At 62.5% G+C, this 55,352-nt stretch carries 53 protein-coding genes, 3 tRNA genes and 1 pseudogene; 36 read left to right on the plus strand and 21 right to left on the minus strand.

The window, feature by feature from the left end:
* Nucleotides 1–33 precede the first annotated feature (33 nt).
* Nucleotides 34–110, plus strand: a tRNA-Met gene (locus tag AC2FMN_RS13185).
* A gap of 436 nt (nucleotides 111–546) precedes the next feature.
* Nucleotides 547–2,016: a tannase/feruloyl esterase family alpha/beta hydrolase gene (locus tag AC2FMN_RS13190; RefSeq protein WP_496679523.1), complete on the plus strand. Its 1,470-nt coding sequence runs from the start codon at nucleotides 547–549 to the stop codon at nucleotides 2,014–2,016.
* A 283-nt stretch (nucleotides 2,017–2,299) separates the two neighbouring features.
* Here the strand turns inward: AC2FMN_RS13190 and AC2FMN_RS13195 are convergent.
* Nucleotides 2,300–2,376, minus strand: a tRNA-Arg gene (locus AC2FMN_RS13195).
* 773 nt (nucleotides 2,377–3,149) lie between these two features.
* On the opposite strand from AC2FMN_RS13195, the gene AC2FMN_RS13200 reads away from it, so the two are divergent.
* Nucleotides 3,150–4,835, plus strand: a complete 1,686-nt coding sequence (locus tag AC2FMN_RS13200) for a tryptophan halogenase family protein (RefSeq protein ID WP_496688691.1) — start codon at nucleotides 3,150–3,152, stop codon at nucleotides 4,833–4,835.
* 200 nt (nucleotides 4,836–5,035) lie between these two features.
* Here AC2FMN_RS13200 and AC2FMN_RS13205 read toward each other — a convergent pair.
* Both AC2FMN_RS13205 and AC2FMN_RS13210 read right to left on the minus strand, forming a co-directional pair.
* A tRNA-Ala gene (locus tag AC2FMN_RS13205) sits at nucleotides 5,036–5,111 on the minus strand.
* Between the two features lie 148 nt (nucleotides 5,112–5,259).
* Entirely contained in the window at nucleotides 5,260–5,583 is a 324-nt protein-coding gene (locus AC2FMN_RS13210) for a TIGR02300 family protein (RefSeq protein WP_496679461.1), read from the minus strand.
* Between the two features lie 100 nt (nucleotides 5,584–5,683).
* Between AC2FMN_RS13210 and AC2FMN_RS13215 the strand changes: the two genes are divergently transcribed.
* The 3 genes from AC2FMN_RS13215 (at nucleotide 5,684) to AC2FMN_RS13225 (ending at nucleotide 8,309) form a co-directional block, all read left to right on the plus strand.
* The gene (locus AC2FMN_RS13215; RefSeq protein WP_496688693.1) at nucleotides 5,684–6,379 is read left to right on the plus strand and encodes a M48 family metallopeptidase; all 696 of its coding nucleotides are present in this window, start codon (nucleotides 5,684–5,686) and stop codon (nucleotides 6,377–6,379) included.
* Nucleotides 6,380–6,409: 30 nt separating this feature from the next.
* On the plus strand, nucleotides 6,410–7,057 hold the full coding sequence (locus tag AC2FMN_RS13220) for an FCD domain-containing protein (RefSeq protein ID WP_490361228.1): 648 nt from the start codon (nucleotides 6,410–6,412) through the stop codon (nucleotides 7,055–7,057).
* A 112-nt stretch (nucleotides 7,058–7,169) separates the two neighbouring features.
* Nucleotides 7,170–8,309, plus strand: a complete 1,140-nt coding sequence (locus tag AC2FMN_RS13225; RefSeq protein WP_496688695.1) for a lytic murein transglycosylase — start codon at nucleotides 7,170–7,172, stop codon at nucleotides 8,307–8,309.
* Nucleotides 8,310–8,313: 4 nt separating this feature from the next.
* Here the strand turns inward: AC2FMN_RS13225 and AC2FMN_RS13230 are convergent, their stop codons facing one another.
* Nucleotides 8,314–9,276, minus strand: a complete 963-nt coding sequence (locus AC2FMN_RS13230) for an acetyl-CoA carboxylase carboxyltransferase subunit alpha (protein WP_496688697.1) — start codon at nucleotides 9,274–9,276, stop codon at nucleotides 8,314–8,316.
* A 217-nt stretch (nucleotides 9,277–9,493) separates the two neighbouring features.
* Between AC2FMN_RS13230 and AC2FMN_RS13235 the strand changes: the two genes are divergently transcribed.
* On the plus strand, nucleotides 9,494–10,075 hold the full coding sequence (locus AC2FMN_RS13235) for a PA14 domain-containing protein (RefSeq protein ID WP_496679453.1): 582 nt from the start codon (nucleotides 9,494–9,496) through the stop codon (nucleotides 10,073–10,075).
* 69 nt (nucleotides 10,076–10,144) lie between these two features.
* On the opposite strand, the gene AC2FMN_RS13240 is transcribed toward AC2FMN_RS13235, so the two are convergent.
* A complete protein-coding gene (locus tag AC2FMN_RS13240; protein ID WP_170453006.1) occupies nucleotides 10,145–11,107 on the minus strand; it encodes an L-malyl-CoA/beta-methylmalyl-CoA lyase in 963 nt (320 codons plus the stop codon).
* Nucleotides 11,108–11,400: 293 nt separating this feature from the next.
* On the opposite strand from AC2FMN_RS13240, the gene dgcN reads away from it, so the two are divergent.
* The 3 genes from dgcN to AC2FMN_RS13255 all read left to right on the plus strand — a co-directional run bounded on the left by dgcN (nucleotide 11,401) and on the right by AC2FMN_RS13255 (nucleotide 14,350).
* Nucleotides 11,401–12,402 (plus strand): N-acetyltransferase DgcN, encoded by a 1,002-nt coding sequence (dgcN, locus tag AC2FMN_RS13245; RefSeq protein WP_496679450.1) that lies wholly within the window; start codon nucleotides 11,401–11,403, stop codon nucleotides 12,400–12,402.
* A 72-nt stretch (nucleotides 12,403–12,474) separates the two neighbouring features.
* On the plus strand, nucleotides 12,475–13,440 hold the full coding sequence (dgcA, locus tag AC2FMN_RS13250; RefSeq protein ID WP_496688699.1) for an N-acetyl-D-Glu racemase DgcA: 966 nt from the start codon (nucleotides 12,475–12,477) through the stop codon (nucleotides 13,438–13,440).
* A gap of 49 nt (nucleotides 13,441–13,489) precedes the next feature.
* Nucleotides 13,490–14,350 carry a D-amino-acid transaminase gene (locus AC2FMN_RS13255; RefSeq protein WP_496679448.1) on the plus strand — a complete coding sequence of 287 codons (861 nt, stop codon included), beginning with the start codon at nucleotides 13,490–13,492 and terminating at the stop codon, nucleotides 14,348–14,350.
* A gap of 43 nt (nucleotides 14,351–14,393) precedes the next feature.
* Here the strand turns inward: AC2FMN_RS13255 and AC2FMN_RS13260 are convergent, their stop codons facing one another.
* From AC2FMN_RS13260 to AC2FMN_RS13270, 3 genes are all read right to left on the minus strand, one after another.
* The gene (locus AC2FMN_RS13260) at nucleotides 14,394–14,708 is read right to left on the minus strand and encodes a DUF1244 domain-containing protein (protein ID WP_496679446.1); all 315 of its coding nucleotides are present in this window, start codon (nucleotides 14,706–14,708) and stop codon (nucleotides 14,394–14,396) included.
* 71 nt (nucleotides 14,709–14,779) lie between these two features.
* The gene (locus AC2FMN_RS13265; RefSeq protein WP_496679444.1) at nucleotides 14,780–15,019 is read right to left on the minus strand and encodes a DUF6868 family protein; all 240 of its coding nucleotides are present in this window, start codon (nucleotides 15,017–15,019) and stop codon (nucleotides 14,780–14,782) included.
* An 87-nt stretch (nucleotides 15,020–15,106) separates the two neighbouring features.
* Nucleotides 15,107–15,844: an N-formylglutamate amidohydrolase gene (locus AC2FMN_RS13270; protein WP_490361237.1), complete on the minus strand. Its 738-nt coding sequence runs from the start codon at nucleotides 15,842–15,844 to the stop codon at nucleotides 15,107–15,109.
* 117 nt (nucleotides 15,845–15,961) lie between these two features.
* Here AC2FMN_RS13270 and pyk point away from each other — a divergent pair, with 117 nt between their 5' ends.
* Nucleotides 15,962–17,407: a pyruvate kinase gene (gene pyk, locus AC2FMN_RS13275; RefSeq protein WP_496688701.1), complete on the plus strand. Its 1,446-nt coding sequence runs from the start codon at nucleotides 15,962–15,964 to the stop codon at nucleotides 17,405–17,407.
* 7 nt (nucleotides 17,408–17,414) lie between these two features.
* Here the strand turns inward: pyk and AC2FMN_RS13280 are convergent, their stop codons facing one another.
* Complete coding sequence (locus AC2FMN_RS13280) at nucleotides 17,415–17,888, minus strand: Lrp/AsnC family transcriptional regulator (RefSeq protein WP_496688703.1); 474 nt, start codon at nucleotides 17,886–17,888, stop codon at nucleotides 17,415–17,417.
* A 189-nt stretch (nucleotides 17,889–18,077) separates the two neighbouring features.
* Between AC2FMN_RS13280 and AC2FMN_RS13285 the strand changes: the two genes are divergently transcribed.
* The 8 genes from AC2FMN_RS13285 to AC2FMN_RS13320 all read left to right on the plus strand — a co-directional run bounded on the left by AC2FMN_RS13285 (nucleotide 18,078) and on the right by AC2FMN_RS13320 (nucleotide 25,870).
* Complete coding sequence (locus AC2FMN_RS13285; protein ID WP_496688705.1) at nucleotides 18,078–18,515, plus strand: universal stress protein; 438 nt, start codon at nucleotides 18,078–18,080, stop codon at nucleotides 18,513–18,515.
* 14 nt (nucleotides 18,516–18,529) lie between these two features.
* Nucleotides 18,530–20,083, plus strand: a complete 1,554-nt coding sequence (locus AC2FMN_RS13290; protein WP_496679432.1) for an alanine/glycine:cation symporter family protein — start codon at nucleotides 18,530–18,532, stop codon at nucleotides 20,081–20,083.
* 181 nt (nucleotides 20,084–20,264) lie between these two features.
* Complete coding sequence (gene rpmI, locus AC2FMN_RS13295) at nucleotides 20,265–20,465, plus strand: 50S ribosomal protein L35 (RefSeq protein ID WP_039523697.1); 201 nt, start codon at nucleotides 20,265–20,267, stop codon at nucleotides 20,463–20,465.
* Nucleotides 20,466–20,479: 14 nt separating this feature from the next.
* Nucleotides 20,480–20,845: a 50S ribosomal protein L20 gene (gene rplT / locus AC2FMN_RS13300; RefSeq protein WP_093965154.1), complete on the plus strand. Its 366-nt coding sequence runs from the start codon at nucleotides 20,480–20,482 to the stop codon at nucleotides 20,843–20,845.
* 328 nt (nucleotides 20,846–21,173) lie between these two features.
* A complete protein-coding gene (locus AC2FMN_RS13305; protein WP_496679430.1) occupies nucleotides 21,174–22,124 on the plus strand; it encodes an ABC transporter substrate-binding protein in 951 nt (316 codons plus the stop codon).
* An 84-nt stretch (nucleotides 22,125–22,208) separates the two neighbouring features.
* Nucleotides 22,209–23,246: a quaternary amine ABC transporter ATP-binding protein gene (locus AC2FMN_RS13310; protein ID WP_496679427.1), complete on the plus strand. Its 1,038-nt coding sequence runs from the start codon at nucleotides 22,209–22,211 to the stop codon at nucleotides 23,244–23,246.
* The gene (locus AC2FMN_RS13315) at nucleotides 23,239–24,828 is read left to right on the plus strand and encodes an ABC transporter permease (RefSeq protein ID WP_496679425.1); all 1,590 of its coding nucleotides are present in this window, start codon (nucleotides 23,239–23,241) and stop codon (nucleotides 24,826–24,828) included. Before AC2FMN_RS13310 ends, AC2FMN_RS13315 begins: the two co-directional genes overlap by 8 nt.
* A gap of 61 nt (nucleotides 24,829–24,889) precedes the next feature.
* Nucleotides 24,890–25,870: an arginase family protein gene (locus AC2FMN_RS13320; RefSeq protein WP_496688707.1), complete on the plus strand. Its 981-nt coding sequence runs from the start codon at nucleotides 24,890–24,892 to the stop codon at nucleotides 25,868–25,870.
* Here AC2FMN_RS13320 and AC2FMN_RS13325 read toward each other — a convergent pair.
* Nucleotides 25,867–26,835: an agmatinase gene (locus tag AC2FMN_RS13325; protein ID WP_496688709.1), complete on the minus strand. Its 969-nt coding sequence runs from the start codon at nucleotides 26,833–26,835 to the stop codon at nucleotides 25,867–25,869. The genes AC2FMN_RS13320 and AC2FMN_RS13325 overlap by 4 nt on opposite strands.
* Before the next feature lie 83 nt (nucleotides 26,836–26,918).
* Nucleotides 26,919–28,436, minus strand: a pseudogene (locus AC2FMN_RS13330) (trimethylamine methyltransferase family protein).
* Nucleotides 28,437–28,621: 185 nt separating this feature from the next.
* Between AC2FMN_RS13330 and AC2FMN_RS13335 the strand changes: the two are divergent.
* Together AC2FMN_RS13335 and AC2FMN_RS13340 are read left to right on the plus strand one after the other, a co-directional pair.
* Entirely contained in the window at nucleotides 28,622–31,057 is a 2,436-nt protein-coding gene (locus AC2FMN_RS13335) for a GcvT family protein (RefSeq protein WP_496688711.1), read from the plus strand.
* A gap of 90 nt (nucleotides 31,058–31,147) precedes the next feature.
* Entirely contained in the window at nucleotides 31,148–32,119 is a 972-nt protein-coding gene (locus AC2FMN_RS13340) for a LysR family transcriptional regulator (protein WP_496679415.1), read from the plus strand.
* A 14-nt stretch (nucleotides 32,120–32,133) separates the two neighbouring features.
* On the opposite strand, the gene AC2FMN_RS13345 is transcribed toward AC2FMN_RS13340, so the two are convergent.
* Complete coding sequence (locus AC2FMN_RS13345; RefSeq protein ID WP_496688713.1) at nucleotides 32,134–33,159, minus strand: LacI family DNA-binding transcriptional regulator; 1,026 nt, start codon at nucleotides 33,157–33,159, stop codon at nucleotides 32,134–32,136.
* A gap of 135 nt (nucleotides 33,160–33,294) precedes the next feature.
* Between AC2FMN_RS13345 and AC2FMN_RS13350 the strand changes: the two genes are divergently transcribed.
* From AC2FMN_RS13350 to AC2FMN_RS13400, 11 genes are all read left to right on the plus strand, one after another.
* A complete protein-coding gene (locus AC2FMN_RS13350; RefSeq protein WP_170365134.1) occupies nucleotides 33,295–33,477 on the plus strand; it encodes a hypothetical protein in 183 nt (60 codons plus the stop codon).
* Between the two features lie 24 nt (nucleotides 33,478–33,501).
* Entirely contained in the window at nucleotides 33,502–34,647 is a 1,146-nt protein-coding gene (locus AC2FMN_RS13355) for a TRAP transporter substrate-binding protein (protein WP_496679410.1), read from the plus strand.
* 98 nt (nucleotides 34,648–34,745) lie between these two features.
* Complete coding sequence (locus AC2FMN_RS13360; RefSeq protein WP_496679409.1) at nucleotides 34,746–35,258, plus strand: TRAP transporter small permease; 513 nt, start codon at nucleotides 34,746–34,748, stop codon at nucleotides 35,256–35,258.
* A gap of 11 nt (nucleotides 35,259–35,269) precedes the next feature.
* Complete coding sequence (locus tag AC2FMN_RS13365) at nucleotides 35,270–36,598, plus strand: TRAP transporter large permease (RefSeq protein WP_496679407.1); 1,329 nt, start codon at nucleotides 35,270–35,272, stop codon at nucleotides 36,596–36,598.
* Nucleotides 36,599–36,610: 12 nt separating this feature from the next.
* Nucleotides 36,611–37,918, plus strand: coding sequence for a histidinol dehydrogenase (hisD, locus tag AC2FMN_RS13370; protein WP_496688714.1), 1,308 nt, complete (start codon nucleotides 36,611–36,613; stop codon nucleotides 37,916–37,918).
* Nucleotides 37,911–38,672: an SDR family NAD(P)-dependent oxidoreductase gene (locus tag AC2FMN_RS13375; RefSeq protein ID WP_496688716.1), complete on the plus strand. Its 762-nt coding sequence runs from the start codon at nucleotides 37,911–37,913 to the stop codon at nucleotides 38,670–38,672. The genes hisD and AC2FMN_RS13375 overlap by 8 nt, the downstream gene beginning before the upstream one ends.
* Complete coding sequence (locus AC2FMN_RS13380) at nucleotides 38,669–39,649, plus strand: zinc-dependent alcohol dehydrogenase (protein ID WP_496688718.1); 981 nt, start codon at nucleotides 38,669–38,671, stop codon at nucleotides 39,647–39,649. The genes AC2FMN_RS13375 and AC2FMN_RS13380 overlap by 4 nt, the downstream gene beginning before the upstream one ends.
* Nucleotides 39,650–39,671: 22 nt before the next feature.
* Nucleotides 39,672–40,082, plus strand: a complete 411-nt coding sequence (locus AC2FMN_RS13385; RefSeq protein ID WP_149776325.1) for a universal stress protein — start codon at nucleotides 39,672–39,674, stop codon at nucleotides 40,080–40,082.
* 49 nt (nucleotides 40,083–40,131) lie between these two features.
* Nucleotides 40,132–40,638, plus strand: a complete 507-nt coding sequence (gene comD / locus AC2FMN_RS13390; RefSeq protein WP_496679396.1) for a sulfopyruvate decarboxylase subunit alpha — start codon at nucleotides 40,132–40,134, stop codon at nucleotides 40,636–40,638.
* Nucleotides 40,635–41,189 carry a sulfopyruvate decarboxylase subunit beta gene (gene comE, locus AC2FMN_RS13395; RefSeq protein WP_005981189.1) on the plus strand — a complete coding sequence of 185 codons (555 nt, stop codon included), beginning with the start codon at nucleotides 40,635–40,637 and terminating at the stop codon, nucleotides 41,187–41,189. Before comD ends, comE begins: the two co-directional genes overlap by 4 nt.
* Complete coding sequence (locus AC2FMN_RS13400) at nucleotides 41,189–42,301, plus strand: alpha-hydroxy acid oxidase (protein ID WP_496688720.1); 1,113 nt, start codon at nucleotides 41,189–41,191, stop codon at nucleotides 42,299–42,301. Before comE ends, AC2FMN_RS13400 begins: the two co-directional genes overlap by 1 nt.
* 42 nt (nucleotides 42,302–42,343) lie before the next feature.
* Here the strand turns inward: AC2FMN_RS13400 and AC2FMN_RS13405 are convergent, their stop codons facing one another.
* Nucleotides 42,344–43,735, minus strand: coding sequence for an aminotransferase family protein (locus AC2FMN_RS13405; RefSeq protein WP_496688722.1), 1,392 nt, complete (start codon nucleotides 43,733–43,735; stop codon nucleotides 42,344–42,346).
* Between the two features lie 222 nt (nucleotides 43,736–43,957).
* On the opposite strand from AC2FMN_RS13405, the gene AC2FMN_RS13410 reads away from it, so the two are divergent.
* A complete protein-coding gene (locus AC2FMN_RS13410; protein WP_496688724.1) occupies nucleotides 43,958–45,586 on the plus strand; it encodes an acyl-CoA synthetase in 1,629 nt (542 codons plus the stop codon).
* Here the strand turns inward: AC2FMN_RS13410 and AC2FMN_RS13415 are convergent.
* The 7 genes from AC2FMN_RS13415 to hmgA form a co-directional block, all read right to left on the minus strand.
* Nucleotides 45,583–45,924: a DOPA 4,5-dioxygenase family protein gene (locus AC2FMN_RS13415; RefSeq protein WP_496688726.1), complete on the minus strand. Its 342-nt coding sequence runs from the start codon at nucleotides 45,922–45,924 to the stop codon at nucleotides 45,583–45,585. The two genes, AC2FMN_RS13410 and AC2FMN_RS13415, sit on opposite strands and share 4 nt — an antisense overlap.
* 90 nt (nucleotides 45,925–46,014) lie before the next feature.
* Nucleotides 46,015–46,653 (minus strand): maleylacetoacetate isomerase, encoded by a 639-nt coding sequence (gene maiA, locus AC2FMN_RS13420; protein WP_496688728.1) that lies wholly within the window; start codon nucleotides 46,651–46,653, stop codon nucleotides 46,015–46,017.
* Nucleotides 46,650–46,841, minus strand: coding sequence for a DUF2783 domain-containing protein (locus AC2FMN_RS13425; RefSeq protein WP_149776332.1), 192 nt, complete (start codon nucleotides 46,839–46,841; stop codon nucleotides 46,650–46,652). The genes maiA and AC2FMN_RS13425 overlap by 4 nt, the downstream gene beginning before the upstream one ends.
* Nucleotides 46,842–46,846: 5 nt before the next feature.
* Nucleotides 46,847–48,457 (minus strand): FAD-dependent oxidoreductase, encoded by a 1,611-nt coding sequence (locus tag AC2FMN_RS13430; RefSeq protein WP_496688730.1) that lies wholly within the window; start codon nucleotides 48,455–48,457, stop codon nucleotides 46,847–46,849.
* 134 nt (nucleotides 48,458–48,591) lie between these two features.
* A complete protein-coding gene (locus AC2FMN_RS13435; protein ID WP_496688732.1) occupies nucleotides 48,592–49,542 on the minus strand; it encodes an MBL fold metallo-hydrolase in 951 nt (316 codons plus the stop codon).
* Nucleotides 49,543–49,552: 10 nt separating this feature from the next.
* On the minus strand, nucleotides 49,553–50,809 hold the full coding sequence (fahA, locus tag AC2FMN_RS13440) for a fumarylacetoacetase (protein ID WP_496688734.1): 1,257 nt from the start codon (nucleotides 50,807–50,809) through the stop codon (nucleotides 49,553–49,555).
* Nucleotides 50,810–50,851: 42 nt separating this feature from the next.
* Nucleotides 50,852–52,207: a homogentisate 1,2-dioxygenase gene (gene hmgA, locus AC2FMN_RS13445; RefSeq protein WP_149776335.1), complete on the minus strand. Its 1,356-nt coding sequence runs from the start codon at nucleotides 52,205–52,207 to the stop codon at nucleotides 50,852–50,854.
* A 56-nt stretch (nucleotides 52,208–52,263) separates the two neighbouring features.
* Here hmgA and AC2FMN_RS13450 point away from each other — a divergent pair, with 56 nt between their 5' ends.
* Together AC2FMN_RS13450 and AC2FMN_RS13455 are read left to right on the plus strand one after the other, a co-directional pair.
* Nucleotides 52,264–52,716, plus strand: a complete 453-nt coding sequence (locus tag AC2FMN_RS13450) for a MarR family winged helix-turn-helix transcriptional regulator (RefSeq protein WP_496679380.1) — start codon at nucleotides 52,264–52,266, stop codon at nucleotides 52,714–52,716.
* 60 nt (nucleotides 52,717–52,776) lie between these two features.
* Nucleotides 52,777–54,009 (plus strand): adenylate/guanylate cyclase domain-containing protein, encoded by a 1,233-nt coding sequence (locus AC2FMN_RS13455; RefSeq protein WP_496688736.1) that lies wholly within the window; start codon nucleotides 52,777–52,779, stop codon nucleotides 54,007–54,009.
* Here the strand turns inward: AC2FMN_RS13455 and AC2FMN_RS13460 are convergent.
* Nucleotides 54,006–54,815: a division plane positioning ATPase MipZ gene (locus AC2FMN_RS13460; RefSeq protein ID WP_496679377.1), complete on the minus strand. Its 810-nt coding sequence runs from the start codon at nucleotides 54,813–54,815 to the stop codon at nucleotides 54,006–54,008. The two genes, AC2FMN_RS13455 and AC2FMN_RS13460, sit on opposite strands and share 4 nt — an antisense overlap.
* 188 nt (nucleotides 54,816–55,003) lie before the next feature.
* On the opposite strand from AC2FMN_RS13460, the gene AC2FMN_RS13465 reads away from it, so the two are divergent.
* On the plus strand, nucleotides 55,004–55,321 hold the full coding sequence (locus AC2FMN_RS13465) for a Dabb family protein (RefSeq protein ID WP_496688738.1): 318 nt from the start codon (nucleotides 55,004–55,006) through the stop codon (nucleotides 55,319–55,321).
* The last annotated feature ends 31 nt before the right edge of the window (nucleotides 55,322–55,352 follow it).

Raw genomic sequence — 55,352 nt, forward strand, 5'->3', positions numbered from 1 at the left:
AAAATCTCTGCAGGCCGAACGCCAAAAAAATGGCGCGGGGTGGAGCAGCCAGGTAGCTCGTCAGGCTCATAACCTGAAGGTCAGAGGTTCAAATCCTCTCCCCGCAACCAATATATACTCGCAAATACAAATGATTAGCCTCGCATCACGCGGGGCTTTTGGCGTTCCGCAAACTCCTGTGGAAGCAGCAGGAGCGGTAAATGGGTGTGTGGCAATTCTGTGACAGGGAGCCCGAAGGGACTTTCTTGGGGCTCTCCTGAACAAAACGTGGTTTCAGCAAGAAAAGCGCCGAATAGTTTTCGTTGATCAGGTCAAGTCGTTGGCAAGAGCCTTACGTGGACATTGACTGCCACGCTTTGATTCGACTGCCACGCTTTGATTCGGAAAATTCTTTGATACATATCATTTTGATATTTTTGCCAACGTGCAGAATTCTTTGCGTTTGCGCAAAACGGGGGAAGATTAGTGAATTTTTTTAGAAAAATGGTTTTGGCAAGTTTGGCTGTTCCGATATCGCAAACAGCATGGGCTCAATCCGAGTGTAGCGTGGATACGCTGCCACCACTTCCCGATGTGAAATATCTAACGGTGCAGCAACTGCCGGAACCGGTTGCTCATTGCAAGGTTGCAGGGGTGATCGGGACCGAGACCAATTTCGAGCTTTTGTTGCCGGACATGTGGAATGGAAAATTTGTCATGGGTGGTGGTGGTGGTTTCGTCGGTTCGGTCGTCAACGTGGCTTTGGCCTATGGTGCGTTGCAGAAAGGTTATGCCACGGTGGGTACCGACACTGGCCATCAAGGTCACCCAATCGACGCAAGCTGGGCCCTGAACAACCTTGAGCGAGTCGTAAGCTTTGGCCACCAAGCCGTGCATCGAACGGCAGTCACGGCCAAGGCGCTGACAGCGGAATATTACGGTAAGCCCAGTGCCCGCGACCTTTTCATTGGATGTTCGCGCGGCGGCGGGCAGGGAATGATGGAGTCACAGCGCTATCCGGACGATTTCGACGGTATCGTTGCAGGCGCGCCGGCCTATAACTGGACCCACGCGCTGGGTGCCGGTGCGGTGCAGATCAGCCAAGCCATGTTTCCTGACCCCAACGATCTCGGGCGCGCCGTGATTGGGCCTGAGGATCAGCAACTGATTGGGGAGGCCGTTCTGACCCAATGCGATGCGTTGGATGGCATTGAGGATGGCATCCTCATGGACCCGCGCCAATGCGACTTCGATGCATCCACATTGGCTTGTGCCGAGGGTCAGAACAGCGGTTGTCTGTCTGAAGAGCAGATCGGCGCTGCCAATGCCATTTACGATGGTCCGAAAGACCCGCAAGGTCAGCTCTTTCCGGGGTTCCCTGTGGGCGGTGAGCTTAGCCCGTCAGGCTGGGGGAACTGGATGACTGGCGGTCTGGACGTGGGCATGGACCTGAGCCATTTCCAGGAGGGCGTAGAAACGGCGGGCGGATTTGAATTGCCGCCAATGCCAAACGCTTTGTTCGGGTTCGGCAATGGGGTTTTGCAATACCTTGTCTATCACGACCCTGACTGGAGTTATGCCGAACAGGACTGGGATACTTTCCGCGAAGATGTGAAGACGGCCGCGCAGACGTTGAATGCAACTGACCCCGACCTTGCGGCATTTCGAGACCAAGGCGGCAAGTTGTTGCTTTTCAACTCGTGGAACGACATGGCAGCAACTGCCTATGGCACGATCCAGTATTATGAGGAAGTATTGGCAAATGACCCCAGTGCCTTGGATGACGTGCGGTTGTTCATCATGCCGGGTGTGGATCACTGTTCCGGCGGTATAGGCCCGGATTGGGTCGATTATCTCGACGTGATCGATGAGTGGGTGGAAACCGGAGTTGCGCCCAACAGCGTGTTGGCGGTCTGGCGCGAGACATTGGGTCACGGTACCGGCGCGCGTCCCGTATGTGCCTATCCAAAAGTGGCGCAGTATGACGGTGCGGGCGATCCTCGCGATCCGGCAAGCTTTACCTGCGCAGAGCCTTGAACCCGGTGATTTTGGTGAGGACGCGAACATGAAGAAAGGTCCTATCGTTCGTATTTGGGTCTTCGTGTTGCTGGCTGTGCTACCGATTCGGCCGGATTGCGCGGCGGCAAAAGACTTACATGTTCTGGCCTCTCTGCTGGCTGAGAACCGCTTCCAAGGTGTCGATGAGGCCCACGACGAACTAACAATCAAACCAGACCACCACGAAGTGGGTACGCCAGAAAACCCGTTTTTTGTCGGAAAAACGGACTTTGGATGTCGAACGTCAGGAGAATTAGTTGAGTGGCGCCCACGGGAGGACTCGAACCCCCAACAGCCCGATTAGAAGTCGGATATTCTATCCAGTTGAATTACGTGGGCGCAGGTGAGCTTTTATTGACAATGTCAGTAGACAAGTCAACTTGGTAATTTTCTGGTGATATTACCAGTTTTTAGCCATTTAATATCAATCAGGTACGTGAATTGGGCGCTATTGTAGCTCTATCCAGTTGAGCTAAGGAGCCGGTGAGTCTTTCAGGGCCAGGTTTCAAGGGGCAATCGCAGGAAGAATGAGCCGGACCTCGTAAGCGCAGCGGACCATCCCGCATTAGGTGTAAGCGCCTTGCTTTCAGCGACGCATTTCCAGCAAAAAATGCCGACTGTCAGAGTTCGGAGTAGCGTAGATTTCGAAAGACAGGCATACCTGCGCGCGTACATCATCACCAAGATTGGTCAACGCATCTGCAGTGAGAAACAAAAATTATGCAAGTGGAGCGTGTGGTAATCGACCGCGCGTCGGTCCGTCGACAAAAGCGGGCATGCTCCACTTCGCTGTCATATCCTGCTGGATGAAGCACACCCATTGATATGCGCGGTCCGTGTGAAGACCGGTTTTGCAGAGTGCTGGAGCTGGAAACAGCCCAAACTCCGGCGGGCCAAGATTTTCGTCGGCGAAAGATTCCGCGCCCTTTGAATATCCTTCGGGGTGCCCCTGTCATTGACCGGCACGTCGCTTCAGGCACTTGGCTTTCCTGTTCAGACGAACCGTTTTGCTCAAGGGCCCGCCCATCGGCTCGCGGCCAACCTTGATGCTTCGTGGAAGCGGGATATGCTGCTATAACGCCCAAAAATAAAACCAACAGGGACAGAACCACATGAACAACCGTTTGAGCAAAATCACCATCGTTGGTGGCGGCACGGCAGGCTGGATGACCGCGCTTATCCTTGAGATGGTGTTCTCACGCACATCGGCGCCAAAGGACCGGCCGCGTATCTGCTTGATCGAAAGCCCCAATATCGCAACCGTCGGCGTTGGCGAGGCTACCGTGCCGCGGATGCCGGTCACGCTGCGTCAGGCCGGCATTTCCGAGCGGGATTTCTTCCGCGAGACCAATGCGTCCTTCAAGCTGGGCGTCAAGTTCTGCAACTGGAACAAGGATGCCAAGGGCAATCGCATCGACTATGTGAACCCCTTTGCCCACGGCCAGATGATCGAGGGGCTGGACGCCGCCGAATATTTCCTGCGTTTCGGGAATGGTGATCGGGATTTTACCCAGTCGATCGCACCGCATGATGATCTGGGTCGCCTGTGCAAGGGCGCGCGGCCGCTGGGGCAGCCGGAGTTCGAGCAGCGGTTCGGGTATGCCTATCACCTGGATGCCGTCAAATTTGCCGGGATGCTGACCAAGGTCTGCACCAAGCGCGGCGTCGAGCACATCCAGGACGAGGTGCAGTCGGTCGAACTGGACGAGCAGGGAAATGTCAGCCACCTGATGCTCGAACGCAAGGGCCGTCATGACATCGAAATGGTCATCGACTGTACCGGGTTCCGCGGCCTGATCATCAACCAGGCGCTTGGCGAACCTTTCATGGACTATTCGGATTACCTGCCCAACGACCGCGCGATGGCGTTGCAGATCGAACACCCCGACCCGGACAAGATCGAAAGCCTGACGCGCGCCACTGCCCTTGGTGCCGGGTGGACATGGCGGGTGCAGCTGTTCAACCGCGTGGGCACCGGCTATGTGTTTTCCTCGGCGCATCGGACCGACGATCAGGCGGCGGATGAATACCTGGAATGGTTGGGGGACAGCGGCAAAGGCGCGACTCCGCGCGTGATCCCGATGCGGATCGGACGCGTGCGCAACGCCTGGGTCAAGAACTGCGTGGCGATCGGTCTGGCGGGCGGGTTCATCGAACCGCTCGAGAGCACCGCGATCCACATGATCGATCACGCGGTGCGCTGGTTTGCCGAACATCTGCCGACCAAGGCCATCGAGCCCTCTTTGAGGACACGGTACAACCGGCAGATGAACAAGCTCTATGACGAGGTTCTGGAGTTCATCTGCCTGCATTATCGTCTGGGCAATCGCACGGATGACCAGTACTGGATCGACGCGCGCACTCAGTTGAAAGTGCCGGATCGGTTGGCCGAAAATCTCGACCTGTGGCAGAATCGTCTGCCCCTAGAGCGCGACATCGAATTCGCCACCCTGTTCGACTATCGCGTGTATCAGACGGTTCTGCTGGGCAAGCAGGTTTATGACACCGGATACGGCCCCGGCATCCGCGAACGTCTGCGGCCGCTGAAAAAGCCGATCTGGTTCCAATGGTGGAAAGGGGCCAAGATGGATCTTGCAAAGATCCTCAAGACGATGCCCGACCACAAGACCTTGCTGCTGGATATCCGCGGAGAGCTGGATCGCCCGGCCTTCGGCAAGGCAGTCGCGGCGAAACCGACCGTGGCAATGCCTGGGACAGTTCCGGCGCCGGTCGTCGTTCAGAACATGCCGAACCTCGCCGAGATCCGAAGCGGAGCAAAGGATCTTCAGCTGTTCTAGGGCACAAGGGTACGTGCCTGGCTGACGGGCGGCGGCTGGCAAGTCGCCGTCGGTCACGTTCTCAGGCCGCTTGGCGTAGGCCACACCACACCGGTTCCGAACGCGCCGGTCACGTCAGAACGGGCGTCGACCTTGGTAACCGCGTCCAAAAGCCCAAATGGGCTCATCGACGGTCGGATAGCGGGTTTTGCGGAAAAATTTGGTGGAGCCTAGGGGAGTCGAACCCCTGACCTCTTGCATGCCATGCAAGCGCTCTCCCAACTGAGCTAAGGCCCCATTCCGGTACCGCCGTAGCGGTGGACGGACGTTTATGAAACGGCGTCGGTGAGTGCAAGAGCAAAAATCGAAAATCTGTCAAAAAAGTCGATGTTCGATCCGATGCGCCGATCCGGGCGGGGCGGCACCGGGTGCCGCCCACGCCAATTCAGGAATCTTCATCTTCCGACGCGACGTCGGTGATGTCGTCCAACGAGACGTTGTCATCGTCATCGTCTTCCAGGATGTCGTCGTCCAGATCGACATCGACGGCGTCGTCATCGTCCAGTACCAGGTCGTCATCCGACGCGGCCTCGCGGGCCTTGACGGATGCGGCATCTTCGGCATCCGCCGCGATCATCCGGCTCTTGCCGGTTTCCAATTCAACGATCTCGCCGGTGTAGGGGCTGATGATCGGGTCCTTGTTCAGGTCGTAAAACCGCTTTCCGGTGGTCGGGCAAACGCGCTTTACGCCCCATTCTTCCTTGGGCATGTCAATTCCCCTTGATATCAGGTGAGTCGTATCAACGATTCAGGTCACCTGCCACATGCGGCGGGCACTGTCAAAGCCTTTGCGCCAAGGAGAATGCACCATGGGGCGACATTCACTGCCCGGCCACCCGCCTGTCGCCCTGACGCTTCGGAAATCGGCGCGCGCGCGCCGCATCAGCCTGCGAATCTCGCAATTGGACGGCCGGGTTACGCTGACCTACCCGCAGAGCGTTCCCGAATCCGAGGCGATCGGCTTTGCTCGCACGAAAGAAGACTGGATCCGCCAGCATCTTCGCGCCCGTCCCGAGCCGGCGGTCATTCAATTCGGCCAGACACTGCCGGTCGAGGGGGTGCCCCGGCGAATCGTGCCTGCGGAGAGGCGGCGCGTCGTCCTGGAGGCGGACCGGATTGCCGTGCCCGAGGGGGCCGAGGCCCGGCGGCTGGCCCGGTTCCTGAAAGAGCTGGCGCGGGATCGCCTGACCGGGGCCTGCGATGACTATGCCGCGATGCTGGGCCGGGCTTATTCCAGCCTCACCCTGCGCGATACGCGGTCGCGTTGGGGGTCGTGCAGTTCGGCGGGTGGTTTGATGTTTTCCTGGCGGCTGATTCTGGCCCCGCCCGAGGTTCTGCACTATGTCGCCGCGCACGAGGTGGCCCATCTGGCCGAGATGAACCATTCGCCGGCATTCTGGACGCAGGTCGAGCGTCTGTTCGGCCCATATCAAGCACCGCGGCGCTGGCTGCGCGACAACGGGGCCGAACTGCACCGGTACCGGTTCGAGGCAGGCTCCGGTTGACCCCGTCGGGATTTGTGATCACATGGAGCCATGCAGACCGCCCGAAACCCCGACTCGCAATCCGCCACCCATGACCAGGTCTATCGCGCCTTGCGGTCGCGCATCATGCACGGCGAAATCGCGCCGGGGCAGGCCCTGACCCTGCGCGGCATCGGCAAGGAATTCGATGTTTCGATGACCCCCGCGCGCGAGGCGGTGCGCCGGCTCGTGGCCGAGGGAGCATTGTTTCTGTCCAGTTCGGGGCGGGTGTCGACGCCCGAGCTCAGCAACGACCGGATCGAGGAGCTGGCCGCCCTGCGGGCGCTGCTCGAGGTCGAACTGGCCAGCCGCGCCCTGCCGCGGGCCCACATGGCCCTGATCGACCGGCTGCAGAGCATCAACATGTCGGTCGCGGAAATGGTGACCAAGCGTGATGCGGTGGGCTATATCCGCGCCAATCTCGAATTCCACCGCACGCTGTACTTGCGCGCACAAGCGCCGGCGATGCTGGCCATGGCGGAAACCGTCTGGCTGCAGCTGGGGCCGACCATGCGGGCGCTTTATGGCCGCTTGCGCCGGACCGAACCGCCGCATTATCACAAGCTGATCATCGCCGCGCTCAAGGCCGGGGACGAGCCTGGCCTGCGGCTGGCGGTACGCTCGGACGTCACTCAGGGTCTGCGTCTGCTGGTCAGCTGAGCAAAGACCTGCGCAGAGGCGCAAATCTGGCTGGCCGCACGGCGCCAAGCTGGCGTCGGAAGGGCGGTTGCGCTAGGCTGGCGGCAACAACGAACAAGAGCAGATGCCAGCCATGATCGATCGACGGATGTTTACACTGGGGCTTGGTTCCGGCCTGCTGACGGCCTGCGCGGGCGGGACGGCGCAGACCCACGCCACGGTCACGCGGATGCAGCCGGTGCCCAACGCCGGCTGGGACGCCTGGGTTGCCGGTTTCAAGGCCCGCGCGGCCGGTCAGGGGATCTCGCAGGCGACCATCGACCGGGCATTCCGAGGCGCGGGGTATCTGCCCGACGTGATCGAGCGCGACCGCAATCAGGTCGAGTTCAAGCGCTCGCTCGAGGACTATCTGGCCATCGCCGCTTCGGACGAGCGAATCAGCAAGGGCCGCCAGATGCTGCAGCGTCACAATGGCACGCTGACCCAGATCGAATCGCGCTATGGCGTGGACAAGGAAATCGTCGTGGCCATCTGGGGGTTGGAAAGCCGATATGGCGAGCGGCGCGGTGACGTGCCGGTGATCTCGGCCCTGTCGACGCTGGCCTATGATGGCCGGCGGAGTGCGTTCTTTGAAAAGCAGCTGATCGCGGCGCTGAAGATCCTGCAGAACGGTGACACGACGCCCGACACGATGGCCGGCAGCTGGGCGGGCGCCATGGGGCATACGCAGTTCATCCCAACCTCGTACCTGGCCTATGCGGTCGATTTCACAGGTGACGGGCGGCGAGACATCTGGTCCGACGACCCGACGGATTCGCTGGCCTCGACGGCGGCCTACCTGTCGCGCGCGGGCTGGGTGCGGGGCCAGCCTTGGGGTGGCGAGGTCGGATCACCGGCCGCCAGTTCTGGTACGCCTGTCGCTATCCTGCAGCCGCAGAAACCCGGACCCCGCATTGCCGTGTTCCGCAATTTCCAGGTGATCAAGCGCTACAACAATTCCGACAGCTATGCGATCGGCGTCGGGCATCTGGCCGACCGGATAGCGGGCGGAGGGCCGTTCCAGGCGTCATTCGGACCGGATGAAAATGGTCTGACGCTCGAGGACCGCAAGACGCTGCAGCGCCGTTTGACGGCCGCGGGCTATGATACGCAGGGCGCGGACGGGGTGATCGGGAACAACACCAAGGCCGCCATCAGCGCCTATCAGCGCGCCAGCGGCCTGCCGGTGACGGGTGTACCCTCGGTCAGCCTGTTGCAGTCCTTGGGCGGCTGACGGCTCAGGCTGCCAGTCCCTTGGAGCCCAGATCCAGGAATTTCTGACGCCGGTCCTTGATCAGCACGGCGGCATCCTTGCCGTCCAGCTCTTTCAGCATGTCGGCAATTGCCTTGCCCACCGCCTTGATCGTGGCCGGACGATCGCGATGTGCGCCGCCCTTGGGTTCGGGGATGATCCGGTCGCAGACGCCCAGCTTGTGCAGATCCTGCGCGGTCAGGCGCAGCGCCTCGGCGGCTTCACGCATCTTCTCGGCGTCTTTCCACAGGATCGACGCGCAGCCCTCGGGCGAGATCACTGAATAGATCGAGTGTTCCAGCATCGCGACCCGGTTGGCCGTGGCAAAAGCCACCGCCCCGCCCGAACCCCCTTCGCCGATGATGACCGACACCAGCGGTACGCCGATCTTCAGGCACATCTCGGTTGACCGGGCAATCGCCTCGGACTGGCCGCGCTCTTCGGCGCCCTTGCCGGGATAGGCGCCGGCCGTATCCACCAGCGTGATCACCGGCAGGCCGAACCGGTTGGCCAGGTCCATCAGGCGCACCGCCTTGCGATAGCCTTCGGGGCGGGCCATGCCGAAATTGCGCTCGATCCGCGATTTGGTGTCCGAGCCCTTCTCGTGTCCGATCACCATCACCGGCCGGTCGTTGAACCGCGCCAGCCCGCCGATCACCGCCAGGTCGTCGGCAAAGTTGCGGTCGCCGGCCAAGGGCATGAACTCGGTGAACAGGGCCTCGACATAGTCCTTGCAATGGGGGCGTTCGGGGTGACGGGCCACCTGGCATTTCCGCCAGGGGGTCAGGTCCCGGTACAGCTCGTCCAGCAGCTTGGCCGCCTTGGCGTCCAGCGCAGCGGCTTCCTCGGTCACGTCCATCTCTTCGTTGGCGCGGGCCAGGGCGCGCAGCTCTTCGGCCTTGCCTTCGATCTCGGCCAGCGGTTTTTCGAAATCCAGATACTGGGTCATGACGCCTCTCAACGCGAAAGTTCCACGCTATATGACCCGAGGTCGCCCCGGATGCAACTCGGCTTGTCCCGCGCGGGCGGCAAATTCACGCAACCATCGCCAGGTGGATGGGCGCAGCGCCTTGCAGCAAAGTCCGGCCCGCCGTAGTCTGGGCGCAAAGCAGATCGCCGCAATCAAGCTGGGCCTGGTTCAAGCGGCGCAGATCAGGGAGATGACGATGAACGTTTTTTGCAAGGGGGTGGCTGCCGCGGTCGTTGCACTTGTGGCAGGCGCGTCCTACGCCGCGCCGCTGAAGCTGCAGCCCGCCAATCCGCAACCTTCGGGACTGAAGTCCGGGTTGAACGTGAAATATGCGTGGGAGGGCAATCCGCCGCGCAAGATTCAAACAGTCACCAAGGCCAAGCAGATGATGAAGAAGGCCCAGCCGGGCGCGCCGCTGCGGGGACTTGATTATCGCGATACCGAGGAGGGCGACCCGGTTCTGACCTACAATCAAGCCTACAACGTGGCGGCAGAGATCACGGGCTACATCCGCTTTGACTCGCCGGGCATCTATGAATTGGAAACCTGGTCGAATGACGGGATCGATGCCTATGTCGGCGGCCAGCAGATCGGCTACTTCAACGGGCGCCAAGGGTGCGAGGCCAACCAGCGCACCGAGGTCGAGGTACCGCGAGCCGGGTGGTATCCGCTCAAGATCAATTATTTCCAGAAATACGGGACCTCTTGCCTGATGATGAAATGGGGCAAGCAGGGCGAGCGGTTCACTTGGACGCCAAACGACGTTTTTGGCCGCTGAGGGTCTTTGAACCTTGCAAAAAAAGGCACCCGATCGGGTGCCTTTTTTCGTTTGGGCTCGATGGGTCGGTCAACCGTTCGCGGCGATCAGCTCGGCCTGCGCCACGATCACCTCGGCCTGCTTGATCGAGGCGATATCGACCAACCGCCCCTTGTAGACGGTGGCGCCTTCGCCATTGGCCTTGGCTTGCTCCATCGCGGCCAGGATTTCGCGCGCTTCGGCCACCGCCTCGTCCGACGGGGTGAAGACCTGATTGGCCAGCGCGATCTGCTTGGGGTGGATCGCCCATTTGCCGACCATGCCCAGCGTCGCCGAACGGCGCGCCTGCGCGATATAGCCTTCGTCGTCCGAGAAGTCGCCGAACGGCCCGTCGACCGGCAGCACCCCATGGGTGCGGCAGGCGGCCACAATGGCAGCCTGTGCCCAATGCCACGGGTCCGACCAGTATTTCTGGCCCTCGCGCAGCATGTAGTAGTTTTCCTGCGTGCCGCCGATTCCCGTGGTCTGCATCCCCATCGAGGCGGCGAAATCGGCCGCGCCCAGGCTCATGGCCTGCAGGCGTGGTGAGGAGGCCGCGATTTCCTCGACATGGGCGATGCCGGCGGCGGATTCGATGATGACTTCAAAGCTGATCGGCTTGGTGCGGCCCTTTGCGCGTTCGATCGCAGTGACCAGAGCGTCAACCGCATAGACATCCTCGGCGCAGCCGACTTTGGGGATCATGATCTGATCCAGCCGGTCGCTGGCCTGTTCCAGCAGGTCCACCACGTCGCGGTACCAATAGGGCGTGTCCAGCCCGTTGATGCGCACCGACATGTACTTGTTGCCCCAATCCACGGTGTTCAGCGCCTCGATCACGTTGGCGCGGGCGGTGTCCTTGTCGGACGGGGCCACCGAATCTTCTAGGTCGAGGTTGATCACGTCCGCAGCCGAGGCGGCCATCTTGGGGAACAGCTTGGTGTTGGATCCGGGGCCGAACAGCTGACAGCGGTTTGGTCGCGCCGGGGCGGCGGGTTGGATACGAAAGCTCATCGGCACCTCGCTGGGTAATGAAATTACGATTTCAGTTGGCAATTGGGTATTAAATTGCGCGACCCTGCGCAAGCCTGATTGTGCAGTTGCGGCAATGCTGTTGCAGAAAGCTGTGCGTAGCCCCCGGAACGCGGCGGTCAAAGTTTCATCATTTTGAAAATTTCGAAGCTTTTTGCGCTATTCGGGGGAATCTTGCAAAATTCTCCGTTCGATGTGCGGCAGGTCGGAGGAAAATGAGAAACGCTCGTTGACGGCCTTCAATAGGTTGGGGCGGAAGAAAAGGAGAGCGCGCGATGATCGAGACACCGTACCTGCTGTTTTTGGGCGATGCCCCCGACCAATTGGCCGCCAAGGTCGCGATCGGCATTCGGGACTGGCGCCCGGAAAACGCCGTGGGTCAGCTGCGGATGGAGGGCTGCAAGGCCGATCTGGGCCTGACCGACATGACCCTGGCCGAAGGTAAGGCCGCCGGCGCCAAGACGTTGGTGATCGGTGTCGCGAACCGCGGTGGCGTCATCAGCCAGGCCTGGAAAGAGGTCCTGATCGCCGCGCTGGAAATGGGCTATGACCTGGCTTCGGGCCTGCACAACCTGCTGCGCGACGAAGGCGATCTGGTGGCCGCGGCCCAGACTCATGGCTGCACCCTGCATGACGTTCGCGTCCCTACCGTGGGCTATCCGATTGCCAACGGGCGCAAACGCAACGGCAAGCGCTGTCTGGCGGTGGGCACTGATTGTTCGGTGGGCAAGATGTACACGGCCATGTCGATGGATGCCGAGATGCGCAAGCGCGGCATGAAATCGACCTTCCGCGCCACCGGCCAGACCGGCATTCTGATCACCGGGCAGGGCGTTCCGCTTGACGCCGTGGTGGCCGATTTCATGGCCGGTTCCGTCGAATACCTGACACCCGAGAACGATCCCGATCACTGGGATCACATCGAGGGGCAGGGGTCGCTGTTCCATGTCTCGTATTCCGGCGTGACCATGGCGCTGATCCATGGCGGTCAGCCGGATGCTCTGGTCCTGTGCCACGAGCCGACCCGCACCCACATGCGCGGTCTGCCGGAGTATTCCCTGCCGACGCTGGAGCAGCTGCGCGATACGGCCCTGCCTTTGGCGCGCGTCGCCAACCCTGCCTGCCAGGTCGCGGGTGTGTCGATCAACACACAGCACCTGAGCGAGGAGGACGCGAAAGCCTACATCGCCAAGGTCGAGGCCGAGATGGGCCTGCCGGCTACGGATCCGTACCGGTTCGGCGCGGGCAAGCTGGTGGACGCGCTGGCCGCGATGTGATCCAACCGGGGCGCCGATGGCGGGCGTACCCGCCTCCGGCGCTGGAAACTGCAATGACAAAGGAGTGGGCGCGTGCAGATCGACGTCTCTCGTGATGTGTTCCAGTTGGCGCAGGTGTTCACCATCTCGCGCGGGTCGCGGACCGAGGCAAAGGTATTGACGGTGCGCCTGACGGATGGGGCGCATCAAGGCTGGGGCGAATGTGTGCCTTATGCCCGGTATGACGAAACGCTGGAGTCGGTCCAGGCCGAGATCCGCGGTTTGCCCGACACGTTCACGCGCCAGTCGCTGATGGACCTGCTGCCCGCCGGTGCCGCGCGCAATGCGGTCGATTGCGCTCTGTGGGACCTTGATGCCAAGCGGGCGGGCAAGCGCGCTTGGGAACTGGCCGGCCTGCCCGCGCCCAAGCCCGAGATCACCGCCTATACTCTTTCGCTGGACACGCCCGACGCGATGCGGGCGCAGGCGGCGAAGAATGCGCATCGTCCGCTGTTGAAGATCAAGCTGGGCACGCCCGACGACATGCCGCGGCTTGAGGCCGTGCGAGCCGGGGCGCCTGATGCCCGGATCATCGTGGATGCCAACGAGGGCTGGTCGGCCGAGGTCTATGCCGATCTGGCGCCGCATCTGGTGCGTTTGGGCGTCGCGCTGGTCGAACAGCCGCTGCCCGCCGGCGATGACGAGGCGCTGATCGGGCTGGAGCGCCCGGTTCCGGTCTGCGCCGACGAGAGCTGCCACGATCGCGCCAGCCTGCCCGGGTTGAAGGGCAAATATGACGTGATCAACATCAAGCTGGACAAGACCGGCGGTCTGACCGAGGCGCTGGAACTGCGCCGCGCGGCGCAGGCCGAGGGTTATGGCATCATGGTGGGCTGCATGGTCGGCAGCTCTCTGGCGATGGCGCCTGCGACACTGGTGGCGCAGGGGGCGCTGGTGACGGACCTTGACGGCCCGCTTCTGTTGGCCGAAGACCGCGATACACCGCTGGTTTTCGACGAGGCCGGCGTACACCCGCCGCAGGCGGCGCTCTGGGGGTGACGCGCTGTGGCGAGGAATGGGCGCAGCCCAAGGACGAGAAGGATATGACATGACCCGCACCGTTTACGTGAACGGCGAATACCTGCCCGAGACCGAAGCCAAGGTCTCGATCTTCGACCGAGGCTTTCTGATGGCGGATGCCGTCTATGAGGTGACCAGCGTGCTGGATGGCAAGCTGATCGATTTCGAGGGTCACGCGGTGCGCCTGAAGCGGTCGCTGGACGAATTGCAGATGGCCGAACCCTGCAGCAAGGACGAACTGCTCGAAATCCATCGCAAGCTGGTCGAGCTGAACGGCATCAACGAGGGGCTGGTCTATCTGCAGGTCACCCGAGGCAGCGACGGCGACCGCGATTTCGTCTTCCCCTCGGCCGACACCAAGCCGACGCTGGTGCTGTTCACTCAGAACAAGCCCGGTCTGGCTGACAACCCCGCGGCCAGGAAAGGGGCTAAGATCATCTCGATCGAGGATATCCGCTGGGGCCGCCGCGACATTAAAACGGTGCAACTGTTGTACCCGTCTATGGGCAAGATGATGGCCAAGGCCGCTGGGTGTGACGATGCCTGGATGATCGAAGACGGGTATGTCACCGAAGGCACCAGCAACAACGCCTATATCGTCAAGAACGGCAAGATCGTCACCCGCCCGCTGTCGAACGACATCCTGCACGGGATTACCCGCAAGGCGGTGTTGCGCATGGCGGCCGAGGCGCAGATGGAAGTCGAGGAGCGCCTGTTCACCATCGACGAAGCAAAAGAGGCCGACGAGGCTTTTACCACTTCGGCCAGCGCTTTCGTAATGCCTGTGGTCGAGATCGACGGCGTAGCGCTGGGCGACGGTACACCCGGCCCGATCGCCACGCGGCTGCGCGAGATTTATCTGGACGAAAGCCGCAAAGCAGCGATCTGAACACCAAGGCCCGCCGATCTGGCGGGCCTTTTTTGTTTTGGCGTCAGTCTTTTTTGCCGACGTTTTCCTCGAACGCGACCTTGAAGGCGGCCTGTTTTTCGGGGCTGGCCTCGGTCTGGTATTTGGATTTCCACTCATCCATGGTCATGCCATAGAAAATCTTGCGGGCTTCGTCCTTGCCCATTTCGATGCCTTTTTCATTGGCGGCCTCCTGATACCACCGCGCCAGGCAGTTTCGGCAGAACCCGGCCAGGTTCATCATGTCGATGTTCTGAACGTCGGTGCGGTCTTGCATCAGGTGTTTTTGCAGGCGGCGGAAAGCGGCGGCCTGCAGTTCGATCTCGGTCTTGGGGTCCATGGTCGGGCTCCGGTTTGAGGGATTTGATCCAGACCTAGCAAGCCCGTGACCATTGCACAACGCGCGCCGGTTCAGACCAGCTTGAGGGCAATCCAGGGCATCAGGCAGAAGATCAGGGTCAGGATCTTGTAGTTTGCAAGATACTTGAAATAGGCCTTTCTGACCTCGGCCTTGTCCATCTGGAACATGCGGCTGTGAATGGCGGCAATGCGGTCCTGCAGGGCCACCACCATCAGTGTCGACAGCAGCAGGACCGCAAAGTTCAGAACGGTCATCCAGCCGAAAAAGGCTGTCAGGGTTTCAGGTGTCATGACGGCCTCCTTTCACCCCAAAAAATGGGGATTGCCCGCGCGCCGCTCAAGAGAGCGGGCGTCGTTTGGTCGCGGATTTTACGAGCGTTACAGACCGCTTGCGGCCAGCGCGTCCTGCAGGATCGGTGCCAGCCGCTCGGCCCAGGCGCGTTGCCCGGCATGATCGGCGATCAGGTCGTTGCGCAGCTCGATCAGCGCGTTGGGGCGGCCAAAGGCGGTGGCGTGCCGGTCGATCGCATCCCCCGGCAGTACGCCGGTATAGGGTTCGTTGACGCCGACGCACAGATCCCCCTCGGCCCGCAGCCGGTCGATCAGCGGGGCCGAGAACCGCTCGTCCGCGGTGTGCAGGATGCCGACATGCCACGGGCGCGGCGGGCGGCCCCGCAACTGGCGCGTGAAGGAATGCATCGAGACGATCACGGCGTGGGGCAGGGCGGCCATCTTGGCCAGCGCCTCGTGATAAGGACGATAGCACAGGTTCAGGCGCCGTTCGCGCTCGGCGGCGTCGGCATGACGGTTGGCCGGAATGATCGACCCGTCATACAGCTTCATCAACAGGGTCGGGTCGTCCTCGCCCCGGTTCGGGTCGATCACCAGCCGCGAGAAATTGGCCGCGATCACCGGCGCGTTCAGGATCTCGCCCAGATGTTTCGACACCTCGTAGGCGCCCACGTCATAGGCGATGTGGCGCTCCATGTCCTCACGCGGAAGGCCGAGGTCGCCGCCGTTGATCTGCGGTGGTACGGTGTTGGTGGCGTGGTCGCACGTGATCAGCCAGCGGGACGGGCGATCCGCCCCGTGCACGTAAAACGGAGTGTATGTCATGAGCCTGTCATCTTGTTTGTCGCAGGTGTAGGGCAGTTGCCTCGGAAAGGGAATTGCGCAATAAGCGACCCGAACACTGTTTGCGGTAACATTTGGCCATCAAGGAGAGCAAGCGCGATGCGACGCCTGAGAAATGTGAAAATCGTGGCGACGCTGGGCCCGGCGTCCAACGACTATGATACGATCCGCGCGCTGCACGAGGCCGGCGCCGACGTGTTCCGCCTGAACATGAGCCATGGCAGTCATGACGAAATTCGCGAACGCCACCGGATAATCCGGCAGGTGGAAAAGGACGTGGACCGCCCGATCGCCATTCTGGCCGACCTGCAGGGACCCAAGCTGCGCGTGGGCGTCTTTGCCAATAGCGCCGAGGAATTGGTCGAAGGTGCGCCGTTCCGCCTTGATCTGGATGATGCGCCGGGGGACGCCACCCGCGTCTGCCTACCGCATCCCGAGATCTTCCAGGCGCTCGAGCCCGGCGCGCATCTGCTGGTCAATGACGGCAAGATCCGCCTGATCGTCGAGAAGTGCGGCGCCGATTTTGCCGACTGCAAGGTCGAGATCGGCGGCACGATCTCGAACCGCAAAGGCGTGAACGTGCCCGACGTGGTGCTGCCGCTGGCGGCCCTGTCGGAAAAGGACCGGGATGATCTGGAATTCGTCTGCCAACTTGGCGTCGACTGGCTGGCGCTCAGCTTCGTGCAGCGTGCCAAGGACGTGTTCGAGGCCCGCACCCTTGCCGATGGACGCGCCGCCATCCTGTCCAAGATCGAAAAGCCCGCCGCGGTCGAGGCCTTTGAGGAAATCCTGGATGCCTCGGACGGGATTATGGTGGCGCGCGGCGATCTGGGGGTCGAACTGCCGGTCTCGGCCGTGCCGCCGATCCAGAAGCGCCTGGTGCGCCGCTGCCGTGCAGCAGCCAAGCCGGTGATCGTGGCGACGCAGATGCTGGAAAGCATGATCGAAAGCCCGATGCCCACGCGCGCCGAAGTCTCCGACGTGGCGACCGCGATCTATGAAGGCGCCGACGCCATCATGCTAAGTGCCGAATCCGCCGCGGGCGCCTATCCGATCGAGGCGGTCAAGACCATGAACCAGGTCGCCATCGAGGTCGAAGCCGACCCGACCTATGCCGAGATCATCGCTGCCTCGCGCGCCACCAAGGGCACGACCGTGGCCGACGGCATCGTCGCCGCAGCGCGTGAGATCGCCGAGAAGACCGACATCAAGGCGATCTGCTGCTTTACCCAAAGCGGCACCACCGCCCTGCTGACCGCCCGCGAACGACCGCATGTGCCGATCATCGCCATGACCTCGCTGCGGGGCACGGCGCGGCGGCTGTGCCTGTCCTGGGGGTGTCACTGCGTGATGACGCCGGAACTGGAACGCTTCAAGGGGGCGGTGGTCAATGCCGCCCGCGCGGCGCGCGCCAGCGGCTTTGCCAGCCAGTCCGACCAGATCGTCGTGACCGCCGGCGTGCCGTTCAACGTACCCGGCTCGACCAACATCCTGCGCGTCGCGCCCTGTGACGAACGCCTGATCTACGCCACCGACCCGGAATGATGCGCCTTTAGGCGGTACGTGTCTTTGACCCGACGGGTTCCTTCACGGTCTCCATGACCGTGAAGGAACTTGTCTGGTGAATTCCCGGCAACTTGTTGATCTTCTCGCCCAGCACCATGCGGAAATGGGCGATGTCGCGTGTACGCACCGTCAGAAGATAGTCGAATGAGCCCGCCACCATCAGGCAGGTCTCGATCTCGGGCACCCGGCGTACCGCGTCGTTGAACCGGTCCAGAGAGTGATCGGCCGTGGCGGCCAGTGACACCTGAACCACAGTCAGGTGCGCCAGCCCCAGCCTTTCTTTGTCGATCACCGCGCTGTAGCCAGTGATATAGCCGTTTTTCTCAAGCCGTTTCACCCGTTCAGAACAGGGCGTGTTGGTCAGGTTTACACGCGCTGCCAGTTCGACTATGGGCAGGCGGCCATTAGCCTCCAGCTCGGCCAATATGCGTTGGTCGATCTTGTCCAAATCCCTATCCATCAGTCAAATTCCCTGCAATTTTTAGGTGGAGCGGCATTTTTTCCTGAGATTAGACCAAAATCATCCCCTTTCCCTAGTGATTATTCCTGATACTTGACCACAGGGCAGTCTCGACGACGAGTTCCAGGTTCCGGCTGCCCTGCCGGGGGCACGGGCCTCGGCCAAATCAACAAAAAACGGAGGAACGAGATGACAACGAAAATTGTCATAGGACTGGACGGGACAGAGACCGGCGAACGTGCTCTCGAATTTGCCAAGACCCTGGCAAAGCGGATCGACGAGTGCGAGTTGATTGTCGCCTATGTCATCGAATGGTCGCCCTACACATTCCAGACGCCCGAGGAAAACGCCCTGCGGCACAAGCGGCGCGAGGAAGAAATCGCCCTTGCGAACAGCCGCGTGGTCGAACCCGCAGTGGCAGCGCTGAAGGCCGAAGGCTTCAACGCACAGGGCGTCGTCCGGCATGGTGACGTGGCCGAAACGCTGAACGCGATCACCGTCAAGAACGGCGCATCGCAGATCGTCGTCGGCCGGTCATCCGCCGACGGGTTCAAGAAACGCATCTTCGGCAGCTCGACCCAGAATCTGGTCATGCATGCCGACGTCCCGGTCACGGTCGTAAACTGAGGGGAGGAGCAGACATGAAATCGATCAAAACTCTGGGCCTGTCCGGTGCGGCCGCGGCCCTGCTGGCCAACCCCGCACTTGCGCAGGAGGCCCCCGGTCTGGACGAAAAGATCAACCAGACCTTCTCAAATCTGACGGGCCCCTTCGTCAGCTTCATCTTCGCGCCGCTTCCGGGCACGAGCTTCCCGTGGATCGTGCTGTGGCTGGTCGTGGCCGCAACGGTGTTCACGCTGTACTTCGCCTTTGTGCAGATGCGGTTCTTCGGCCATGCGATCAGCCTTGTCAAAGGTGACTATTCCGACCCCAACGATGCGGGCGAGGTCAGTCACTTCCAGGCGCTGGCAACGGCGCTGTCGGGTACGGTCGGCTTGGGCAACATCGCGGGCGTCGCGGTGGCGATCGGCATCGGCGGACCCGGAGCGACCTTCTGGATGATCCTCGCCGGCCTTCTGGGCATGGCGTCGAAATTCACCGAATGTACGCTGGGCGTGAAGTACCGCAACGAGTACGAGGACGGCACCGTTTCGGGCGGCCCGATGTACTACATGTCCAAGGGCTTTGCCGAGCTGGGGCTGCCCGGGGGCAAGATCCTGGCGGTCCTGTTCTCGATCTTCTGTATCCTTGGCGCGCTGGGCGGGGGCAACATGTTCCAGGCCAACCAGGCGCACCAGCAGATCGCGGGTATCGTCGGCGACTATCCCGGCTGGATCACCGGCCTGGTCTTTGCGACCGTTGTCTTCATGGTCATCGTGGGCGGCCTGAAGTCGATCGCTCGCGTGACCGAGAAGGTCGTGCCGTTCATGGGCATCCTGTATGTTGTGACCGCGCTGGTCATCATTGGCATGAATGCCGACAAGATCGGCTGGGCCTTCGGTCAGATCTTCGCCGGTGCCTTCACCGGTCTGGGCGTTGCCGGCGGCATGGTCGGCGCCCTGATCCAAGGCTTCAAACGCGCCGCCTTCTCGAACGAGGCAGGAGTGGGTTCGGCGGCCATCGCGCACTCGGCCGTCCGCACCAAGGAGCCGATCACCGAAGGCTTCGTCTCGCTGCTCGAGCCGTTCATCGACACGGTGGTGATCTGTACCATGACCGCGTTGGTGATCATCATCACCCAGCAGCTGGTGATCGATCCGGCAACCGGCCTGTACATGCTGAACGAAGAGGGCACGGCGATCGCAACCGTGGATGGAAACGCGGGCGTCAGCCTGACCTCGGCCGCCTTCGGCAGCGCCTTCAGCTGGTTCCCCTACATCCTGGCCGTCGCGGTGATCCTGTTCGCCTTCTCGACCATGATCAGCTGGTCCTACTATGGCCTCAAGGCCTGGACCTATCTGTTCGGCGAAGGCCACACCAAGGAACTGGTGTTCAAGATCATCTTCTGCATCTTCGTAGTGATCGGGGCGGCGGCCAACCTGACGCCGGTCATCGACTTCTCGGATGCGGCGATCTTTGCAATGGCCGTGGTTAACGTCTTTGCACTCTACTTCCTGATGAAAGTGGTGCGCCAGGAACTGGCCTCGTACAGTGCGCGGCTGAAAAGCGGCGAAATCCGCAAGTTCGCCGACTGATGATACCAACCGGGGCGGCCCTGCCGCCCCGGTTCCCGACACCGGTGCGAAAAGGGAAAAACCGGGTCAAAAACCCCTTGCCAGCATGACCGAACTTGCGTAAACGGCGCATCTGATCGCGCGACCGGCCGATGTGGCATGCCGAGTCGCGTTTCGGACCGAACCCTGAAAGGAGACGGAAATGCCCAAGATGAAGACCAAATCGAGCGCCAAGAAGCGCTTCAAGGTGACCGCGACCGGTAAGGTCATGTCGGCTCAGGCCGGCAAGCGGCACGGCATGATCAAGCGGACCAAGAAGTTCATCCGCGACGCCCGTGGCACCACCACCCTGTCCGCCCCCGACGCCAAGATCGTCAAGGGCTACATGCCCTACGACCGCTAAGAGGAGATACCGATATGTCCCGCGTTAAAGGTGGAACCGTAACTCACGCCCGTCACAAGAAGGTCATCAAGGCCGCCAAAGGTTACTATGGCCGCCGCAAGAACACCTTCAAGGTTGCCCGTCAGGCCGTCGACAAGGCCAACCAGTACGCAACCCGCGACCGCAAGAACCGCAAGCGCAACTTCCGCGCTCTGTGGATCCAGCGCATCAACGCCGCTGTTCGTTCGCATGACGAAGCTCTGACCTATTCCCGCTTCATCAACGGCCTGAACCTGGCCGGCATCGAAGTGGACCGCAAAGTCCTGGCCGACCTGGCCGTGCACGAACCGGAAGCGTTCGGCGCGATCGTTGCCAAGGCACAGGCCGCTCTGGCTGCCTGATCTTCTTTCGAGAGACAGTGAAAGAAAGGCCGTCCCGCATGGGACGGCCTTTTTCGTTGGCGCAACCGGCCAGACTGCCGGCGTCAAAAACGGCCGGGCATTATTTCGAAAAAGTCGGAACAGGTATTAGATAAAGTCGCACATGTGACCGCATCAGATCGTGGCGCTTGAAAGGGTTCGGGCCCGCGTGCTTCATTTTTCATGCAGCGGTCCTTTGAATGGCCGTGCGCGAAAACAACCGAGATGCTGGCATGCGCGCGGCGGTCCCAACCGGGCTGGGGGCGTGATGCAAGACCAGCACCGCAGATGACCAACACGGAGAAATGCCATGAAGAAATTGACCATGCTGCTTGGGGGCGCATCGATGGCGATTGCCATGCCTGCGGTTGCCGCGGATATCGTGATCGGCGTACCGAACTGGGCGTCGGTGAATGCCACCGCGCACATTCTTGAAGTTGTCATCGAAGACAACCTCGGCCTCGATGTCGAATTGCAGAACGGCACCAACCCCATCGTGTTCGAAGCGATGGATTCGGGTGCGATGCACGTCCACCCCGAAGTCTGGATGCCAAACCAGCAGAACCTGCACGACACCTATGTCAAAGAAAAAGGCACCGTCGTGATGAACGAGAACCCGGTCCAGGCCGAGCAGGGTATGTGCGTTCCGACCTACATTGCCGAGGAATATGACATCAAATCCATCGACGACCTGAGCGATCCGGACAAGATGGCGATCTTTGACACTGACGGAAACGGCACTCCCGAGGTTTGGATCGGCGCGCCCGGCTGGGCGTCGACCGTGGTCGAGAAGATCCGCGCCAAATCCTACGGCTATGACCAGATCTTTGAGCTGACCGAGTACGAGGAAACCATCGCCTATGCCAACCTGGCAAACGCGACCAAGGCCGGTGATCCGTGGATCGGGTTCTGCTACAGCCCGCACTACATCTTTGTGACGCAGGAACTGACCGTGCTAGAAGAGCCACCGCATGATCCGGCCACCTGGACGATCGTTCAGCCCACCGATGACCCGGATTGGCTGGACAAGTCCGAGGCCTCGACCGCGTGGAACGGGGCAACTCTGCACCTGCACTACGCCAAAGAGCTTGAGGAAAGCCACCCCGAGGTCGCGGCCCTGTTCCGCAACTACCAGATGCAGGGTGACGATCTGAGCGCGATGGGAAAGGCGCTGGCCGTGGACAACGTGGAAGCAGCCGATTTCGCCCGCCAGTGGGTGGCTGAAAACGAAGACACCGTTATCGGCTGGCTGACGAACTAAATCAGAAACGCAGGGGGCCGTCGCGACTGATCGCGGCGGCCCTTTGCCTGTTTGCCGGGATGCAACCCCGTAGATGAGGGGCAAATGGACGAACCTGTCGTAAAACTAGAAAATGTCTGGAAAATTTTCGGCGCACGGGCCGAAGAAGCCATGGCCGCAGTCCGAAATGAAGGTATTGGAAAACCTGAAGTTCTTGAAAGATTCAATTGCGTGGTCGGCGTTCAAGGCGCCACGTTCGAAGTGCCACGTGGCGAGATTTTTTGCATCATGGGCCTGTCGGGTTCGGGCAAATCGACCCTTGTGCGCCATGTCAATCGCCTGATCGAGCCCACGGCCGGAAAGATCGAGATCATGGGGCAGGACGTATCCAAGATCTCCGAGTCCGAACTGCGCCGCATCCGCGCCCAGCAGATCGGGATGGTGTTCCAGCACATGGCGCTGATGCCGCACCGCTCGGTGCGCGACAACGTGGCCTATCCGCTGGAGATCCGCAAAGTCTCGAAATCCAAGCGTTGGGCAGTGTCCGATCACGCGCTGGGCCTGGTGGATCTGACCGGCTATGAGGACCGGCTGCCGAAGGAACTGTCGGGCGGGATGCAGCAGCGCGTAGGCATTGCGCGCGCGCTGGCCTCGGACCCGGAAATCCTGCTGATGGACGAACCGTTCTCGGCACTGGACCCGCTGATCAGGTTGCAGTTGCAGGACCAGTTCAAGGCTCTGGTTGCACAGCTGAAAAAGACCACGCTGTTCATCACCCATGACCTGGACGAGGCGATCCGTATCGGTCATCGCATCGCCATCATGAAGGACGGTGTGATCGTCCAGATCGGCACGCCCGAGGACATCGTGATGAACCCGGCCGATGACTATGTGCGCGAGTTCGTGCAGGGCATATCCAAGCTCAAACTGGTCAAGGCGCATTCGATCATGGAGTCGTTGGACAGTTACTCCGGCCCGCTGGATGGCGCGCCGCGCGCGGATGAGGGCGCAGACCTCGACCAACTGATCGATCTGGCCGTGAACACCGAGCTTCCGGTGGTGATCACCGACGGCGGTCAGGATGTGGGCGTCGTGACCAAACCACGCCTGCTGCGCGGAATTCAGGGGGGCAAAAATGACTGATGCAACCACGGAATTGAAAGTCACGGCCGCCTCCGACATCGAGGTGGACCGCGAGGCGCTGGATCGGTCGATCCACGAATTCGCAGGCCCTAATGGTGACTACTACGTCAAAGCCTTTCACAAGATCCATGATGCGACCAGTCCGATCCCGAACACGTTCAACTTGTGGGCGGCGGTGCTGGGGCCGTTCTGGTCCGCCTCGCGGGCGATCTGGGGGATGTTCTGGACCTTCCTGATCCTTGAGATCATCGCTTGGGTGCAGATCGGTCGCGGCGCTTGGGGCAACCCGGGGGCAGATCTGGCCGAACGCGCGGCCCGTCAGCAGGAACGCGCAAACGAGTTGCTGGCTCGCGCGGCGGATGCAACCGAGAAGGCAGACATCGACCGATTCAACAAACTGGCCGCAAATATCCAGAAAGCGGCGGACAGCAGCCTTGAGAAAGCGCAACTGGCGCAGTCCGAAGCCTTGGGGATCATGGTCACCGGTCTTCTGATGCTGCTGGTTTTCAAGCTGGTGCAGGGGTTCTACGCTGACCGGGTGTACGAAAAACAGTATTCGAACTGGCGGATCGACCCCGAAAGCACCGAAAGCGGCCGCTCGACCCGGAACACGGTTCTAGGCGCGGTTTTGGTGGCAGCGATCGGTCCGCTGATCGTGTACAAATTCACTGTGAACGCATCGCTGCCTCTGTTGGACGCTTTCCCTGAAAAGGCAGTGTCGGAAATGATCCTCGGGCCTGATCAGGGCACGCTGTTCTCGGCCCTGGCCAGTTGGATGGAGGCCCGGATCGACGCTGCAGCTGCCGCAGGCGGAGACATTTTCGACGGGATCGTTGCCGGTGTACGCTCGGTTCTGGACGGGTTGACGGTGGCCCTGATCGGGTCGCCCTGGCCGGTGGTCATGCTGGTGATCTGCGTGACCGCGTGGCGCGCGGCGGGACCGCGCGTGGCGATCTTCACTGCCGCGTCGTTGGCCTATATCGCGCTGCTGGGCTATTGGGACGTGGCGATGGAGACGGTGGCTTTGGTGGGCGCGGCCGTGCTGCTGTGCGTCACCTTCGGTATTCCGCTGGGCATCTGGTTCGGCAAATCAAAACGCGCCTATCGCGCGGCCGAGCCGGTGCTGGACCTGATGCAGACCCTGCCGGCCTTCGTGTATCTGATCCCGATCATCGCCTTCTTTGGCACCGGTAACCCGCCGGGTATCCTGGCTACGATCATCTTTGGTATGCCGCCGGTGATCCGCCTGACGGCGCTGGGCATGCGCGGGGTGCCTGAAAGCATCAAAGAGGCCGCCGTGGCCTTTGGTGCCTCGAAATGGCAGTTGCTGAAGGACGTGGAAATCCCGCTGGCGCTGCCGTCGATCATGACCGGCGTGAACCAGACCATCCTGATGTGTCTGTCGATGGTCGTGATCATCTCGCTGATCGGCGGCGGGGGGCTGGGCAAGGAAATCCTTGAGGCGCTGCAATACGCGGCCAAGGGCCCGGGCCTGCTGGGCGGTTTTGCGATCCTGTTCCTGGCCATGGTCATGGACCGCATCGTTCAGGGCGCCTTCCGACGCGAAGACGAAAAGATCTGACGCGACAGCCGCCTCCCGGGTCACCCGTGGGGGCGGTTTCATTTCAGGGCGGGGAGACACGATGGCGGACCGCTACGAACAATCCATGATGGACAACCTGTACTGGTGGGGCGTGCCCACCCTGTTCCGGTGCCCCCATGTGGGGCCGCAGGATCAGGATATCGCCCTTGTGGGCGTGCCGCATTCTGCCGGCAACGGCACCACCGAGCGCGACCAGCATCTGGGCCCGCGTGCACTGCGTCATGTCTCGGCCGTGCAGCGCCGGGTGCATTCGTTGTTCCAGATCGATCCGTGGTCAAGCGCGCGCACTGCCGATGTGGGCGACGTGCCGTTCCCGCGCGCCAACGACAACGAGGACTGCATCGAGCGCATCACCGCCTTCTACCGTGACATCGACGCCGCCGGGGCGCGGCCCGTTTCGGTGGGCGGCGATCACTCGATTACGGGTGGGATCGTACAGGCGCTGGGCCGAGGCAAACTGGCGGGCGGGCAACCAGTCAGCTTTCTGCATCTGGACGCGCATACGGATGTGTTCACCAAAGTCGATCATTTCCTGGGGGCCAAGAAGTCGGCTGCGCATTGGGGAGCTTACCTGGCCGATCAGGGGCAGGTGGACCCGACCCGGTCGATGCAGATCGGATTGCGGGGGCATCCGCGCAGCCTGGACTGGCTGCAGCCTTCATATGACTATGGCTACAACATCGTCACCATGCGCGAGTTCCGCCAGCGTGGCTTGGCCGATGTGGTGGCCCAAACGCGCGAGGTTCTGGGCGACCGGCCGGTTTACATTACCTTCGATCTCGACTGCCTGGATCCGACCATCGCGCCGGGGGTGTCGAACCTGGAACCCGGCGAAAAGGGTTTTGACATCGACGAGGCCGTGGGCATCCTGCATGCCGCGCGGGGGCTCAACATCGTCGGCGGCGATGTGGTCTGCATGATGCCGACCAAGGATAGCCCCAACAACATCACCGCGCTGACGGCGGCTGCGGTGATGTTCGAGATGATCTCGATGATCGCCGAGAATGTCGCCCGGGCCTAGCGCCGCGCGTCGATCGCCTGGGCCAGCACGCACAGCAGTTCGAACATCAGCGAAATGCCCAGCCATGCGGTGCCGCCCGATGGGTCGAAGGGCGGCGAGACCTCGACCAGATCCGCGCCCACAAGGTTCATCCCTTCCAGCTTGCGGATGACCTGCTGGGCCTGAAAGCTGTTGGGGCCGCCGATCTCTGGTGTGCCGGTGCCGGGGGCATGGGTGGGGTCCACGAAATCGATGTCATAGGTGCAATAGCAGGGCGCGTCGCCGACGATGGAGCGGACCTCGGTCATGACATCGTCGATGCCGCGGTCGAACAGCTCTTCGATGCGGATGATGCGGATGCCCTGCGCCTCGCCCCATTCGATATCCTCGGTGTTGTAGGCGGTGCCGCGAATGCCCACCTGCACGAAGCGTTCGGGATCGACCAGCCCTTCCTCGACTGCGCGGCGGAACGGGGTGCCGTGGGTATATTTATGCCCGCCGAAATAGCTGTCGAAGAGGTCGGTATGGCTGTCGAACTGGATCAGTCCCAGCGGGCCCTCGCTGGCCAGCGCCCGCAGGACGGGCAGGGTGGTGAGGTGATCACCGCCCGCCGTCAGGGGTACTATGCCGCGCAGCATCAGGTCGGTGTAGAAGCGGGTGATGCGGTCCAACGTATCCTCGATATCCACTGGGTTGGGGGGCACGTCGCCCAGGTCGGCACAGTTGACCAGTTCGAACGGGGCAACCCCGGTCACCGGGTTCATGGCGCGGATCATGGTGGACTGGTCGCGTAACTGCCGTGGCCCGTGTCGTGCGCCGGGCCGGTTGGTGGTGCCCCCGTCCCAGGGGATGCCGACCAGCCCAAGCTCGACCAGATCCATCCGGTCGTCGTCCGGGGTCAGGGCCGGCAGGCGCATGAAAGTGGGGACACCGGCAAAGCGCGCCAGCTCCATCGCCGAGACGGGTTGAAAGAACGCATTTGCCATGGGGCCCCCTGTGTCGTCGTTTGCCCGAGCCTAGCGGCAAGCCCGCGCCAAAAACACCCGGTCCGCGACACAACGGCGTCGGATCAGGACAGAATCCGGAAATTGGTTCGGATCTCGGCCTCCTGTTCGGGGCTGAGGTATTGCGGGTGATGCGTGCGCAGGATTTCACGCGCGCGGTCGCGGGCGTTGGACCAGGCATCGCGTGCGCCGCTGTCCTGCCAGCTGCGCGGCTCGGCCCGATCGGCAAGAGCGGGGTAGAAATAGTCGCGCTCCATCGCTGCATGGGTGTGGGCACTGCCCAGGAAATGGCCCTCGCCCAGAACCGACTGGCAGATCGCGTCAAAGCCCAGGTTTTCTTCGGTCACCTCGATCCCGCGCAGGGCGCGATAGGTGTGCGAATGCATCTCGTCATCCAGCACGAACCCCTCGAAGCTGACCCCCAGCAGCGAGGCCGTCATGCCCGAGCTTTCGTAGATCAAATTGCCGCCGGCCAGTGCTGCGGCCAGCGAGGTGATGCCTTTTTCGGCGCCGTATTGCGCGTCGATGGCCTTGGCATCGGTCATCGAACAGGCCACGCCCGAGGGCAGCCCCAGCCAGTTGGTGATCTGGGCCGAGGCCGCGTTCAACACGGCGGTTTCGCCACTGCCGCCCGAAAAAGCGCCGGTGCGCAGATCGATGATGAACGGTCAGTTCGAAAACACCATGGGAAAGCCCGGCCGGATCGCGTTGACCATGACCAGGCTGGCCAGGGTTTCGGCCAGCGACTGGGCCAGAAACCCGGCCATGGTGGCGGGCGCGGTCGCCCCGGCCTGGGCTGCTGTGATGCAGGACATGGGGATGTTGTGCGCGATGCATTCATAGACCACGTCCACCGCATCTTCGCCGTACCGCAAGGGCGAGATCACCGGGCTGATATGCGCCTTCAGAAACGGGCGTTCCGCAAAGGCGTCTTGGCTTCCGGCGGCGATGTCTAGCATCCGCATGATTGGCGCGACATGTTCGGCCAGCGTGAACGAGGTCGCTACCGGTTTGGTGGTATTCCGGATCAGCGCATAGGCGGTATTCACGTCCAGATCGAAATTGTCCGGCACGTCGGTGGCGACACAGCATCGGGTGAACCAGCTGACATTGGCCAGCGTGTCCTGAAGGCGGGTGAAATCATGCAGGTCGGCCAGGGTCGACGGGCGATAAAGCCCGCTGTCCAGGTCCAGCGTCTGGACCGCCGCTCCGCCGGTGCCGAAATGCACGCGGTCGCCGCCCACCTTGATCGACCGGGCCGGGTCGCGCCCGTGCAGGGTAAAGCGTTTGGCGGCCTGTCGGACCGCGCCTTCGACCATCGTGCGAGGAAAGACCAGCCGTCCCGGCGGGCCTGGCCGCGCACCTGCGGCGATCAGGTCTTGTGCCAGGCGGTCGGGCACCTCGCCCATGCCCAGCGTTTCCAGCAGGCGCAGGGCGGTGTCGTGGATCGCCGCGATCTCGGGCAAGGTCAGGGGTTTGTACTGCCCGCCGATCTGGCCGGGCGCGCAGGGGTCAAAGGCCGGTTTGGCCGCCCGTTGCGCCAGCCTGGCGCGCCGCCCGCCGCGTTTGCCCTGTTCTGGCATCTCCGAAGGCTCCTGATCCGATCCTGCCCTGCAGATTACGCGGCAACGCGGGGTGCGGCCAAAGCGGAAATGCCGTTTTGAGAAATCTCAATCCCCGTTTCGATTTTTCGGAACCGGTGACTGCGCCATTGCCCGCCCGCCGCGCCGTTCGGCAGGGTTTGGGGAACGTCAGAAGGAGCACACCCATGAAATCGCGCACGAAGGTCGTGGTGATCGGCGGCGGAATCGCCGGTTGTTCAACCCTGTATCACCTGACGCAAGAAGGCTGCAGCGACGTGGTTCTGGTGGAGCGAAACGAGCTGACATCCGGCACCACATGGCATTCGGCGGCACAGGTGACGAATTTCGGAATGAACCAGACGATGGTGGGGCTCAAGTCGCATTCGATCCGCCTGTACAAGGAACTGGCCGAGGACCCGGACTACCCGATCAACTACCACCATGGCGACGGCGGCATCCGGTTGGCCAATACCGAGGCGCAGATGCAGGGCTATCGCCATTTCGCTTCGATGGCGCGGGGGATGGACGTGCATTTCGAGGTGATCGACGCGCAGGAATGCGCCCGTCGCCACCCGCTCATTTCCACCGACAATCTGCTGGGCGGGTTGTGGGATCCGCTGGACGGGGACATCGACCCCGCCCAGCTGTGTCAGGCGCTGGCGCGGCGGGCGCGCAAGGCCGGGGCCGAAGTCTATCGCAACACGCCAGTCACGGCCCTGACCCAGCACAAAGACGACACCTGGACCGTTCATACCGAGCACGGCGACATCGACTGCGACATCGTGGTGAATGCCTGTGGCTACCGCGTGAACGAGGTGGGCGCGATGATGGGCGTGCACCATCCCGTGGCCTCGATGGAGCACCAGTATTTCCTGACCGAGGAAATCCCCGCGATCCGCAATGCCGGCCACCGTATGCCGCTCCTGCGCTGCCCGATCAGCGATTATTACTGCCGGCAGGAAAAGAACGGGCTGCTGTTGGGGTTCTACGAACAGGACTGCAAGACCTGGGGCATGGACGGGATCGACCCGAACTTCGTCAACGCGCTGTGCCCGGACGATCTGGACCGGGTTACCGATGTGCTGGAAGGCGCGTTTGCCCGCATGCCCGCCCTGATGGAGGCGGGGATCCACACGGTCGTCAACGGCCCGATCACCTACACGATCGACGGCGCTCCCCTAGTGGGACCGATCCCCGGCAAGCGTAACGCATTCTGCATCATCGGCCTGCGGGCCGGGCTGGGCGAGGGGGGCGGCCACGGCTGGCTGCTGGCCCAGCAGATCGTGCATGGCGAGGCCTGTTATGACACTTGGTGCCTCGACCCGCGCCGGTTCGCCGGGCACGCCAATGTCGAGCTGACCGCGCTGAAGGCGATCGAGGACTACCAGAACGAATTCCGCTTTCACTTTCCGCACGAACACCGTCCCGCCGGGCGGCCCGCCAAGACAACGCCGTTGACCCCGGTTCTGGCCGCCGAGGGCGCGGCGTTTGCCGTGGTGAATGGTTGGGAGCGAGTCGAGTACATCAAGCCCACGCCCGATTTCACGCCGACGCTCAGTTTCGATTTTGACGAAACATTCGACGTGATCGCCGCCGAGGTCGCCAATGTGCAGCAGAATGTCGGGCTGGCCGAGGTCAACGGGTTCAACCGGATCGAGATTACCGGTGCCGACCGGCATGCGTTCCTCGACCGGATGATCTGCGGCGCGCTGCCCCGTCGACCAGGGCGGGTGGGATTGGCCTATCTTCTGAACCACAAGGGCATGGTCAAGGCCGAGGCGACCATTGCCAATCTGCCCGCCAGCGACCGGGGGCCGGATCGCGTCTGGTACGGCTCGGCCGCCGCGGCCGAACTGCATGACATGGATTGGCTGTCCCGACACATCGAAGCTGGCGAGGACGTGCACCTGCGTAGCCTGACCAACGACCAGACCATCCTGGTTCTGGCCGGACCACGGGCGCGTGACGTGCTGTCGGCCTGTTCGCGCGGGGATTGGTCGCGGGACGCCTTCCCGTGGCTCAGCGTTCGCGAGTGCTTTGTCGGGATCGCGCCCGCCACCGTGATGGGCGTCAGTTTTTCGGGTGAGCTGGCCTATGAGATCCATGTACCCAACGCCTCGCTCTACGCGGCCTATCTTGCGCTGCGACAGGCCGGACAGGCCTTTGGCCTGCAATTGTTTGGCGCGCGGGCGGTCGAGTCGATGCGGATGGAGAAGACTTTCCTGCATTGGAAGGCGGATCTGATCACGGAGTTCGACCCGTTTGAAACCGGGCTGAACCGCTTTGTCCGGCTGGACAAGCCGGAGTTCATCGGGCGCGCGGCGCTGATCGAACGGCAGGCCAACGGGCCGTCGCGCAAGTTGGTTGCGCTGCAAGTGCAGGCCACGCACGCGCCCGCGCATCCCGGCGCGTCGCTGATGGCCGGGGATCGGGTGGTTGGAACGGTGACCTCGGGCGACTGGGGGCATCGCACCGGGCTGAACCTGGCACATGCCTTTGTCGAGCCGCACCTGTCCACCGAAGGCAGCGAGATGATGCTGGACCTGTGTGGTGACAGGGTTCCGGCGCGGGTGATCCCTGCCTGTCCCTACGATCCCGACTTCACCCACATGCGCAGCTAAAGCGGGTGGCCAACATTCACCATTGCCCGAAAGCCAAAACTCTGTTTCGCTAGTTTCGAGGAAATCGAAATTGCAGGAGGGTTTTGCCCTGTGTCCAAACCGCTGAGCCTGCGTTGGCTGGAGGTGTTTCGCCTGGTAGCCAAGTCTGGGTCGATTCAACAGGTGGCCTCGGAAACTGGCCTGTCGATCAGCACCGTGTCCAACCATCTGCGCAGTCTCGAAGACGCTTTGGGCGTCGGCCTCGTCGATCACGGTCGCCGTCCGATGAGCCTGACACCGGCTGGCGAGGTATTTTCGCGTTATGTACGGGATGGCCTGACCGTGTTGAAGCGGGGCGAGGCCGAGATCCGGTCTGGCAACTGGCGCCACGCCACCGATCTGCGGCTGGCCCTGGTGGATGATTTCGACAACCAGATTGCGCCCGAACTGATCCGGTTCCTGGCCCATGCGCTGCCGCGGTGCAATTTCCGGCATTTCACACGGCCCAGCCACGAGATCATCGAGAAATTGCAGGAACACAAGCTGGACGCAGGTGTGGCGACCCGACCGCCGGGCGGCACGCAGGGGCTGATCGAGTACCCACTTCTGCGTGATCCGTTCATCGTGATCGTGCCCGAGAAGTTCAAGGGAGACATTCAGGACCTGTTCTCGCCCCATTCCGACTTGCCGCTGCTGCGGTATTCGCGTGACTACACGATCGGCAAGCAGATCGAGATCCAGCTGACGCGCAACAAGTACAACCTGCCCAACCGGTTCGAGTTGGAATGCAACCAGTCGATCATGGGGCTGGTGGCAGAAGGTAGCGGATGGGCGATCACCACCGCTGGATGCTTCCACCGGGCGCATCGCTATCATGACTCGGTCCGGGCAACGCCTTTTCCGGGTCGAAACTTTGTCAGGATCGTTTCCCTGTTCACGACCGAGGTCTATCCGGACACCACCTCAAAACTGATCCACAAGGCCCTCAGCAGCTTGATCCGGCAGTATTTTACCGAGCCGATGTGCAAACGGCATTTGTGGCTGAAGGGTGATTTCCGGACGATGGAAGACCAGGCCGCCTGATCCAGTCACACGGATCACACCGAGTTGGCAGGACCCAGGGACTGCCGTTTGACGATATGCGTGTAGAGGTGTTCACCGGCAGCGGGGGCCCTTTTTTCAACCATTTCGATCAATGCCTTGGCGGCCTTTCCACCCATTTGCCGATGCGGCACATGCACGGTCGTCAGCGCCGGGCGCAGGATCCGGGCCAGTTCGATGTCATCGAACCCGGTGATCGAGACATCCTGCGGCACTTTCAGCCCCATATCCTGAGCCCTGAGCATGGCGCCAGCGGCCAGAACATCGTTGCCGCACATGACAGCAGTCGGTGGCATGTCTTGCGACATGAGATCCGCGAACGCTTCGGCGCCGTTTTCGATCTCGTACGGGGTCTCGATGACCTGAAGCACCTGCGGGTCAAGCCCGTGCTGCCGAACAGCGTCGCGCACCCCGTCCAGTCGAAGGCGCGCGCGGTCGTTGCCGTGAGTGATGCCGGATATCACCGCAAGCCGAATGTGCCCGAGGTCGAGGACCCTTTTCGCCAGCTCGTACATGGCCGCCCGGTTGTCGAAACCGATGGAGGGCAGACGCCCGTCCGGGGAAAACGACCACGCAACCAGCGCCGGAATATCGCGGCGTTGAAGGAATTCGTAAATGTGCGGCGCCCGGTCGTGACCGATCAGCAGCAGGCCATCGGCGCCGCGGGCGACCAGAGTTCGGATCTGCTCTTCTTCGGTTGCCGGTTTGTAGGCCGAACTTGACACCAGAAGCGTGTATCCATGTTGGTGCAGCTCTTCCTGAAAGGCCTGCAGACCGCGCGCAAAGATGGCGTTTTCCATCGTCGGGATGATCGCGCCGATGGTAAACGTGCGCTTGGCTGCCATGACCCGAGCCGCGAAATTCGGTGTATAGCCCAGGGCCTCGATCGCCGACTGCACGCGTTTGCGGGTCGCTTCGACCACCCTGTCCGGGGTGTTGATGCAACGCGAAACCGTAGCCGTGGAAACGCCCGCCTTTCTGGCAACGTCATCCAATGTCGGGGCGGCTTTCTGCTTTGGCATTTCCGAACCTGATCTTCGTTTTATTCAATTCTATCCGGTTCCATTTGGGGTTGAAAGTCGAAATGTAAACGCTTGCATTTTTCATGTAAGCGCTTACAAATGTAGCCAGAGCCGATTCCATTCAAGGTCCCGAACATGTTTCTTGCCGCATCCGCCATCGTCTTCGTCGTCTATTTCGCGAACGTAGCGCTGGGTGCGTTTGCAGGCCGCGCGTTTCTTGGGGATGTGGGTGAGATGTTGGTTCTGTTCGCGGCGTCGATCCTGTTCGTTGTCGCAATTCTGAAAAAAGAGGCCGAACGCGAGGAGAACGGCGGCTGAATTTTTCCAATGGGAGGGCAATCAATGAACAAAGATCAACTGGAACTGGCGTCAGCTGAACGCCGCAATTTCCTGAAACTCAGTGCCAGTGGCGCGTTCACGGCCGCACTGGTGGCGGGCGCAAGCGGCGTGTTGTGGTCATCCGAGGCTGCGGCGCAGACCGCGAAGGAGGAAAAGGAGCGCGAACAAGCTGCCGAGCATGTGATGACGGTGGCCACGGCCTATGTTTTGGGCGCCTCGCGCAGCTATCCGATCATGCAGCTGGATCTAAAGGAGAACATCCAGAACGCAACCAACGGCAAAGTCTATGTCAAGCTGGCCCCGGGCGGGCAGCTGGGCGCGGGCGGCGCGTTGGTGCAGAAGGTGCAGGGCGGAACCATCCAGGCCGCGCAGCATTCGCTGTCGAACTTCGCACCCTTCGCTTCGACCGTGGACCTGATCAACATGCCGTATCTGTGCGGCTCGAATCAGCGGTTCACCAATCTGGTGCATTCCGACACCTGGAAGAACGAAGTGCACCCCAAGGTCGAGGCCGCAGGCTTCAAAGCGCTGTTCTATGTCGTGATCGACCCGCGCGTTGTGGCTGTACGCCAGGGCGGAAATGCCATCATTACCCCCTCGGACATGAGCGGCGTGAAATTCCGCGTGCCCGGGTCCAAGATGCTGCAGCAGTATTATCGCATGGTCGGTGCCAACCCGACGCCCGTTGCCTGGGGTGAGACCCCCTCGGCCATCAAGCAGGGTGTGGCGGATGCGCTCGACCCGTCGGTCGGTGCGCTCTATGTGTTTGGCTTCAAGGACATTCTGTCTCACGTCACCTTCACCCAGGCGGTGCCGGACAGCCAGGTCTATTCCTGCAACCTGGAATGGTTCAACTCGATGCCGGCCGATGTGCAAGAGGGCATCATGTGGGGCTCGGAGATGACCAGCCATCAGAACCTTGCCAAGGTCCCCTCGGCCCGCGCCTATGCCATGGCCGAGCTGAACAAGGCCGGGGTCGAGTTCCATTCTTTGACCGACGATCAACTGGCCGAGTGGCAGGAGGCCGGCGGTTATCAGCGGTCGGAATGGGACCCCTTCAAGACCGAGTTGGCCGGATCGATGGACGCCTTCGAAAAGCTGGTCGAAGCGGCCGGCACCCAAGGCAAATACTACGTCCACGACGCCTGATACGGACCGGGTGGGCGCCGGACGTGCGCCCGCCTTTTTTCCAGACCTGCACGGCCTGATCCTTCAGGCCCATCCCCCCAGCCTTGCCGAGGGAAGCGATGTCGTTACTCAAAACCATAGACCGCAACGCCGAACGCTGGCTGCTGCTGGTGTTCTACGTAATGCTCGTCATCACGATGGCGATCGAGGTGCTGCGGCGCGAGATCTTCGCCTATTCCTCGATCTGGGGCGAGGAGATCGTCCGCTATTCCTTCATCTACCTGGCCTGGGTCGGCGCTGCGGCGGCGGTCAAGGAACGCGCCCATATCCGGATCGACGTGATCATGCATTACCTCGGCCCGCGGCCCAAGGCGGTGCTGTATATCTTCGGTGATCTGGTGATGTTCGCGGTGGCGGTCATCGCGCTCTACTGGTCCTACGAGGCGGTGCATGTCTCGGCCAAGTTCGGCTCGGTCACTGACGGGCTGCGGGTGTCGAAGGTTTGGTTCCTAATGGCGGTGCCTATGGGCTTTGCCCTGATGATCTGGCGCCTGATCCAATCGTTGATGAACGACATCAAAAGCCTTCGTGACGGCACGCCCGTCTTTGAAGGCGATAAGCTGTTTGACTGAGGAGAAACCGGATGCTGTGGAGTTCTCTCAACCAAACAGTCGAACTGGGCTGGGATTTCTACCTGCCCGTGATCCTGTTCGTCGGCCTGATCGCGCTGGCGGTTCCGGTCTGGGCCGCGATCGGCTCGGCCGCGATCGTGATGCTGATCATGTCGGGCGACCTGCCGCTGAGCCTTGTGGGCGAAAGCCTGTTCACGGGCATCGACGCCTTTGCCCTGACTGCGGTGCCGCTGTTCATCCTGACCGGTGACGTGCTGGTGCGCACTGGGCTGTCTCGCAAGTTTCTGGACGTGGCCGAGGCGCTGACCTGTTTTGCCAAGGGCGGGTTCGGTTCGGCCACGGTTCTGGTCTGCGGCATGTTCGCAGCCATTTCGGGGTCTGACGCGGCGGGGGCGGCGGCAGTGGGTCGGATGACGATCAACCGACTGGTCGAAAGCGGCTATCCGCGCCCCTATGCCTGTGCGCTGGTGGCGGCGGGGGCCTGTACCGGGATCCTGATCCCGCCCTCGATCGCCTATATCATCATCGGGCTCGTGCTGGGCATCTCGGCCTCGACCCTGTTCCTGGCCGCCCTGATCCCGGGGCTGGCGATCCTGATCTCGATCCTCGTGACCAACATCATCATGAACCGTCTCTATGGCTATGAGGGCGGCGGCATGATGACCATGGGCGAATGGCTGGCCAATCTGGGCAAGGCGCTGAAATCGGGCTGGTATGCCTTCATCGTGCCGGGCATCATCTTCTATGGCATCTTCTCGGGTCGCCTGACCCCGACCGAGGCGGGCGCGACTGCCGTTGTCGTCACCATCATCATGGGGTTCATCCTGCGGACGCTGACGCTGGCGGACTTCCCGTCGATGCTGGTCAGCTCGGCCAAGGTGAACGGGGTGATCCTGCCGATCATCGCTTTCTCGGCCCCGCTCGCCGAGGCGTTGGCGATCATGGGCGTGCCGCAGGGCTTCGTGGCCTCGGTGACCTCGCTGACCGAGGATCCCTTCCTGCTGATCCTGCTGATGATCGGCATTCTGATCGCGGCCGGCTGCGTCATGGAGACGACACCGAATATCGTCATCCTTGCCCCGATCCTGAAACCGCTGGCGGACAATATCGGCATGAACGAGATCCAGTTCTGCATCATGATGATCACCGCACTGGGCGTTGGCTTCATCACGCCGCCGCTGGGGCTGAACCTGTTCGTGGTGTCGGGGATCACGGGTGAATCCATCCTCAAGATCGCAGCCCGCGCCGTGCCCTTCGTGCTGACCATGCTGATCGTCGTCATCCTGATCGCCTACGTTCCGGCGCTGTCGACCACTTTGCTTCCTGAAATCTACCAATAGGATCTTCTGAACATGTCGCGTGAATACCTCAAGAAGGCCACCCTGACCGCACAATCCCACGCGTCCGAGGTGCATGACACGGTCAAGACCATCCTGGCCGACATCGAGGCCGGCGGAGACGCCAAGGCGCTGGAATACGCGGCCAAATTCGACAAGTTCGAGGGCAACGTGCTGATGACACCCGAGGAAATCGAAGCCGCCTGCGCCCGGGTGCCGGAAAAGCTCAAGGCCGATATCCGCTTTGCCCAGGACAACGTGCGCCGCTTTGCCGAGGCGCAGAAGGCCACCGTGTCGGATGTGCAGCTGGAAATCGTGCCGGGCTTTATCGCGGGTCAAAAGGCCATCCCGGTCGATGCGGCGGGCTGCTATGTGCCCGGCGGGCGGTATAGCCACATCGCCAGCGCCATCATGACCGTGACCACCGCCAAAGTGGCGGGGTGCCGTCACATCACCGCCTGTTCGCCGCCCCGCCCGGGTGAGGGCGTGGCCCCGGCGATCGTCTACGCTGCCCATATCAGCGGCGCTGACAGCATCCTGGCCATGGGGGGCGTGCAAGGTGTGGCCGCCATGACCTATGGCCTGTTCGGGCTGCCGCGCGCCAACATCCTTGTGGGGCCGGGCAACCAGTTCGTGGCCGAGGCCAAGCGCATTCTGTACGGCAAGGTCGGCATCGACATGATCGCCGGCCCGACCGACAGCCTGATCCTGGCGGATGCCACGGCCGATCCCTTCGTCGTGGCCACCGACCTGGTCAGCCAGGCCGAGCATGGCTACAACTCGCCCGTCTGGCTGGTGACCGATGACCGCGATCTGGCGACCCGGGTGATGGATCTGGTTCCGACCCTGATCGCCGATCTGCCCGAGCTGAACCGCGACAACGCTGCCGCCGCCTGGCGCGACTATGCCGAGGTGATCCTGTGCGCGGACCGCGAAGAGATGGCCGCGTGTTCAGACGACTACGCCCCCGAGCATCTGACCGTGCAGGCCGCGGATCTGGATTGGTGGCTGGATCGCCTGACCTGCTATGGCTCGTTGTTCCTGGGCGAAGAAACGACCGTGTCCTATGGCGACAAGGCCACCGGTACGAACCACGTCCTGCCCACCTCGGGCGCGGCCAGCTATACCGGTGGGCTGAGCGTGCACAAATACATGAAAATCGTCACCTGGCAGCGGGCCACGCGCGAGGGCTCGAAACCCATCGCCGAGGCGACCGCGCGGATCTCGCGGCTGGAAGGGATGGAGGGCCACGCCCGCGCCGCCGATGTGCGTCTGGCCAAGTATTTCCCGGACGAAAACTTTGACCTGACCGCAGATGAATGACCCCCGCGACCTGTTCGATCTGACCGGCCGGGTGGCCTGCGTCACGGGCGCCAGTTCGGGTCTGGGCCGGCGCGTTGCGCAGGTGCTGGCGGCTGCGGGCGCGCGGGTGGTGGGCGTTGCCCGCCGGGCCGAGGCACTGGCCGAGTTGCAGGCCGAGATCGGTTCAAGCGCTGCGGTGGTCGCAGGTGACGTAGCCGACCGAAGTGGCTTGCCATCGTTGGTCGAACAAATCTCGGCCCCGTTCGGCGCGCCGGATATCGTGGTTCATGCCGCCGGGGTGAACACGCGACAGGCCGCTGATGATGTCACGCCGGAAGGCTGGGACGCGACGCTGGGCCTGAACCTCGGTGCCCCGTTCTTCCTCAGCCAGGCCATGGTGCCTGCGATGAAGGCGCGCGGTTGGGGTCGGATCGTGAATTTCGCCTCGCTGCAGACGACGCGGGCTTTTCCCGGCGGGATCGCCTACGGGGCCAGCAAGGGCGGGATCGCCCAGCTGACCCGCGCCATGGCCGAAGCCTGGTCGCCGCACGGGATCACCGCCAACGCCATCGGCCCGGGCTTCTTTCCGACCGAGCTGACGAAGGCGGTGTTCGATGACACCGCCCGCGCGGCCCGCAACGCGGCGCAGACCTGCATCGGTCGCAATGGCCGCATGGACGACATCGACGGGCCGATCCTTTTTCTGTGCGCGCAGGCATCTGACTATGTCACCGGGCAGATCCTGATGGTTGACGGGGGGTTCACGGCGAAATGAAGGCTCTGGTCTATGAAGGCGTCGAACACCTGGCCTACCGTGACGTACCGGACGCTGCGCCGCAACCCGGCGAGCAACTGATCCGGGTCGAGGCCGTCGGGATCTGCGGGTCCGACATGCATGCATATCTGGGCCATGATGCGCGCCGCCCGGCGCCCTTGATCCTGGGGCACGAGGCGGCGGGAACAGTGATCGGCGGTCCCAAGGCCGGAACGCGGGTCACGATCAATCCGCTGGTGACATGCGGGCAGTGTCCGGCCTGCCAAGCGGGACGAGAAAACCTGTGCCCCGACCGTCAGATCATCTCGATGCCCCCGCGCGAAGGCGCCTTTGCCCAATATGTTTCGATGCCTTGGGGCAACCTGGTCGAGGTGCCGGATCACGTTCCCTTTGCCAAGGCCGCCCTGGCCGAGCCGCTGGCCGTCAGCTGGCACGCCGCACGCCTCGCGCTCGAGGCGCTGCACCCGGCAATGGAGCGTCGTGCGCTGGTGATCGGGGGTGGGGCGATTGGCCTTGCGGCGGCGCTGGCTTTGCGAGCGATGAATGTCGTGGATGTGACCGTGGTCGAACCCAACGACCTGCGGCGGACGTTCTTGCAAGGGCTGGATTGCGCCAATGTCGTACCCGAAGCGCAAGGCGATTTCCCGATCGTGGTCGACGCCGTGGGCTTTGCCGCCACCCGTGCGGTGGCATCGGAACGGGCCCGACCCGGCGGGGTGATCGCGCATGTGGGCCTGGGCGAGGACACCGGTGGGCTGGACGTGCGGCGCATGACCCTGCAAGAGATCACCTTCATCGGAACCTACACCTATACCGCGCAGGATTTCCGTCAGACCGCCCAGGCCATTTTTGACGGCGCGCTGGGTCCTCTGGACTGGATCGAAGAACGCGATCTGGCCGATGGCGCCCGGGCCTTTGCCCAGCTACGCTCGGGCGAGGTCGCGGTTCCGAAAATCGTGCTGTCCCCGTGGGCCTGACCGCCCGGAACTGGAGGTAACCATGTATAAAAAAATTCTTGTCCCCATGGCGCTTGATCACGGCATTTCGCCGCAAACGCTCGAGATCGCCCGTGCCTTGGGCGGCGGATCCGCCGAGATCGTGGCTCTGCATGTCTATGAGATGCCTCAGGGCTCGGTCAGCGTCTATCTGGACAAGGATGCCGTGGCCGAAGGCTTTGCCCGGGCCCGCGAAGTCCTGATGGAAAAGCTGAAAGGCCTGCCGGATGTAAAGCCCGAACTGGTCAAGGGCCACACCGCGCGCACGATCATCGACTATGCCAATGACCACGGGTTCGATTGCGTCGTCATCGGCTCGCACCGGCCCGGCCTGACCGACTATTTCCTTGGCTCCACCGCGTCGCGCGTGGTGCGGCATGCAAAATGTGCCGTCCACGTCCACCGCAGGGCCTGACCCGTCCATCGCGCCCTCGGCGCCCCAACCCAGGAACAGAAGATTGGACATGAACATAGACAAGAAGATCACCGAAGATCTGGTGGCCAACGACATCTCGTTCGTCACCACGGTGCCGTGCAAGCAACTGGCCGGCGTCATCGCCGAGATCGACGCCCATGACGCCATCTACCACATCCCCTCGAACAAAGAGGACGAGGGCATGGGCCTGTGCGCCGGGGCCTGGATGGGCGGCAAGCGACCCGCGATCATCATGCAGAACACCGCGATCGGGGTCACGATCAACACGTTGGCGACGCTGATCCAGTATTACCGGATGCCGCTGCCGATGCTGATCTCGTATCGGGGCGAACTGCGCGAGCCCATCGCCTGCCAGGTCGAGATGGCCGTTCACACCAAGGCCCTGCTGGCGCAGATGCACATCCCGACCTACCATTTCCACCATCAGGAAGACGTGGCCGAGCTGGATGCGATCCTGAAATACACCTTCATGTGCAACAAGCCCGTCGCGATCCTGACCGACGCCAATTTCTGGGGAGGCTATGGCGACCAATGATCCGTTCTGAAATCCTGAAGGAAATCGCCCCGATCCTACGTGACCAACTAGTCGTGTGCAACATCGGCATCCCCAGCCAGGAACTGCATGCCATCGACGATCAGCCCACCAATTTCTACATGCTGGGCACGATGGGGTTGGCCTCGAGCATCGGTCTGGGGCTGGCGCTGGCCCAGCCAAAACCGGTGATCGTCATCGACGGCGACGGCTCGATCCTGACCAATCTGGGGACCCTGCCGACTATCGCCAACAACGTGGCCGACAACTATATCCTGCTGATCATCGACAACGGCTCCTACGGCTCGACCGGTGATCAGCCGACCTATGCGGGGCAGAAGACCTCGCTGGCCAAGATGGCCGAAGCGGCGGGCTGCGAGCGCGTGATCGAATGCCAGGCCGAAGAGACCGGCCGCGTGCTGCAAGAGGCGCTGGACGCCCGCCAGATGACCATCATCGTCAGCAAATGTGAAAGCGGAAACGCCAAGATGCCGCCGATCACGATGGACCCGGTCGTCATCCGCGACCGCTTCATGAAGGCCGTTCAGGCCTGATGGGCGCAAGCGCCATCCACAGCGCCGAAGATGCCCGCCGGTTGGCCCGGCGGCGTCTGCCGTGGATGGTGTTCGACTATATCGACGGGGCCGCCGGGTCCGAGGCCGGCGCCCGGCGCACCCGAGCGGCGCTGGACGCGATGACCTTGCGGCCCCGGATCCTGCGCGATGTCAGTACCCGGTCTCTGGCGACCCGCGTGTTCGGGCAACCGGCCGAAAGGCCCTTCGGCATTGCGCCCATGGGCATGTGCAACCTGTCCGCACCGGGCGCCGACCTGATGCTGGCGCGGCTGGCGGCGCAATACCGGGTGCCGTTGGGCGTTTCCACGGTGGCCTCGACACCGATGGAGGTGCTGATCGAAGAGGCCCGGGGCCATGCCTGGTTTCAGCTGTATTTCAGCGGCGATGGCAGCGGCACGTTCAAGCTGGTCGATCGGGCAAAGGCCGCGGGCTACAAGACCCTTATCCTGACGGTTGACGTGCCCGAAGTCGGCCGCCGCCCGCGCGAACTGCGCCACGGCTTCCGCATGCCGTTCCGGATCGGGCCACGGCAGTTTCTGGATTTTGCGCTGCATCCGCGCTGGTCGATCTCGACCCTGCTGCAGGGCAAGCCGCAGATGGCGAATTTCCTGATGGAGGGGTTCGCGTTCGACCGCACCGAAAGCCGTGCAAAGGCCGATTGGGACACGCTGGCGCGGTTGCGGGACCGGTGGCCGGGCAAGCTGGTGGTCAAGGGCGTACTGGATGTCGAAGACGCGGTTGCGCTGAAGGCTGCCGGTGTCGACGCCATTCAGGTCTCGAGCCACGGCGCCCGTCAGTTGGAGAGCGCGCCCGCGCCGATCTCGGTCCTGCCGCAGATCCGGGCGGCGGTCGGCGAAGACTATCCGCTGTTCTACGACAGCGGCCTGCGGTCGGGTGAAGATGCGCTCAAGGCGCTGATGGCTGGTGCCGATTTCCTGTTCTTTGGGCGTGTCCTGCAATTCGCCATCGCGGCGGGCGGCGAGGCCGCCCTGCACCGTTTGTGGGAGGTACTGTCCGAGGAGATGGACATCGCCATGGCCCAGATCGGCGTCACCTCGCTGCGCGGGGTTCGAGGTGGCCGGGGCGAGTGAAAGACCGGCGCGCCGAACGCGCCGGTCGGCCGTCAAACGCCGTCAGCCGAACACGCGGCCCAACGCGCCATCCACGGCGTCGGTGATCTGGTCAATGTCGTCTGCCGTTGCGATCAGCGCGGGCGAGAAGCACAGCGTGTTGTTCTTGCCCGGCACCGAGCGGTTGGTGACGCCGATGATCACGCCCTGCGCCATGCAGTCGGCCACGACCGCCTGGGCCAGTTTCTCGTTCACCGGTTCCTTGGTCGCACGATCCGCCACCAGTTCGGCCCCCAGGAACAGGCCCTTGCCGCGCACGTCGCCGATGACCTTGTGCTTGTCCATCAGCGCCCGCAGGTTGCCCATCATGCGATCCCCCATCGCGGCGCAGTTGGCCAGCAGGTTCTCGTCTTCGATGATGCGCATGTTCTCGATCGCCGCCGCCGGCCCTGCGGTGCAGCCGCCAAAGGTCGAGATGTCGCGGAAGTAGTTCATCGGATCGTCGGCATTGTCCTTGAACATGTCAAAGACTTCTTCGGTGGTCACCATGCAGGCAATCGCCGCATAGCCCGAGGCCACGCCTTTGGCCATGGTCACGAAATCGGGTTTCACGCCATATTGCTGGTACCCAAACCAGGTGCCGGTGCGGCCCACGCCGCAGACGACCTCGTCGATATGCAGCAGGATGTCGTATTTCTTGCAGATCTCCTGCACGCGCTGCCAATAGCCCTCGGGCGCTTCGATCACGCCGCCGCCGGCGGTTACCGGCTCAAGGCACAGCGCGCCCACGGTGTCGGGGCCTTCGCGCAGGATTACGGCTTCGATCTGATCGGCGGCCCATTCGCCAAAGTTCTCGTCAGGTGCGCCGTCCAGTTCGTGCTTGCGGTATTCCATGCAGTGCGGAACGCGTACGAAATCTGGCGCGAAGGGGCCGTATTGCGCATTGCGCTCGTCCTGGCCGCCCGCCGACATCGCGGCCAAGGTCGAGCCGTGATAGTCGCGGTCGCGATACAGGATCTTGGTCTTCTTGCCGCCGTATTTCTTGTGGGCGATCTGACGGACCATCTTGAACGCCTTCTCGTTCGCCTCGCTGCCCGAGTTCGTGTAGTAGACCCGGCTCATGCCCGGCATCTTCTCGATCAGCTTTTCGGCAAAGATCGCGCCAGGGATCGAGCCCGCCGACTGGGCGAAATAGCACAGCTTCATCAACTGGTCGTAGACGGCCTTGCAGATGGATTCGCGGCCATAGCCCACATTCACCGTCCAGACGCCGCCCGAGACGGCATCCAGGTGTTCCTTGCCCTTTTGATCCCAGACGCGCATGCCCTTGCCTTCGACGATAATGCGCGGATCGTTCGTCTCAAACGGCTTGTGCTGGATCAGGTGGTGCCAGATATGGGCGCGGTCGGCCTCGACCACGCGGGAAAGATCGTTTTCGTTGAACGTGCCGTCCATGACATGTCCTTTCACTAAGATGCGACGCGCAGGAATCACGAGACCCGGCGGGCGCGGATGAACCAGATACCGCAGATCAGCCCGAAAGCCCGGTACGCAGTAGGGCCAGATTACCCGATCGCGTAGCTCCAGTATATTCGCCGCACGTAGTTTTACGGGTTTGTTTTGCGGCAACCTTTGTGCTCAATACGAAAAATCCGACGATTTGGGGAGGAGAGGCGGATGGCGACCCACAACATCTATCAGCGCGATCTGGACAAGTGCCCGGCCAATTTCACGGCCCTGTCCCCGCTCAGCTATATCGAGCGGACGGCAGCCGTTTACCCTGACTATCCGGCCGTGGTTTATGGCGACCGACGCTACAGCTGGGCGCAGACCTATGCGCGTTGCCGCCGGTTGGCCAGCGCGCTGGCCGCGCGTGGGGTGGGCACGGGCGATACGGTATCGATCATCGCCGCCAACATCCCCGAGATGTACGAGGCCCATTTCGGCGTGCCAATGGCAGGCGCGGTGTTGAACGCGATCAACACAAGGCTCGATGCCCCGATCATCGCCTTCATCCTGAACCACGCCGAATCCAAGGTGCTGCTGGTCGATCCCGAATTCTCGGGCGTGGTGAAGCAGGCGCTGGAGCAGTTTGATCACGACATTCTGGTCATCGACATCGAGGATCCGAGTTTCGATGGTGGTGAAAAACTGGGCGCGCTGACGTATGACGCCCTGCTGGCCGAGGGCGACCCGGAATTCGACTGGTCGCTGCCGCAGGACGAGTGGGACGCCATCACGCTGAACTACACCTCTGGCACCACCGGCAACCCCAAGGGCGTGGTCTATCACCACCGCGGCGCGGCGCTGAACGCCACGTCGAACATCCTGACATGGGGTATGCCGCAGCATTCGGTCTATCTGTGGACGCTACCGATGTTTCACTGCAACGGCTGGTGTTTCCCCTGGACCATGGCCGCGAATGCGGGCACGTCCGTGTGCCTGCGCGCTGTGCGGGACGAGCCGATCTACAAGGCCTTCCGGGACGAGAAGGTCACCCATTTCTGCGGCGCGCCGATCGTGCTGAACATGCTGGCCAACGCGCCCGATCACCTCAAGGACTTCGATCATGAGATCAAGGTGATGACCGCAGGCGCCCCGCCCCCCGCCGCGGTGATCGCCGCGATGGAGGGGATGGGCATCGAGGTCACCCATGTCTATGGCCTGACCGAAACCTACGGCCCGTCGGTCGTCTGCGCGTGGAAGGACGAATGGAATGACAAGCCCGCCGAAGAACGGGCCGAGCTCAAGGTGCGGCAGGGGGTGAAATACGTCGCCCTGTCCGGGCTGATGGTGGCCGATCCGGAAACGCTCGAACCGGTGCCGGCCGATGGCGAGACCTTGGGCGAGATCTTCATGCAGGGCAACATCGTGATGAAAGGATATCTCAAGAACCCCGAGGCCACGCAGAAAGCGTTCCGCGGCGGCTGGTTCGCCTCGGGCGATCTGGGGGTAATGCATCCCGACGGCTATATCGCGCTGAAGGATCGGTCAAAGGACATCATCATTTCGGGGGGCGAAAACATCTCGTCGGTCGAGGTCGAGGATATCCTCTACAAGCACCCCGCGGTGATGGAGGCCGCCGTGGTCGCCAAACCGGACGAGAAATGGGGCGAGACGCCTTGCGCCTTTGTCGAACTGAAGCCGGGCGCCGAGGCGACCGAGGCCGATCTGATCGCGTTCTGCCGCGACCACATGGCCCATTTCAAAGCGCCCAAGACGGTGATGTTCGGGCCGCTGCCCAAGACATCGACGGGCAAGATCCAGAAATTCAAGCTCAGGGAACAGGCGCGGGCGCTGGGCTAGGCGCCCAGCCGGTCAAAGATCGACAGGTTCAGGTCCAGCATCTCGCCCATCCAGATCGCCCGATCGCGGTGGTCGGGCAGGTGTTCGCCGGTTTCGGGGTGGGTGAACACGGTCAGCCCCTGCCGGTTCAGCATCAGCCATGGGATCACCTTATCGAAGCAATCGGCGGCAAAGCTCAACTGGCAGCTCCAGCGCGGGTGGGGGCCGACATTGCGGCTGTGCATGTGGCCCATCTGGGCGGGGAACAGGCGTGCAGCCTCCTCGCAGACACGGCGGGCGGTGTCCTGCGTTTCGGCGTCGAAATAGATATGGGCGTGATAGCCGGTGATCTGTGGCATCGGGGGTCTCGTGCGGTGATTTCCGGCACAAGGCTAGGCCCGATCGGCGCCGGTGCACAGACGCATCGGCACACAGACCCTGTGCGCGGCTCAGCCTGGCGCGTGGGCGTCCGGGTGGGCCGCTGCAAAGGCGGGGTGGTCGGCACAGGCTGCCTCGACCGCCAGAATGCGCGGCATGTCCGACAGATCGACCTGCCAGCGCCGGGCGTTGTACATCTGCGGGATCAGACACAGATCGGCCAGCCCGGGCGCCGGTCCCGTGCAATAGGGGGCTTGTTCGAACCCTTCCAGCATCGCCTCAAAGGCCATCAGGCCGGGGCGGATGAAATGGCGCATCCAGTCGCCGGGCATGTCGCCCCGTCCGCCGCTCAACTGCGTCGCGTGGCGGGCGACCTTCAGGTTGCAGACCGGGTGCAGATCCACCGCAATGGCATGGGCCAGCGCCTGCGCCTTGGCCCGCGCGACCGGTTCGTCCGGCAGCAGGTTCAGGGTCCGCGTCCGGTCGAGATAGTCCAGAATGGCCAGCGACTGGGTCAGCTGCACGCCGTCGATTTCGAGCACCGGCACAAAGCCCTGCGGGTTTCGGGCCAGATGCGCGGGCGCGGTCTGCTCGCCCTTGACCAGATCGACGGTCTGCGCGCGATAGGCGATCCCGGCCAGGTTCAACGCGATGCGCACCCGGTAGCTGGCCGAGGACCGCCAGTAGTCATACAGGACGACGTCACTCATCGGGCTTTGGCCGCGTCGATTGCCTGTTTCAGGATGGTCCGGTCACCGATGTGATTGGCCAGCACCAGCACCAGCCGCGCATTCAGCGCATCGCTTTCGGCCTTGTCCAGACCGTCGTGCGCGGCCAGCAGATCGGCATAGAAATCATCCGCGCCGTCGATATTCGGGGTGAGGATCAGTTCATCCATTGTGCCTACTCCTTGCCGATGGCCCGGCGGATCGCCTGCCGGAACGCGTTGTCTTCATAGCTGTCGCGCCGCGCCGCCACATGCTGGTCGGGCCGGATCAGATAGACCGCGCCTGCCGCGTCGCCCAGATACCGCCGCTTCAGCGCCAGCGTCCGGTCATCCTTGACCGACAGCGCCAGCCGCTCGACCATCACGCCCTCTTCCTCGATCCTGTCTGGGGCGTCGGCGTCGATGGTCAACAGGGTGAACTTGCCCGCCAGCTTGGGCAACAGGAACGCATCCCCCAGCGGAGCATCGGGGCAGGGCGAGCCGGGGCGCGTTTCGGCCGGACCATTCAGCGCATCGGCCGAATTCAGCGGCGAGCCGTCATAAGTGCAGGGCACGCTCAGCCGGCCGGAATTCACCAGCGGGCGGGCGAACTCGTAATGTTCGCTCAGGTCCAGAACCGCGTCGCGCAGGATGCGTGACATTTCCGATTTCGGCGTGATGAAATCGGTCGAGCGGGTCGAGTTCAGGATGTTCTCGTCCGCGCCATGGATGCGCTCGACATCATAGCTGTCCAGCAGTCTGTCGGGCGCGGTGCCGTCAAGGACCATCTTCAGCTTCCAACACAGGTTGTCGGTGTCCTGCAGGCCCGAATTGGCCCCACGCGCGCCGAAGGGGCTGACCTGATGGGCGCTGTCGCCAGCAAACAGGACGCGGCCGTGGCGGAATTTCTCCATCCGGCGGCACTGGAAGGTATAGATGCTGACCCATTCCAGCTCGAACTGGACGTCCTCGCCCAGCATCGCCTTGAGGCGCGGGATCACGTTTTCGGGGCGCTTTTCGCGTTCCTTGTCGATGTCCCAGCCCAGTTGCAGGTCGATGCGCCAGACGTTGTCGGGCTGTTTGTGCAGCAGCGCCGACTGGCCGCGGTTGAAGGGCGGGTCGAACCAGAACCAGCGCTCGGACGGGAAATCGGCTTCCATGATCACATCGGCGATCAGGAAGTTGTCATCGAACACGCGGCCCACGAAATCCAGCCCCAGCATCCGGCGGGTGGGCGAATTGGCCCCGTCACAGGCGATCAGCCAGTCGGCCTCGACGGTGTACGACCCCTCGGGCGTTTCCACCTCGAGCTTGACGTGGTCGTCATGGGTGCCGATTGCCTCGACCTTGTTGCGGCCACGGATCTCGATCGGTACGCCCTGGGTCTGTAACTCGCGGACCCGTTCGACCATGAACTGCTCAAAGTAGTATTGCTGAAGGTTGATGAAGGCCGGATGGGCATAGCCCTCATCGGGCTGCAGGTTGAATTCATAGACCTTGCGGTCGTCGAAAAACACCTTGCCCGTGTTCCACAGCACGCCCTTGTCCACCATCGGGCGGGCGCACCCCAGCCGGTCGGCGATTTCCAGCGTGCGCTGGGCGAAACAGATTGCGCGGCTGCCGAAACTGACCTTGTCGTTGTCGTCCAGCACCACCACCTCGACGCCCTGCTGGGCCAGGTCGATGGCGGCGGCCAGCCCGACCGGCCCTGCGCCGATCACGATCACCTGATGCCGCACCGGGGTGGGGGCATCCTGATCGGGGCTGCGGGCATAGGCATAGAGCGGCTGTTCAAAAATCTTGTTCATGGGCTCTCTCCCCAAGTTCTGTGCGCCGGGCGCACAACCTCCGCCCACCGGCGCGGGGCGCCGATGGCTCTCCTCCATGGTTGCATCGTTTTCAGGCCGGCGACACGATCTGGATCAAGTCGCCGGGCCATTTCTCAGCCCTGCAGGGCCTCCCACATCTCCAGATCGCGCTGGGCGGTCCAGATGCGCGGGGTGTCAATGCCGCGCGCCTCGTCATAGGCACGGGCCACGTTGAAGGGCAGGCAGTGCTCGTAGATGGCATAGTCCGAGAATTTCGGATCGCACTCCGCCCGCACTGCGTCCCAGGCCTCTTTCAGGCTGCCGCCGCGCGCGGCCACCTTTGCCGCCGGGCGATAGGTGCTTTCGACGAAGTCGCGGGTGTTCTCGATGGCGGCATTCACCATTTCCTTGCCGACCAGCGCATCGCCGCGCCCCGGCGCGATGGCATCCACGTCGAACCACTGGATCTGATCCAGCGTGTCGCCCCAGTCGCCGAAATGCCCGTCGCCGCAATAGCAGGCCGAGTGATATTCGACGATGTCGCCGGTGAACATCACGTTCTGGTCGGGCACGTGGATCACGATGTCGCCGGCCGTATGCGCCCGCCCCAGATGCATCAGATCGACCCGGCGGTTGCCCAGATAGACCGTCATCGTATCGCTGAACGTGGTGGTGGGCCAGGTCAGGCCGGGGATGCTTTCATGCCCTTCGAACAGGCGCGGAAAGCGCTGGAATTCGCTGTCCCAGTCCTCTTGACCGCGCTCGACGACCATGGCGCGGGCCATGTCCGACATGATGATCTGCTGCGCGCCGAAGGCGCTGGCGCCCAGCACGCGGACCGCGTGGTAATGGGTCAGCGCCACATGGGTGATCGGCTTGTCGGTTACGGACCGGATGCAGTCGATCACCTTCTGCGCCAGGCGCGGCGTGGCCTGGGCCTCGACCACCATCACGCTGTCATCGCCGATGATCACGCCCGAGTTCGGATCGCCTTCGGCGGTGAAGGCGTACAGACCTTCACCCACCTCGGTGAACGAGATTTTCTTTTCGGTCATGTCCCCCTGGGACGCGAATGCCTTGGCCATGTGGCGCTCCTTATCGTGCGTATGGGTCTTCAAGGGCGGGCAGCACTGTGCCGGTGCAGTCGCCGAAGCCGATCGTGTAGCCGTCGCCCCGGGCGGCGCCTTTGAGGGTCAGTGTGTCGCCGTCCTCGATGAAGCTGCGGGTTTCTCCGGTCTCCAGCGTGATCGGCTCCTTGCCGCCCCAGCTGAGTTCCAGCAATGAGCCGCGGCTGTCCTTCGTCGGCCCCGAGATGGTGCCCGAGCCGAGCAGGTCGCCCACGTTCATCGGGCAGCCCGAAGTGGTGTGGTGCGCCAGTTGCTGCGCCGAGGAATAATACATTTCCTTGTAGTTGGTGCGGGCGATGGTGGTCGCCGGTTTGCCCGGGGGCGCCATCGTCACCTCCAGCTCGATGTCATAGAGCATCGGACCGCAATCCTTGAGGTGATCCAGCAGTTCGACCTCGCGCGCGGGCGTGTCGCAGCGGAAGGGGTCCAGCGCTGCCTTGGTCACGATCCAAGGCGAAATCGAGGTGGCGGTGGCCTTGGCCTGGAACGGGCCAAGCGGCTGGTATTCCCAGGCCTGGATGTCGCGCGCCGACCAGTCGTTCAGCAGGACATAGCCAAAGATGTGGTCGTTGGCCTCTTGCACGGTGATCGGGCCGTCGGACGGGGTGCCTACGATGGCGCCCATCTCCAGTTCGATGTCGAAACGGCGGCTGGGCAGGAAGGCGGGTCGGTCATGGTCGGGGGATTTCAGCTGTCCCCACGGGCGGCGGATATCGGTGCCCGAGACCACCACCGACGAGGCCCGGCCGTTGTAGCCGATGGGGATGTGCAGCCAGTTGGGCGGCAGAGCGTTTTCCGGGCCGCGGAACATGGTGCCGACGTTCATGGCGTGGTGCTTGCCCGCGTAGAAATCGGTGTATTCGCTGACGGCAAAGGGCATGTGCAGTTGGGCCTCGGCTTGCGGAACCAGCAGCGGTTCGACCTTGTCCTGTTCTTTCGACCCCTTCGCCAGCATGGCGGTCAGCCGCTCGCGCAGCGCGGCCCAGACGGCCGGCCCCTGTTCCATCAGCGGGTTCCAGAAGGGCAGATCGAACAGCGGCTCGTCGCCCAGCGTGATCAGCCCCTCGGCCTCGGCTGCGGACACGTCAAGTATCATGTCCCCGATGGCCACACCGCAGCGCGGCTCGGACCCTGCGGTCGAAAAGACGCCATAAGGCAGGTTGTTCAGCGGAAAAGGGTGGTTCGCGTCATTGGCCGAGGCCACCCAAGATTTCATCAAAGGCATTGCGTTTCCTTGTGCGGTGCGGTGGCCGTGGGGCCACCGGTGTCATTTCTTGCCGGGCGTACCGTCGAATTTCTTTTCCAGGTCCGTCCAGCAATCGATGTAGTCATCCTGCAGCGGCGCCTCGTTCGCGGCAAAGGCGGTCAGGTGCTGCGGAAAGCGGGTCTCGAACATGAAGGACATGGTGTTGTCCAGCTTGTCCGGCCCCAGATTGGCGTTGGACGCCTTTTCAAAGGCTTCCTTGTCGGGTCCATGCGGGATCATCATGTTGTGCAGGCTCATTCCGCCCGGCACGAAGCCCTGCGGCTTGGCGTCGTACTGGCCATAGATATTGCCCATCAGCTCGGACATGATGTTCTTGTGGTACCACGGCGGGCGGAACGTGTCCTCCATCACCATCCAGCGTTCGCGGAACAGGACGAAATCGATATTGGCCGTGCCCGGTACGCCCGAGGGCGCGGTCAGCACGGTAAAGATTGACGGATCGGGGTGGTCGAACAGGATGGCTCCGACCGGGCAATAGGTCCGCAGGTCGTATTTGTACGGCGCGTAGTTGCCGTGCCAGGCCACCACGTCCAGCGGGCTGTGGCCGATCTTGGTGGTGTGGAACTGGCCGCACCACTTGATCGTCACGGTCGAGGGCACTTCACGGTCTTCGAACGCGGCCACGGGTGCCTTGAAGTCACGCGGATTGGCCATGCAGTTGGCGCCGATCGGGCCGCGGCCCGGCAGCTCGAATTTCTGGCCGTAGTTCTCGCAGACGAAGCCGCGGCAGGGGCCTTCCAGCACCTCGACCCGGTACACCAGCCCGCGCGGGATGATGGCGATCTCCTTGGGTTCGAGGTCGATGATGCCCAGCTCGGTCGCAAAGCGCAGGCGGCCTTCCTGCGGCACCACCAGCAGCTCGGAATCGGCCGAGAAGAAATAGTCGTCCACCATCGATTCGGTGACCAGATAGATATGGCTGGCCATGCCGACCTGGGTGTTCACGTCCCCGGCGGTGGTCATGGTGCGCATGCCAGTCAGCCAGGTCAGCGGTTGGTCGGAATGGGGCACCGCGTCCCAGCGGTACTGGCCCAGGCTGATCACGTCCGGATCGACATTCGGGGCGCTTTTCCAATACGGCAGGTCGATCTTTTCATAGCGGTGCGAATGCTTGACCGACGGCCGGATGCGATAGCACCAGGTGCGCTCGGGCGGGTTGGCGGTGAAGGCGGTGCCGCTGAGCTGTTCGCCGTAAAGGCCATAGTTGCATTTCTGCGGGCTGTTCATGCCCTGCGGCAGTGCGCCCGGCAGCGCCTCGGTTTCAAAGTCATTTCCAAAGCCGGGCATATAGCCTGCGTGGGTGCCAACGGGCGTGCTGGCTTGGGTCAGAGCGTGCGGGTCAGTCGGACGATTCATCGGGGTTCCTCCGTTTGCTGCTTGTCGGATAATAGTTGATTTTGTAACTAACAACCATGACACAGCCAGATTCCGCCGAAAAAGATGACTTCGACCTGCGAAATTTCCTGCCCTTCCTGCTCAACCAGGCGGCCGAGGAAAGCTCGTTGGATTTCCAGAAGGTCTACAAGAACCGCTATGGGATGCTGCGCACCGAATGGCGCGTGTTGTTCCACCTGGGCAATTACGGAGAGATGACCGCCAAACAGATCGGGGAACGTGCCAAGATGCACAAGACCAAGATCAGCCGCGCGGTGCATAAGCTGGAACAGCGCCGATACCTGCGGCGCACCCGCGACGAAAACGACCGCCGGATGGAGCGGCTGACCCTGACCCCCGCCGGTCTGGCGGTGTACCGCGAATTGCGCGACATCGCCCGCGACTATGACGCCCGGCTAGCGGGCATGTTCACCACGGGCGAGGCGGCGCTGTTGCGGATGATGCTGCGGCGGCTGGCCGGGATGGACTGACCTCTGGTATTCTGGCCCCGCAACCCCCAAGTGGGGGGTCAGACCAGACGGAGCCCCAAGATGCCATCCACCGACCCCAAAGCCCGCGCCGATGACCTGATTGGATGGTTGCTGGACCGGGGGCTGGAAGGGGCCGAACAGTCGGAAATACTCGAAGGCTATTGCCTGCGGCTTGTGGATGCGGGCGTTCCCCTGATGCGGTTTCACGCCGCCCAGAGCGCCTATCACCCCATTTATGGCGGCACCGGATTCAACTGGTACCGGGACGAAGGGGGCAGCGTCGAGAATTACGAGCACCGCGAGGAATTGCCCGATCAGTGGGTTTCAAGCCCGCTCTACGCGATGCTGCAGAGCGGGGCGAAGGAGCTGCGTGAAAGGTTGAAAGATCAGAACGAACCCAGCCGATTTCCGTTTCTGAACGAGTTGCATCAGAAAGGTGCCACCGATTACTTTGCATCCGGTCTGGTTCTGCAGAAGGTCGAGCCCGAAAACCGGATCGCCCTGGACCAGATGCCCGAGGGCGTTCTGATGTCCTGGACGACGGACCATGCCGAGGGGTTCGAGGAAATTCACCTGGATCTGATCCGATATGCCCTGCCGCATCTGGGTCTGGCCTTGAAATCGGCCTCGAACCGAAAAATGGCGCAGGATCTGCTGCGCGTCTATTTGGGGGGGGATGCGGGTCGGCGCGTGTTGTCGGGGGAAATCCGGCGCGGATCGTTGCAGCAGATCGACGCCGTGATCTGGAATTTCGACCTGGAGGGCTTTACCGGGCTCGCCGAACGCCTTCCCGGGTCGGACATCATCGCAATGCTGAACGACTATCTGGCCGTGGCGGTCGAGGTCGTTCAGGGCTGTGGCGGCAATATCCTGAAATTCATGGGCGACGGTCTGATGGCCATGTTCGACGTGGGCGAGATTGACGAGGACGCCCGCGCCGCGCTGGCCGCTGTGACTGTTCTGCAAGAGCGCATTGCGGTGCTCAACGCGGAACGGGCCGCCGCCGGCTTACCGATCGCCAATTTCACCCTTGCCCTGCATTCGGGCGAAATCCTGTATGGCAATATCGGCGCTGAAAGCCGGCTGGATTTCACCGTGATCGGACCGGCGGTGAACCAGGCTGCGCGCATCGCAGGCATGCACCGGTCGCTAGACCGGCGTATCTTGATCTCGGATGACGTTGCCCGCGCCGCTCAGCCCTGCGAACAGGAACTGATCTCGGTCGGGCGCTACATGCTGCGCGGCGTTCCCGAGCCCAAAGAGCTGTTCACGATCTACGCGCCGACGGCTTAGAAATCGATCTCGACCCCTGGCAAATTCAGTTCGCGCATCATGTCGCGCAGCTCCTGCCGGGCGGCGATATTCGAGATGTTGAGCTGTTTCACCCCGACATCCTTGAGGTCCAGCAGAGTCAGCCCGCGCGGGAACAGTTCGCGAAAGATCACACGCTCGGAAAAGCCCGAGGCAACGCGGAAGCCGATCCGTTTCGACAGCATCTCGATGGCGCGCTGCATCTTTTCCTTGTTGACCATGCGCTGGGTGCCCACGCGGTTGCGCACCACGACCCAGTCTATGGGCTTCAGCCCTGCCTGCGCCCGAAGTTGCCGGGCGTTCCACACCATCTCGGAATAGACCGAGGGGCCGAGGATCTTTTCGCCCTTCGAGTCGATCCGCGCCAGAAGGTCGAAATCAATGAAACTGTCGTTCAGCGGCGTGATCAGCGTGTCGGCCAGCGAATGGGCCACCTGGCTAAGCCTTGTGTGTGACCCGGGGCAGTCGATCAGGATAAAATCGCTGTCGCTTTCCAGCTCGGCCACGGCGGCGGACAGGCGGTGGTCATAGATATTCTCGCCGGGTTTGAGCTTGCTTGCGTCGATCTCGGGCAGGTCGTGGTGGCGCGGGCTGGGCAGGTCCAGATGCTCGTTGGCCATAAAATTGCGCCGGTTCTCGAAATACCGGCCCAGGCTGCGCTGCCGCAGATCCAGATCCAGCGTGCTGACCTTGTGTCCCAGCCGCGCCAGCGCGGTGGCAACATGCATGGAGACGGTCGATTTGCCTGCGCCGCCCTTTTCGTTCCCCACCACGATGATATGTGCCATGCCAGTGTTCCCCGGTTCCGTCGTGTTTGACTACACGTTGTTTGCAGCCACTATATGTTGTGTGTGCGCCAAAGGAAAGCGGTCGAATCGGCTTCCTGCGTCAAGATCAGGCACTGTCATTTGGGGGCGGACGCCTTGGACCACCGAAGACGACCCGACCACCCGCGCGTCAGAGAAAGGGACGGCCGATGATCCTGCACTGCGTTTTCTTCACCTTTCGCACCGACGCGCCGCAGCAGGCGCGGCGGGATGTGGTGCAAGGGCTCTCGGATTTGTGCGCCGAGTTGGCCGGCGCGATTGGGTTCGACTATGGCCCCAACCGCGATTTCGAGGGAAAGTCGCAGGTCTGGCGCGACGGCTTCGTGATCCGGTTTGCCGATGCCGAGGCGCTGCGTGTCTATGCAGAACATCCGGTGCATCGGCAATTGGGCGGCCAACTGTGTGCATTGTGCGAGAATGGAGCCGAGGGGATCATCGTGTTCGATCTAGACGTGCCCGACAATTGAGCCATACAAATAAAAAAGGCCGTCCCGACGG

The sequence above is a fragment of the Ruegeria sp. BHSC037 genome (genome assembly GCF_059613045.1).

Coding starts and splice junctions, on each gene's coding strand:
- AC2FMN_RS13200 (WP_496688691.1), top strand. CDS start 3,150: ATGAACAACCGTTTGAGCAAAATCACCATCGTTGGTGGCGGCACGGCA.
- AC2FMN_RS13210 (WP_496679461.1), bottom strand. CDS start 5,583: ATGCCCAAGGAAGAATGGGGCGTAAAGCGCGTTTGCCCGACCACCGGA.
- AC2FMN_RS13215 (WP_496688693.1), top strand. CDS start 5,684: ATGGGGCGACATTCACTGCCCGGCCACCCGCCTGTCGCCCTGACGCTT.
- AC2FMN_RS13220 (WP_490361228.1), top strand. CDS start 6,410: ATGCAGACCGCCCGAAACCCCGACTCGCAATCCGCCACCCATGACCAG.
- AC2FMN_RS13225 (WP_496688695.1), top strand. CDS start 7,170: ATGATCGATCGACGGATGTTTACACTGGGGCTTGGTTCCGGCCTGCTG.
- AC2FMN_RS13230 (WP_496688697.1), bottom strand. CDS start 9,276: ATGACCCAGTATCTGGATTTCGAAAAACCGCTGGCCGAGATCGAAGGC.
- AC2FMN_RS13235 (WP_496679453.1), top strand. CDS start 9,494: ATGAACGTTTTTTGCAAGGGGGTGGCTGCCGCGGTCGTTGCACTTGTG.
- AC2FMN_RS13240 (WP_170453006.1), bottom strand. CDS start 11,107: ATGAGCTTTCGTATCCAACCCGCCGCCCCGGCGCGACCAAACCGCTGT.
- dgcN (WP_496679450.1), top strand. CDS start 11,401: ATGATCGAGACACCGTACCTGCTGTTTTTGGGCGATGCCCCCGACCAA.
- AC2FMN_RS13255 (WP_496679448.1), top strand. CDS start 13,490: ATGACCCGCACCGTTTACGTGAACGGCGAATACCTGCCCGAGACCGAA.
- AC2FMN_RS13260 (WP_496679446.1), bottom strand. CDS start 14,708: ATGGACCCCAAGACCGAGATCGAACTGCAGGCCGCCGCTTTCCGCCGC.
- AC2FMN_RS13265 (WP_496679444.1), bottom strand. CDS start 15,019: ATGACACCTGAAACCCTGACAGCCTTTTTCGGCTGGATGACCGTTCTG.
- AC2FMN_RS13270 (WP_490361237.1), bottom strand. CDS start 15,844: ATGACATACACTCCGTTTTACGTGCACGGGGCGGATCGCCCGTCCCGC.
- pyk (WP_496688701.1), top strand. CDS start 15,962: ATGCGACGCCTGAGAAATGTGAAAATCGTGGCGACGCTGGGCCCGGCG.
- AC2FMN_RS13280 (WP_496688703.1), bottom strand. CDS start 17,888: ATGGATAGGGATTTGGACAAGATCGACCAACGCATATTGGCCGAGCTG.
- AC2FMN_RS13285 (WP_496688705.1), top strand. CDS start 18,078: ATGACAACGAAAATTGTCATAGGACTGGACGGGACAGAGACCGGCGAA.
- AC2FMN_RS13290 (WP_496679432.1), top strand. CDS start 18,530: ATGAAATCGATCAAAACTCTGGGCCTGTCCGGTGCGGCCGCGGCCCTG.
- rpmI (WP_039523697.1), top strand. CDS start 20,265: ATGCCCAAGATGAAGACCAAATCGAGCGCCAAGAAGCGCTTCAAGGTG.
- rplT (WP_093965154.1), top strand. CDS start 20,480: ATGTCCCGCGTTAAAGGTGGAACCGTAACTCACGCCCGTCACAAGAAG.
- AC2FMN_RS13305 (WP_496679430.1), top strand. CDS start 21,174: ATGAAGAAATTGACCATGCTGCTTGGGGGCGCATCGATGGCGATTGCC.
- AC2FMN_RS13310 (WP_496679427.1), top strand. CDS start 22,209: ATGGACGAACCTGTCGTAAAACTAGAAAATGTCTGGAAAATTTTCGGC.
- AC2FMN_RS13315 (WP_496679425.1), top strand. CDS start 23,239: ATGACTGATGCAACCACGGAATTGAAAGTCACGGCCGCCTCCGACATC.
- AC2FMN_RS13320 (WP_496688707.1), top strand. CDS start 24,890: ATGGCGGACCGCTACGAACAATCCATGATGGACAACCTGTACTGGTGG.
- AC2FMN_RS13325 (WP_496688709.1), bottom strand. CDS start 26,835: ATGGCAAATGCGTTCTTTCAACCCGTCTCGGCGATGGAGCTGGCGCGC.
- AC2FMN_RS13335 (WP_496688711.1), top strand. CDS start 28,622: ATGAAATCGCGCACGAAGGTCGTGGTGATCGGCGGCGGAATCGCCGGT.
- AC2FMN_RS13345 (WP_496688713.1), bottom strand. CDS start 33,159: ATGCCAAAGCAGAAAGCCGCCCCGACATTGGATGACGTTGCCAGAAAG.
- AC2FMN_RS13350 (WP_170365134.1), top strand. CDS start 33,295: ATGTTTCTTGCCGCATCCGCCATCGTCTTCGTCGTCTATTTCGCGAAC.
- AC2FMN_RS13355 (WP_496679410.1), top strand. CDS start 33,502: ATGAACAAAGATCAACTGGAACTGGCGTCAGCTGAACGCCGCAATTTC.
- AC2FMN_RS13360 (WP_496679409.1), top strand. CDS start 34,746: ATGTCGTTACTCAAAACCATAGACCGCAACGCCGAACGCTGGCTGCTG.
- AC2FMN_RS13365 (WP_496679407.1), top strand. CDS start 35,270: ATGCTGTGGAGTTCTCTCAACCAAACAGTCGAACTGGGCTGGGATTTC.
- hisD (WP_496688714.1), top strand. CDS start 36,611: ATGTCGCGTGAATACCTCAAGAAGGCCACCCTGACCGCACAATCCCAC.
- AC2FMN_RS13375 (WP_496688716.1), top strand. CDS start 37,911: ATGAATGACCCCCGCGACCTGTTCGATCTGACCGGCCGGGTGGCCTGC.
- AC2FMN_RS13380 (WP_496688718.1), top strand. CDS start 38,669: ATGAAGGCTCTGGTCTATGAAGGCGTCGAACACCTGGCCTACCGTGAC.
- AC2FMN_RS13385 (WP_149776325.1), top strand. CDS start 39,672: ATGTATAAAAAAATTCTTGTCCCCATGGCGCTTGATCACGGCATTTCG.
- comD (WP_496679396.1), top strand. CDS start 40,132: ATGAACATAGACAAGAAGATCACCGAAGATCTGGTGGCCAACGACATC.
- comE (WP_005981189.1), top strand. CDS start 40,635: ATGATCCGTTCTGAAATCCTGAAGGAAATCGCCCCGATCCTACGTGAC.
- AC2FMN_RS13400 (WP_496688720.1), top strand. CDS start 41,189: ATGGGCGCAAGCGCCATCCACAGCGCCGAAGATGCCCGCCGGTTGGCC.
- AC2FMN_RS13405 (WP_496688722.1), bottom strand. CDS start 43,735: ATGGACGGCACGTTCAACGAAAACGATCTTTCCCGCGTGGTCGAGGCC.
- AC2FMN_RS13410 (WP_496688724.1), top strand. CDS start 43,958: ATGGCGACCCACAACATCTATCAGCGCGATCTGGACAAGTGCCCGGCC.
- AC2FMN_RS13415 (WP_496688726.1), bottom strand. CDS start 45,924: ATGCCACAGATCACCGGCTATCACGCCCATATCTATTTCGACGCCGAA.
- maiA (WP_496688728.1), bottom strand. CDS start 46,653: ATGAGTGACGTCGTCCTGTATGACTACTGGCGGTCCTCGGCCAGCTAC.
- AC2FMN_RS13425 (WP_149776332.1), bottom strand. CDS start 46,841: ATGGATGAACTGATCCTCACCCCGAATATCGACGGCGCGGATGATTTC.
- AC2FMN_RS13430 (WP_496688730.1), bottom strand. CDS start 48,457: ATGAACAAGATTTTTGAACAGCCGCTCTATGCCTATGCCCGCAGCCCC.
- AC2FMN_RS13435 (WP_496688732.1), bottom strand. CDS start 49,542: ATGGCCAAGGCATTCGCGTCCCAGGGGGACATGACCGAAAAGAAAATC.
- fahA (WP_496688734.1), bottom strand. CDS start 50,809: ATGCCTTTGATGAAATCTTGGGTGGCCTCGGCCAATGACGCGAACCAC.
- hmgA (WP_149776335.1), bottom strand. CDS start 52,207: ATGAATCGTCCGACTGACCCGCACGCTCTGACCCAAGCCAGCACGCCC.
- AC2FMN_RS13450 (WP_496679380.1), top strand. CDS start 52,264: ATGACACAGCCAGATTCCGCCGAAAAAGATGACTTCGACCTGCGAAAT.
- AC2FMN_RS13455 (WP_496688736.1), top strand. CDS start 52,777: ATGCCATCCACCGACCCCAAAGCCCGCGCCGATGACCTGATTGGATGG.
- AC2FMN_RS13460 (WP_496679377.1), bottom strand. CDS start 54,815: ATGGCACATATCATCGTGGTGGGGAACGAAAAGGGCGGCGCAGGCAAA.
- AC2FMN_RS13465 (WP_496688738.1), top strand. CDS start 55,004: ATGATCCTGCACTGCGTTTTCTTCACCTTTCGCACCGACGCGCCGCAG.